Annotated in this window: 45 protein-coding genes (2 of these 45 running past the window's edge); 15 read left to right on the plus strand and 30 right to left on the minus strand. The window is 54.6% G+C overall.

The window, feature by feature from the left end; all coding sequences use genetic code 11:
• Positions 1-574: the 3' portion of a YcbX family protein gene (locus ACSPHG_RS15260; protein ID WP_435954358.1), read on the plus strand. It extends 539 nt beyond the left edge of the window; 574 of the gene's 1,113 nt are visible here — the last part of the coding sequence; its start codon lies beyond the left edge, outside the window; the stop codon is at positions 572-574.
• On the opposite strand, the gene zapC is transcribed toward ACSPHG_RS15260, so the two are convergent.
• On the minus strand, positions 571-1,113 hold the full coding sequence (gene zapC / locus ACSPHG_RS15265) for a cell division protein ZapC (protein WP_435954359.1): 543 nt from the start codon (positions 1,111-1,113) through the stop codon (positions 571-573). The two genes, ACSPHG_RS15260 and zapC, sit on opposite strands and share 4 nt — an antisense overlap.
• Before the next feature lie 165 nt (positions 1,114-1,278).
• Complete coding sequence (pyrD, locus tag ACSPHG_RS15270; RefSeq protein ID WP_435954360.1) at positions 1,279-2,289, minus strand: quinone-dependent dihydroorotate dehydrogenase; 1,011 nt, start codon at positions 2,287-2,289, stop codon at positions 1,279-1,281.
• Between the two features lie 248 nt (positions 2,290-2,537).
• On the opposite strand from pyrD, the gene ssuE reads away from it, so the two are divergent.
• From ssuE to ssuB, 5 genes are read left to right on the plus strand one after another with little or no spacing between them, the layout of a single operon-like run.
• Positions 2,538-3,113, plus strand: coding sequence for an NADPH-dependent FMN reductase (gene ssuE / locus ACSPHG_RS15275; RefSeq protein ID WP_435954361.1), 576 nt, complete (start codon positions 2,538-2,540; stop codon positions 3,111-3,113).
• Positions 3,106-4,083: a sulfonate ABC transporter substrate-binding protein gene (locus ACSPHG_RS15280; RefSeq protein WP_435954362.1), complete on the plus strand. Its 978-nt coding sequence runs from the start codon at positions 3,106-3,108 to the stop codon at positions 4,081-4,083. The genes ssuE and ACSPHG_RS15280 overlap by 8 nt, the downstream gene beginning before the upstream one ends.
• Entirely contained in the window at positions 4,080-5,225 is a 1,146-nt protein-coding gene (gene ssuD, locus ACSPHG_RS15285; protein WP_435954363.1) for an FMNH2-dependent alkanesulfonate monooxygenase, read from the plus strand. The genes ACSPHG_RS15280 and ssuD overlap by 4 nt, the downstream gene beginning before the upstream one ends.
• A 9-nt stretch (positions 5,226-5,234) precedes the next feature.
• On the plus strand, positions 5,235-6,026 hold the full coding sequence (ssuC, locus tag ACSPHG_RS15290; RefSeq protein ID WP_435954364.1) for an aliphatic sulfonate ABC transporter permease SsuC: 792 nt from the start codon (positions 5,235-5,237) through the stop codon (positions 6,024-6,026).
• Entirely contained in the window at positions 6,023-6,796 is a 774-nt protein-coding gene (gene ssuB / locus ACSPHG_RS15295; protein WP_435954365.1) for an aliphatic sulfonates ABC transporter ATP-binding protein, read from the plus strand. Before ssuC ends, ssuB begins: the two co-directional genes overlap by 4 nt.
• 88 nt (positions 6,797-6,884) lie before the next feature.
• Here ssuB and pepN read toward each other — a convergent pair whose 3' ends face one another.
• Positions 6,885-9,497 (minus strand): aminopeptidase N, encoded by a 2,613-nt coding sequence (pepN, locus tag ACSPHG_RS15300; RefSeq protein WP_435954366.1) that lies wholly within the window; start codon positions 9,495-9,497, stop codon positions 6,885-6,887.
• Positions 9,498-9,765: 268 nt separating this feature from the next.
• Between pepN and pncB the strand changes: the two genes are divergently transcribed.
• The 4 genes from pncB (at position 9,766) to ACSPHG_RS15320 (ending at position 15,778) form a co-directional block, all read left to right on the plus strand.
• Entirely contained in the window at positions 9,766-10,968 is a 1,203-nt protein-coding gene (gene pncB / locus ACSPHG_RS15305) for a nicotinate phosphoribosyltransferase (RefSeq protein ID WP_435954367.1), read from the plus strand.
• 175 nt (positions 10,969-11,143) lie between these two features.
• Positions 11,144-12,544 (plus strand): asparagine--tRNA ligase, encoded by a 1,401-nt coding sequence (gene asnS / locus ACSPHG_RS15310; protein ID WP_435954368.1) that lies wholly within the window; start codon positions 11,144-11,146, stop codon positions 12,542-12,544.
• 753 nt (positions 12,545-13,297) lie between these two features.
• Entirely contained in the window at positions 13,298-14,398 is a 1,101-nt protein-coding gene (locus tag ACSPHG_RS15315; protein ID WP_435954369.1) for a porin, read from the plus strand.
• Positions 14,399-14,587: 189 nt separating this feature from the next.
• Entirely contained in the window at positions 14,588-15,778 is a 1,191-nt protein-coding gene (locus ACSPHG_RS15320; RefSeq protein WP_435954370.1) for an amino acid aminotransferase, read from the plus strand.
• Positions 15,779-15,824: 46 nt separating this feature from the next.
• On the opposite strand, the gene ACSPHG_RS15325 is transcribed toward ACSPHG_RS15320, so the two are convergent.
• The 7 genes from ACSPHG_RS15325 to cmoM all read right to left on the minus strand — a co-directional run bounded on the left by ACSPHG_RS15325 (position 15,825) and on the right by cmoM (position 26,551).
• Positions 15,825-16,472, minus strand: a complete 648-nt coding sequence (locus ACSPHG_RS15325) for an MBL fold metallo-hydrolase (protein WP_435954371.1) — start codon at positions 16,470-16,472, stop codon at positions 15,825-15,827.
• Between the two features lie 40 nt (positions 16,473-16,512).
• Positions 16,513-17,061 carry a peptidoglycan L,D-endopeptidase MepK gene (mepK, locus tag ACSPHG_RS15330; protein WP_435954372.1) on the minus strand — a complete coding sequence of 183 codons (549 nt, stop codon included), beginning with the start codon at positions 17,059-17,061 and terminating at the stop codon, positions 16,513-16,515.
• 182 nt (positions 17,062-17,243) lie between these two features.
• The gene (gene ldtD, locus ACSPHG_RS15335; RefSeq protein WP_435954373.1) at positions 17,244-19,130 is read right to left on the minus strand and encodes a L,D-transpeptidase; all 1,887 of its coding nucleotides are present in this window, start codon (positions 19,128-19,130) and stop codon (positions 17,244-17,246) included.
• Positions 19,131-19,305: 175 nt separating this feature from the next.
• Positions 19,306-23,754: a chromosome partition protein MukB gene (gene mukB, locus ACSPHG_RS15340; protein WP_435954374.1), complete on the minus strand. Its 4,449-nt coding sequence runs from the start codon at positions 23,752-23,754 to the stop codon at positions 19,306-19,308.
• Positions 23,751-24,467 carry a chromosome partition protein MukE gene (mukE, locus tag ACSPHG_RS15345; protein ID WP_435954375.1) on the minus strand — a complete coding sequence of 239 codons (717 nt, stop codon included), beginning with the start codon at positions 24,465-24,467 and terminating at the stop codon, positions 23,751-23,753. The genes mukB and mukE overlap by 4 nt, the downstream gene beginning before the upstream one ends.
• On the minus strand, positions 24,448-25,770 hold the full coding sequence (mukF, locus tag ACSPHG_RS15350) for a chromosome partition protein MukF (protein WP_435954376.1): 1,323 nt from the start codon (positions 25,768-25,770) through the stop codon (positions 24,448-24,450). The genes mukE and mukF overlap by 20 nt, the downstream gene beginning before the upstream one ends.
• Entirely contained in the window at positions 25,763-26,551 is a 789-nt protein-coding gene (gene cmoM, locus ACSPHG_RS15355) for a tRNA uridine 5-oxyacetic acid(34) methyltransferase CmoM (RefSeq protein ID WP_435954377.1), read from the minus strand. The genes mukF and cmoM overlap by 8 nt, the downstream gene beginning before the upstream one ends.
• Before the next feature lie 135 nt (positions 26,552-26,686).
• On the opposite strand from cmoM, the gene elyC reads away from it, so the two are divergent.
• Complete coding sequence (gene elyC, locus ACSPHG_RS15360; protein ID WP_435954378.1) at positions 26,687-27,463, plus strand: envelope biogenesis factor ElyC; 777 nt, start codon at positions 26,687-26,689, stop codon at positions 27,461-27,463.
• Here the strand turns inward: elyC and ACSPHG_RS15365 are convergent.
• The 13 genes from ACSPHG_RS15365 to ACSPHG_RS15425 form a co-directional block, all read right to left on the minus strand.
• Positions 27,443-28,336: a YcbJ family phosphotransferase gene (locus tag ACSPHG_RS15365; RefSeq protein ID WP_435954379.1), complete on the minus strand. Its 894-nt coding sequence runs from the start codon at positions 28,334-28,336 to the stop codon at positions 27,443-27,445. The two genes, elyC and ACSPHG_RS15365, sit on opposite strands and share 21 nt — an antisense overlap.
• 134 nt (positions 28,337-28,470) lie before the next feature.
• Positions 28,471-29,217, minus strand: a complete 747-nt coding sequence (gene kdsB / locus ACSPHG_RS15370) for a 3-deoxy-manno-octulosonate cytidylyltransferase (RefSeq protein WP_435954380.1) — start codon at positions 29,215-29,217, stop codon at positions 28,471-28,473.
• Entirely contained in the window at positions 29,214-29,396 is a 183-nt protein-coding gene (locus ACSPHG_RS15375; protein WP_435954381.1) for a Trm112 family protein, read from the minus strand. Before ACSPHG_RS15375 ends, kdsB begins: the two co-directional genes overlap by 4 nt.
• A gap of 49 nt (positions 29,397-29,445) precedes the next feature.
• Positions 29,446-30,678, minus strand: coding sequence for a winged helix-turn-helix domain-containing protein (locus ACSPHG_RS15380; RefSeq protein WP_435954382.1), 1,233 nt, complete (start codon positions 30,676-30,678; stop codon positions 29,446-29,448).
• Between the two features lie 46 nt (positions 30,679-30,724).
• Positions 30,725-31,708: a tetraacyldisaccharide 4'-kinase gene (gene lpxK, locus ACSPHG_RS15385; protein WP_435954383.1), complete on the minus strand. Its 984-nt coding sequence runs from the start codon at positions 31,706-31,708 to the stop codon at positions 30,725-30,727.
• Positions 31,705-33,453 (minus strand): lipid A ABC transporter ATP-binding protein/permease MsbA, encoded by a 1,749-nt coding sequence (msbA, locus tag ACSPHG_RS15390; protein WP_435954384.1) that lies wholly within the window; start codon positions 33,451-33,453, stop codon positions 31,705-31,707. The genes lpxK and msbA overlap by 4 nt, the downstream gene beginning before the upstream one ends.
• Positions 33,454-33,489: 36 nt before the next feature.
• A complete protein-coding gene (locus ACSPHG_RS15395; RefSeq protein ID WP_435954385.1) occupies positions 33,490-35,766 on the minus strand; it encodes a ComEC family protein in 2,277 nt (758 codons plus the stop codon).
• A 203-nt stretch (positions 35,767-35,969) separates the two neighbouring features.
• A complete protein-coding gene (ihfB, locus tag ACSPHG_RS15400) occupies positions 35,970-36,257 on the minus strand; it encodes an integration host factor subunit beta (protein ID WP_121267284.1) in 288 nt (95 codons plus the stop codon).
• Positions 36,258-36,347: 90 nt separating this feature from the next.
• The gene (rpsA, locus tag ACSPHG_RS15405; RefSeq protein WP_121267283.1) at positions 36,348-38,021 is read right to left on the minus strand and encodes a 30S ribosomal protein S1; all 1,674 of its coding nucleotides are present in this window, start codon (positions 38,019-38,021) and stop codon (positions 36,348-36,350) included.
• A gap of 201 nt (positions 38,022-38,222) precedes the next feature.
• Entirely contained in the window at positions 38,223-38,903 is a 681-nt protein-coding gene (cmk, locus tag ACSPHG_RS15410; protein WP_435954386.1) for a (d)CMP kinase, read from the minus strand.
• 196 nt (positions 38,904-39,099) lie between these two features.
• Entirely contained in the window at positions 39,100-40,383 is a 1,284-nt protein-coding gene (gene aroA / locus ACSPHG_RS15415; RefSeq protein WP_435956037.1) for a 3-phosphoshikimate 1-carboxyvinyltransferase, read from the minus strand.
• 79 nt (positions 40,384-40,462) lie between these two features.
• Positions 40,463-41,548 carry a 3-phosphoserine/phosphohydroxythreonine transaminase gene (gene serC / locus ACSPHG_RS15420; protein WP_435954387.1) on the minus strand — a complete coding sequence of 362 codons (1,086 nt, stop codon included), beginning with the start codon at positions 41,546-41,548 and terminating at the stop codon, positions 40,463-40,465.
• A 160-nt stretch (positions 41,549-41,708) separates the two neighbouring features.
• Complete coding sequence (locus tag ACSPHG_RS15425) at positions 41,709-42,401, minus strand: DUF421 domain-containing protein (RefSeq protein WP_435954388.1); 693 nt, start codon at positions 42,399-42,401, stop codon at positions 41,709-41,711.
• Between the two features lie 138 nt (positions 42,402-42,539).
• On the opposite strand from ACSPHG_RS15425, the gene ycaO reads away from it, so the two are divergent.
• The 4 genes from ycaO to pflA all read left to right on the plus strand — a co-directional run bounded on the left by ycaO (position 42,540) and on the right by pflA (position 48,843).
• Positions 42,540-44,303: a 30S ribosomal protein S12 methylthiotransferase accessory factor YcaO gene (ycaO, locus tag ACSPHG_RS15430; protein WP_435954389.1), complete on the plus strand. Its 1,764-nt coding sequence runs from the start codon at positions 42,540-42,542 to the stop codon at positions 44,301-44,303.
• 400 nt (positions 44,304-44,703) lie between these two features.
• A complete protein-coding gene (focA, locus tag ACSPHG_RS15435; RefSeq protein ID WP_435954390.1) occupies positions 44,704-45,561 on the plus strand; it encodes a formate transporter FocA in 858 nt (285 codons plus the stop codon).
• Between the two features lie 53 nt (positions 45,562-45,614).
• A complete protein-coding gene (gene pflB / locus ACSPHG_RS15440) occupies positions 45,615-47,897 on the plus strand; it encodes a formate C-acetyltransferase (RefSeq protein ID WP_435954391.1) in 2,283 nt (760 codons plus the stop codon).
• A 205-nt stretch (positions 47,898-48,102) separates the two neighbouring features.
• Positions 48,103-48,843 carry a pyruvate formate lyase 1-activating protein gene (gene pflA / locus ACSPHG_RS15445; RefSeq protein WP_435954392.1) on the plus strand — a complete coding sequence of 247 codons (741 nt, stop codon included), beginning with the start codon at positions 48,103-48,105 and terminating at the stop codon, positions 48,841-48,843.
• A gap of 35 nt (positions 48,844-48,878) precedes the next feature.
• On the opposite strand, the gene ACSPHG_RS15450 is transcribed toward pflA, so the two are convergent.
• From ACSPHG_RS15450 to lolA, 7 genes are all read right to left on the minus strand, one after another.
• Positions 48,879-50,027 (minus strand): MFS transporter, encoded by a 1,149-nt coding sequence (locus ACSPHG_RS15450; RefSeq protein WP_435954393.1) that lies wholly within the window; start codon positions 50,025-50,027, stop codon positions 48,879-48,881.
• A 279-nt stretch (positions 50,028-50,306) separates the two neighbouring features.
• Positions 50,307-51,167, minus strand: a complete 861-nt coding sequence (locus ACSPHG_RS15455; protein ID WP_435954394.1) for a dimethyl sulfoxide reductase anchor subunit family protein — start codon at positions 51,165-51,167, stop codon at positions 50,307-50,309.
• Between the two features lies 1 nt (position 51,168).
• Entirely contained in the window at positions 51,169-51,786 is a 618-nt protein-coding gene (locus ACSPHG_RS15460) for a DMSO/selenate family reductase complex B subunit (protein ID WP_435953629.1), read from the minus strand.
• Between the two features lie 10 nt (positions 51,787-51,796).
• Positions 51,797-54,235 (minus strand): dimethylsulfoxide reductase subunit A, encoded by a 2,439-nt coding sequence (dmsA, locus tag ACSPHG_RS15465; protein ID WP_435954395.1) that lies wholly within the window; start codon positions 54,233-54,235, stop codon positions 51,797-51,799.
• Positions 54,236-54,586: 351 nt separating this feature from the next.
• Entirely contained in the window at positions 54,587-55,879 is a 1,293-nt protein-coding gene (serS, locus tag ACSPHG_RS15470) for a serine--tRNA ligase (RefSeq protein ID WP_435954396.1), read from the minus strand.
• A gap of 93 nt (positions 55,880-55,972) precedes the next feature.
• A complete protein-coding gene (locus tag ACSPHG_RS15475; RefSeq protein WP_435954397.1) occupies positions 55,973-57,319 on the minus strand; it encodes a replication-associated recombination protein A in 1,347 nt (448 codons plus the stop codon).
• 8 nt (positions 57,320-57,327) lie between these two features.
• A protein-coding gene (gene lolA, locus ACSPHG_RS15480; protein ID WP_435954398.1) for an outer membrane lipoprotein periplasmic chaperone LolA crosses the window boundary here: on the minus strand, positions 57,328-57,671 show its 3' portion. Its footprint extends 268 nt past the window's final position; the window shows 344 of its 612 coding nt (coding positions 269-612); its start codon lies off the right edge, out of view — the gene reads right to left on this strand; its stop codon occupies positions 57,328-57,330.

Genomic DNA, 57,671 nt, shown 5'->3' on the forward strand with positions numbered 1-57,671 from the left:
GCAGCCCTGGGCCGAGGACGGCTGGCAGGTCGTGCGTATCGGCGGCGTAACCTTTGACGTCGCCAAGCCCTGCAGCCGCTGTATTTTCACCACCGTCAGCCCGGAAAAAGGCCGTAAACATCCGAGCGGCGAACCGCTGGCAACGTTACAAAGCTTCCGCACGGCGCAGGACAACGGTGACGTCGACTTCGGGCAAAACCTCATCGCGCGCAACAGCGGCGTTATTCGGGTTGGCGACGAGCTTGAAGTCCTCGCCACAAAACCGGCCAGAGTATACGGCGCGGGGGAAGTGGCAGAAGCAGCCGAACCTATTGAACAGCAGGAAAGCACGGTGGCCATCGACTGGCAGGGCCGGGCTTTTCGCGGCAACAACCAGCAAATTCTTCTCGAGCAGCTCGAGCAGCAGGGCATTCGTGTGCCTTATTCCTGCCGGGCGGGCATCTGCGGGTGCTGTCGGGTGCGTTTGGTTGATGGCGAGGTGAAGGGGCTTAAGAAAAACGCCGTCGGCGCAGATGGCACTATCTTATGCTGTAGCTGCGTGCCGGCGGGAGATGTGAAGCTGGAAACGCTTTAAACCGCCTGATCGAGACTGAGGTTGCTACCTACCGGCTGCGGCTTCAGCCTGTCATTCATCACTTTGATGGCATCGCCCAACTGCATGGTGCGGCCGGCAAGCTGTAAGCCCGGCTGCGCAAGCAGGCATAGCGCCGCATTGTCGCCTGTTTCAACAACCAGCAGATTCACCTGCTGCATATCTTCGCTAAGCCAGACGCAGGCGGCATCGCCCGGAGCGGGCTGCCAGCAGTCGCCATGGGAAACAAAGTGCCAGCTTTTTGGCATCTGCGGCTTGAGATAGCGGATAGCCACCAGCGCGTTTAACACCAGCTCGGCACGGTGTTCCTTACTTAACGGCAGGTCGCGGCATTTCTCATCAAATGAGAAAAACAGCGCGGCGTCGTCGACACAAAAACCAGCGTTTTCAAAGGCATCCGGGGTGAGCATTTTACGCGGGAAACGGGAGCGAAAAAGCATTCCATTGGCTAAATCGAGCATCATACGATCGTGCTCTTCGTCGAAATACCAACGCCAGCTGTCGTCCGGTTTTATACGCATAATGACTTACCCTTGTGTTTATTCCGCAAACTTAAAACATCCTTATCGCCGTCTGGTTTAATGCCATATTAATAAAAGACTAGAATGATTAATTTAGCAACAGCATCGGAATATAAAACAACCAGGGCTGAAAATAAAGCCCCGGCTGTCTGGAAATGATAAAGCTTAGAGATGAGTGACGATTTCTTTTATCAGCGGCGGGCCTTTAAATATGAAGCCAGAATAAATCTGCACCAGGCTGGCGCCGGCCGCTATCTTTTCCCGAGCGGCAATCACGGAATCAATGCCGCCGACGCCGATAATAGGCAACCGGCCATTTAATTCTTGAGACAGGCGACGAATAATTTCCGTGCTTTTTAGCTGCACCGGACGACCGCTCAAGCCACCGATTTCGTCGCAGTGCTTCATGCCCTGAACAAGGCTGCGGTCTAATGTTGTATTGGTGGCGATGACCCCATCAATATTATGGCGAACTAAACTATCCGCCACCTGGATCAATTCTTCTTCTGAAAGATCAGGTGCGATCTTAACCGCGATCGGCACATATTTATGATGCAATTCTTGCAGCGCCTGCTGCTTAATTTTTATCGCACTTAAAAGATCGTCCAGCGCTTCGCCGTATTGCAGTGAACGCAATCCCGGCGTATTCGGTGACGATATATTGATCGCAATATAGCCAGCATACGGATAAATTTTATCCATGCAGATCAAATAGTCGTCTTTACCCTGCTCCACCGGCGTGTCTTTATTCTTGCCAATATTGATGCCGAGGATGCCATCGAAATGGGCTTTTTTAACGTTCTCGACCAGGTTATCGACGCCAAGATTATTAAAGCCCATGCGGTTAATTAACCCTTCGGCTTCAACGAGGCGGAAGATGCGCGGCTTGTCATTTCCCGGCTGCGGGCGTGGCGTAACGGTACCAATTTCAATGGAACCGAAGCCCATCGCGCCCAGGGCGTCAATACATTCACCGTTCTTATCAAGACCCGCGGCGAGGCCAAGCGGGTTTTTAAATGTCAGCCCCATGCAGGTCACCGGCTTCGACGGAACGTTTTGACGCACAAGGCGTTCAAACGGCGTACCCGTTACGCGGCGTAATTGCTGAAATGTCACTTCATGAGCGCGCTCAGGATCGAGCTGGAAAAGGGCTTTACGAACGAAGGGGTAGTACATGAACTCTCCTGGATTCCGGTGTGCAAACCGGGGCCGTATTATTATCGATCGCGCCCGCGATTGGAATTGACCTGCAACAAAAAAGGCCGAATAGACGCAAACGTTTTCTCTGCCCTCCGCTTCTTATGCACTTTTCGGCATTTGTTTATCAGATAAATCATTTAGTGGAATAACGCGCCTCTGCCACTATCAAAGTCAATTGTTATCAAAGTTAACAACTATCGAACTTTTAGTTATAAGGAGCCAAGATGCGCGTGATCACGCTAGCCGGAAGCCCCCGCTTCCCGTCCCGTTCCAGCGCCCTGCTGGAGTATGCCCGAGAAAAACTTAGCGCATTGGATATAGAGGTGTGTCACTGGCATCTGCAAAACTTCGCGCCGGAAGATCTGCTTTACGCCCGTTTCGACAGTCCGGCCCTTAAAGCGCTCACCGAACAGCTTGAGCAGGCCGACGGATTGATCATCGCCACGCCGGTTTACAAGGCATCGTTTGCCGGCGCGTTGAAAACGCTGCTGGACCTGCTGCCGGAGCGCGCGCTTGAGAAGAAGGTTGTTCTGCCGCTGGCGACCGGCGGCACCGTGGCCCACATGCTTGCGGTTGACTATGCCCTGAAGCCGGTGCTGAACGCCCTTAAAGCCCAGGAAATCCTCCATGGCGTGTTTGCCGACGACAGCCAGGTGGCCGATTACCAGCACAAGCCGGTGTTCACCGCCAATCTACAGCAGCGCCTGGATACCGCGCTGGAAACCTTCTGGCAGGCGCTGCACCGCCGTTATTTCGCCGTCGCCTCACCTTTCGTCCAGCAGGGAGTTGCCCATGTTTAATCTGTTAAAACGCGCCACCCCGTGGCTAGCTTTTGCCGGAATGCTGAGCCTGAGTTCGGCGGTTAACGCAGCCGAGCCTGCACCCGACCAGCTGCGCATCGGCTATCAAAAAGGGTCCGTCAGCATGGTGCTGGCAAAGAGCCACCAGTTTCTGGAGCAGCGTTATCCGCAGACCAAAATCTCGTGGATAGAGTTCCCGGCCGGCCCGCAGATGCTTGAGGCGCTCAATATAGGCAGTATCGATTTGGGCAGTACCGGCGATATTCCGCCGATCTTCGCTCAGGCCGCAGGCGCGGATCTGGTTTATGTCGGATCGGAGCCCGCGAAGCCAAAAGCAGAAGTGATTCTGGTGCCGGAAAACAGCCCGCTGAAAACCGTTGCCGATCTTAAGGGCCATAAGGTCGCCTTCCAGAAAGGTTCCAGCTCGCACAATCTGGTGCTGCGCGCGCTGCAAAAAGCGGGGCTGAAATTCACCGATATCCAGCCAGCCTACCTGACGCCAGCCGACGCACGAGCCGCATTCCAGCAGGGCAATGTTGATGCCTGGGCCATCTGGGATCCCTACTATTCCGCCGCTTTGCTGAACGGCGGCGTCCGCGTTCTCACGGATGGAAGCCAGCTCAATCAAACCGGTTCGTTTTATCTCGCTTCCCGGCCTTACGCCGAGAAGAACGGCGAATTCCTACAGGGCGTGCTGAAAACATTCAGCGATGCCGATGACCTGACGCGCTCCCAGCGCCAGGAGAGCGTAGCGCTACTTGCTAAGACCATGGGCCTGCCGGAGCAGGTAATCGCCACCTACTTCGATCATCGCCCACCGACCGAAATCACCCCGGTCAGCGCGGCTACGGCTGAAAAACAGCAGCAGACCGCCGACCTGTTTTACGACAACCATTTAGTGCCAAAAAAAGTCGATATCCGCACCCGCATCTGGCAGCCCGCTGGCGCCGCAAAAGGAGATAAATCATGAGTCTTAACCTGTTCTGGTTCTTACCTACCCATGGCGACGGTCATTATTTAGGCAGCAACGACGCCGCGCGCCCGGTTGATCACGGTTATCTCCAGCAGATTGCCCAGGCCGCGGACAGGCTTGGTTTCACCGGCGTGCTGATCCCGACAGGCCGTTCCTGCGAAGACGCCTGGCTGGTCGCCGCGTCTATGATTCCGGTAACCCAGCGTTTGAAATTCCTCGTGGCACTGCGCCCGAGCGTAGTTTCACCCACGGTAGCCGCTCGTCAGGCCGCCACGCTCGACAGGCTTTCCAACGGCCGTGCGCTGTTCAATTTGGTCACCGGCAGCGACCCGGAAGAGCTGGCCGGGGACGGCGTGTTCCTCAATCATGAAGAGCGATACGAAGCTTCGGCGGAGTTCACCCGCATCTGGCGGCGCGTGCTGGAAGGCGAAACGGTGGATTACGACGGCAAGCACATTCAGGTGAAGGGCGCAAAACTCCTGTTTCCGCCGGTCCAGCAGCCGCGTCCGCCGCTCTATTTTGGCGGTTCATCGGACGTGGCGCAGGATCTGGCGGCGGAGCAGGTTGATTTGTACCTGACGTGGGGTGAGCCGCCGCATCTGGTGAAGGAAAAAATTGAACAGGTACGCGCGAAAGCCGCTAAGCAAGGGCGCACCGTTAGGTTTGGGATCCGCCTGCACGTCATCGTGCGCGAAACCAACGAGGAGGCCTGGCAGGCCGCAGACCGCCTGATCTCGCAGCTCGACGACGCCACTATCGCTAAGGCGCAGGCCGCGTTTGCCCGCACCGATTCGGTTGGACAGCACCGCATGGCAGCGCTGCACGGCGGGAAGCGCGACAATCTGGAAATCAGTCCGAACCTCTGGGCAGGCGTGGGCCTGGTGCGCGGCGGCGCGGGTACGGCGCTGGTGGGCGATGGCCCTACGGTCGCGGCCCGCATTAACGAATACGCGGATCTCGGCATCGACAGCTTTATTTTCTCCGGCTATCCACATCTCGAAGAGGCCTACCGCGTAGGCGAGCTGCTGTTCCCGCATCTGGATGTCGCCATCCCTGAGATCCCGCAGCCGCGCCAGCATCACGAAAAAGGTGAAGTGGTGGCGAATGACTTCATCCCTCGTAAAGCCGCGCAAAGCTAGGGGGCGATGATGACGAAAAGCTCTCGTAAACTACTTCTGCGCCTCGCCCCATGGCTGCTGCCGGTCACCATTATCGTTATCTGGCAGCTGGCATCCTCGGTGGGCTGGCTGTCGACGCGCATTCTGCCCTCCCCCGAGGGCGTGGTGGTGACATTCTGGAATCTCTCCGCGAGCGGCGAACTGTGGCAGCACCTGGCGATCAGCTCCTGGCGCGCGGCGATCGGCTTTAGCATCGGCGGGTCGCTTGGCTTAATTCTGGGCCTGATCAGCGGCCTTTCGCGCTGGGGCGAACGCCTGCTGGATACCTCCATTCAAATGCTGCGCAACGTGCCGCATCTGGCGCTGATCCCGCTGGTCATTCTGTGGTTCGGCATCGACGAATCCGCCAAAATCTTCTTGGTGGCGCTCGGCACGCTATTCCCGATTTACATCAACACCTGGCACGGCATTAAAAATATCGACCAGGGGCTGCTCGAGATGGCGCGCAGCTACGGGCTGTCGGGCTTTAGCCTGTTCAGCCAGGTGATTTTGCCCGGTGCCCTGCCGTCGATTATGGTCGGCGTGCGCTTTGCCCTCGGCCTGATGTGGCTGACGCTCATCGTCGCCGAAACGATTTCGGCCAACTCCGGCATTGGCTATCTGGCGATGAACGCCCGTGAATTCCTGCAAACCGATGTCGTGGTGGTGGCGATTATTCTGTATGCCCTGCTCGGCAAGCTGGCGGACGTTAGCGCCCAGCTGTTAGAACGCGTCTGGCTGCGCTGGCATCCGGCCTACCAGCTAAAAGAGGAAACCGTATGAATACCGCACGTATAAATCAGGGGACGCCGCTGCTGCTCGAGGGAGTGACCAAGCGCTACGGCGATAAAACCATTCTTAACGAGCTGGCGCTGCATATTCCCGCCGGGCAGTTTGTCGCGGTTGTCGGAAGGAGCGGCGGAGGCAAAAGCACCCTGCTGCGCCTGCTGGCCGGACTGGAGAATCCCACCGGCGGATCGCTGTTAGCCGGTAACGCGCCGCTGCGGCAAAGCCAGGACGACACGCGCCTCATGTTCCAGGATGCTCGCCTTCTGCCGTGGAAATCGGTGATGGATAACGTTGGGCTGGGGCTGAAAGGCAGCTGGCGCGACGCGGCGCACGGTGCGCTGGCAGCGGTCGGGCTGGAAAGCCGCGCGAAAGAGTGGCCTGCGGCGCTGTCCGGCGGGCAGAAGCAGCGCGTGGCGCTGGCCCGCGCGCTTATCCACCGTCCGGGGCTGCTGCTGCTTGATGAACCCCTTGGCGCACTCGACGCGCTAACGCGTATCGAAATGCAGGATCTGATCGTTTCGCTGTGGCAGGAGCATGGCTTTACCGTTCTGTTGGTGACCCACGACGTAAGCGAGGCCGTCGCCATGGCGGATCGGGTGCTGCTTATAGAAGAAGGAAAGATTGGTCTGGATCTGACGATAGATTTGCCGCGCCCACGCCGCCTTGGCTCGGTGAGGCTGGCAGAGCTGGAATCTCAGGTGCTTGAGCGGGTGATGAAACGCCACGCCGTTGAAGAACCGGCGCGCGCGGTGCGCACCGGTTAGGAGAGCGTCGGGTGGCGCGATGCTTACCCGACCTACGCTTGATTCGTAGGGTGGATAAGCGACAGCACCATCCACCTTACAAATCCTTTTACGCCAACGCCTTACTGATTTTCTCGAACAAATCGCCAGACAGATTCTCCAGCCCTTTCAGCTGTTCCAGCGCGGCACGCATCATTGCCTGGCGCTTTTCGTCATAGCGCTTCAGGCGAATCAGTGGCTCAATCAGACGTGAAGCCACCTGCGGATTACGGCGGTTCAGCTCGCTGAGCATTTCCACCATAAACTGGTAGCCGCTGCCGTCCACCGCGTGGAACGCGGCCGGGTTGCCCGCTGCGAACGCGCCAATCAGGGAGCGAATGCGGTTCGGGTTACCGAGGCTGAACGAGCGGTGGTTAAGCAGCTCGCGAACCTTGCCGAGCGTGTTCGCAGCCGGGCTGGTCGCCTGCAGAACGAACCACTTGTCCATCACCAGGCCGTCCTGATGCCATTTCTCATCGTACTTCGCCAGCAGCTCGTCGCGGCAAGGTAGCTGCGCGGCCACGGCTGCGGAAAGTGCCGCAATCGCATCGGTCATATTATCCGCTGAATCGTACTGCGCGCGAACCAGCCGTTCGGCAAGCTCCTGCTCGCCAAAGGCCAGATATCGCAGGCAGATATTGCGCAGCGCGCGCTTGCCGATGTCATCGTGCTCGACGCGGTATGCGTCCAGCCTGTTGGCGTTGTAGATTGCCAGGAACTCGTCCGCAAGCTCGGTTGCCAGCGTGCGGGTCAGCGCTTCGTGGACTTCGGCGATGGCAATCGGGTCAATCTTCTGGAACAGCTCGGCGATTTCGTTCTGCGACGGCAGCGTCAGAATTTCTGCCGCCAGCGCCGGATCGATTTTCTCATCGAGCAGGATGGCGCGGAACGCGTCGGCCACGTGCAGCGGCAGGGAAAGCGGCTGCTTCTGCTGGCTGCGGTTGACGTTCAGCTTGATGTAGGTTGCCAGCAGGCTCTGCGCGGCATCCCAGCGGGAGAAATCGTTGCGGGCGTGGCGCATCAGGAAGGTCAGCTGCTGATCGCTCCAGTTATATTCCAGGCGCACCGGTGCTGAAAACTCGCGCAGCAGGGAGGGAACGGGCTGGAAGTAGACGTTATCAAAGACGAACGTCTGCTCGGCCTGGGTCACGTTCAGCACGTGGTGCACCGGGTGGCCGCCCTTCTGTAGCGGAATGACTTTGCCTTCGTTGTCATACAGTTCGATATCGAACGGAATGTGCAGCGGCTGTTTTTCCTGCTGTTCGGCCGTTGGCGGCGTAACCTGGCTGATGGTAAGCGTGTACTGCTCGGTTTCCGGATTGTAGTCGTCGCGCACGCTGACCACCGGCGTTCCGGCCTGGCTGTACCAGCGGCGGAAATGTGACAGGTCTACGTTAGAAGCGTCTTCCATCGCCTGGACAAAATCGTCGCAGGTCGCGGCGCTGCCGTCGTGGCGCTCAAAGTAAAGCTGCATGCCTTTCTGGAAATTTTCTTCGCCGAGCAGAGTGTGCAGCATGCGGATGACTTCTGAACCCTTTTCGTACACCGTTAAGGTATAGAAGTTGTTCATTTCAATCACTTTATCCGGGCGAATCGGGTGCGCCATCGGGCTTGCGTCTTCGGCAAATTGCATGGCGCGCATGATGCGCACGTTCTGAATGCGGTTAACGGCGCGCGAGCCGAGGTCAGAGCTGAATTCCTGGTCGCGGAAAACGGTCAGGCCTTCTTTAAGGCTCAGTTGGAACCAGTCGCGGCAGGTCACGCGGTTGCCGGTCCAGTTGTGGAAATATTCGTGGCCGATAACGCGTTCGATATCGAGATAGTCTTTATCGGTGGCGGTTTCCGCGCGGGCCAGCACGTATTTGGAGTTAAAGATGTTGAGGCCTTTGTTCTCCATTGCGCCCATGTTGAAGAAGTCGACGGCGACGATCATATAGATGTCGAGATCGTACTCGAGGCCGAAGCGGGTTTCATCCCACTTCATCGACGCTTTCAGCGAGGTCATCGCCCAGCTGGCGCGGTCGAGGTTTCCGCGGTCAACGAACAGCTCAAGCGCCACGTCGCGGCCTGAACGGGTTTTGAAGGTGTCGCGCAGCACGTCGAAGTCACCGGCAACCAGCGCAAACAGGTAGCAAGGTTTTGGGAACGGGTCCTGCCACTGCACCCAGTGGCGGCCATTTTCCAGCTCGCCTTCGGCAATGCGGTTACCGTTGGAAAGCAGGAAAGGATATTTGGTTTTATCGGCGATGATTTTGGTGGTGAAGCGTGCGAGCACGTCCGGGCGGTCCAGGTACCATGTAATGTGGCGGAAACCTTCGGCTTCACACTGTGTGCACAGCGCAGCGCCGGACTGGTACAGCCCTTCAAGCGCGGTGTTGGTCGCCGGGCTGATTTCATTGACGATGGAAAGGGTAAAGGTTTCTGGCAGCTGTTCGAGCACCAGCGCGCCCTCTTCCAGCTTATAATCATCCCAGGCTTTATCATTAACGTGAAGGCTGACCAGCTTCAGATCGCCGCCGTCGAGGCGCAATGGGGCCCCTGCTGCGCCCTGGCGGCTGACTTTGCTAATGGCGGTGACCAGGGTTTTTGTGGCATCCAGGTCAAAGGTCAAATCGATGTCGCTAATCGTGTAGTCCGGCGCACGGTAGTCGTGGCGGTATTTGGCTTGTGGCTGTTGTGTCATAAAAAACCTTATACATCGTCCGTAAGTTATCGGGGTTCAGTCTATTCCTGTTGCGTTAATGTTGCCACGCAGAATCATCATCTTTTCAGGGCTAATCACGCGCTTTGCTACATCTTTGTAACATGGGGCACGAATTGCCCTCGACCAGAAACCACCCTTGTGTTGTGATCTGGGTTTAATAAACAGATAATCAGGGTATACTCCTGCGTCTTTATCTGCATTTACCCCTTGATGGAAACGCTCCTGTGAGAGGATGCTGCAACGCGCCATGACACGATACGCTTCCCCGATTTTGCAAACGCTTCTGGATACTGACGCCTATAAGCTTCATATGCAGCAGGCGGTATTCCACCGTTATCACGACGTGAGCGTCGCGGCCGAGTTTCGCTGCCGCGGTGACGATCTGCTGGGTATTTACGCAGATGCAATCCGTCAACAGGTCGACGAAATGCAACACCTCACGCTTAGCGACGAGGAGTTTGCCTGGCTTGAAGGGCTGCCTTTCTTTGAAGCAGATTACCTCGCCTGGCTGCGTAATTTCCGCTATGACCCCACACAGGTTGAAATCATCAACAATAAAGGCCACCTGGACATTCGTCTGAGCGGCCCTTGGCGTGAAGTCATTATGTGGGAAGTGCCGCTGCTGGCGGTGATCAGCGAAGTGGTGCATCAGCATCGCTCGCCTGGCGTCACCCCCGCAATGGCGCTCGCGCATCTTGAAACCAAGCTTGCACAGTTCAGGGAACTGACCGCAGACGTTGACCTCGCTTCGTTCCGTTTGATGGATTTCGGCACGCGCCGTCGCTTCTCCCGCGAGGTTCAGGAAGCCATCGTTGAACGCCTGCGCCAGGAGCCGTGGTTTATCGGCACCAGCAACTACGATCTCGCTCGTCGCCTGAACCTGACCCCAATGGGGACGCAGGCGCACGAATGGTTCCAGGCCCATCAGCAAATCAGCCCGGTGCTGGCGAACAGCCAGCGCGCTGCGCTGGAGGCCTGGCTTGATGAATATCCTCATCAGTTGGGTATCGCGCTGACCGACTGCATCACTATGGATGCGTTCCTGCGCGACTTCGGGCCAGCCTTTGCCCAGCAGTACCAGGGCCTGCGCCATGACTCCGGGGACCCGTTTGAATGGGGTGAAAAAGCCATCGCTCATTACGAGCAGTTGGGCATCAACCCGATGACCAAGGTGCTGGTGTTCTCCGACAATCTCGATTTACCGAAGGCCATTGAGCTGTATAAACACTTTGCTTCTCGCGTGAACCTAAGCTTCGGTATAGGCACCCGTTTGACGTGCGACATTCCGCAGGTTAAACCGCTGAACATCGTTATTAAGCTTGTGGAGTGCAACGGTAAACCGGTTGCCAAACTCTCTGATAGCCCCGGCAAAACCATCTGCCACGATAAAGCCTTTGTGCGCGCTCTGCGTAAAGCCTTCGATTTACCGCTGGTGAAAAAAGCCAGCTGATTCAAATAATACCCATAGCCAACATTAATGCGGGCTATGGGTATCCTCTCTTTGCCGATTTTATTCATTCGGACGCGATTTCTGCTTGTCTGATAGCGCGTGACAGGTAACATAGATATCCCCCCATTGTGGGTAACTATTTTTTTGTCATTGACCCTTTAATAGAGAGAAAATTATGAGCGTTGTGCCTGTAGCCGACGTACTCCAGGGCCGTGTTGCCGTTGACAGTGAAGTCACCGTGCGCGGGTGGGTGCGTACTCGAAGAGATTCAAAAGCTGGTATCTCCTTCCTCGCCGTCTATGACGGTTCCTGCTTCTCTCCTGTACAGGCCGTCATCAATAATTCTCTGCCCAATTACAATCAGGACGTGCTGCGCCTGACTACCGGCTGCTCCGTTATTGTCACCGGTAAAGTGGTGGAATCTCTCGGTCAGGGCCAGAGCTTTGAAATCCAGGCAACCGAAGTGGAAGTCACCGGTTGGGTGGACGATCCGGATACCTATCCGATGGCGGCAAAACGTCACAGTATCGAATATCTGCGCGAAGTTGCGCACCTGCGTCCGCGCACCAACATGATCGGTGCCGTTGCGCGCGTTCGCCATACCCTGGCGCAGGCGCTGCATCGCTTCTTCCATGAGAACGGTTATTTCTGGGTTTCCACCCCGCTGATTACCGCTTCTGATACCGAAGGCGCCGGTGAGATGTTCCGCGTTTCCACGCTGGATCTCGAAAACCTGCCGCGTACCGACGCGGGTAAAATCGACTTCGACAAAGACTTCTTCGGCAAAGAGGCGTTCCTGACCGTTTCCGGCCAGCTGAACGGCGAAACCTATGCCTGTGCGCTGTCCAAGGTTTACACCTTCGGCCCAACCTTCCGGGCGGAAAACTCCAACACCAGCCGCCACCTGGCCGAGTTCTGGATGCTGGAGCCGGAAGTTGCCTTTGCAAATCTGGATGACGTAGCAGGTCTGGCGGAAGCCATGCTGAAGTACGTCTTTAAAGCCGTGCTGGACGAGCGCATGGACGACATGCAGTTCTTCGCCGAGCGCGTGGACAAAGATGCCGTTGAGCGTCTGCAACGTTTCATCGACGCCGACTTCGCGCAGGTGGATTACACCGACGCGGTTGCCATCCTTGAAAAATGCGGCCAGAAGTTCGAAAACCCGGTTTACTGGGGCGTCGACCTTTCCTCCGAGCATGAACGTTACCTGGCAGAGCAGCACTTCAAAGCGCCGGTGGTTGTGAAAAACTATCCGAAAGACATTAAGGCGTTCTATATGCGCCTTAATGAAGACGGTAAAACCGTCGCTGCGATGGACGTGCTGGCACCGGGCATTGGTGAAATCATCGGTGGTTCCCAGCGAGAAGAGCGTCTGGACGTGCTTGACGCGCGTATGGCTGAAATGGGTCTTAATAAAGGAGACTACTGGTGGTATCGCGACCTGCGCCGTTACGGCACCGTGCCGCACTCCGGCTTCGGCCTCGGCTTTGAGCGTCTGATTGCCTATGTGACCGGCGTTCAGAACGTACGTGACGTGATTCCATTCCCACGTACGCCGCGCAACGCGAACTTCTAAGCTTCATTTATTACCAAGGCCAGCAATGCTGGCCTTAATTGCGAACAAAGAAGGAAAAAACGTGGTTTTTCCTTCTTTGTGATTATCAGCCGAAAATCAATAAATTGATTTTCCTGGTGATTTTCTTGGTGATACAGGCTCCTGTCGTGGACGTAAGAGGTTTGTCATCAGTCTGAGGCCAGCTCTGCTGGCCTTTCTTTTGTCTACGAGTCAAAGGTTGTTTTTCTTCAACGAAGATTAAGCAATTGTCAATTTCAACCCCATTCCGAACCCTCCCCGTAACGAAGTATGTCTGTGAAATAGTCATTCACAAAATTACCCTCATTTTTGCCAGGATTTATCCGGAAAGCGCCTACTTAGCATATTTGCACAAATTTTGCACAGATGTCTGGACATCCAAAATCTCGACAAAATTTTGCTAAATGTGAATGTTTCTCAGCAGCAACTTGCCGTTATGCGGATTAATCATAAGTAATTCATATATATATGTTAGCTATCGCTAATTAAATCGCCAAACACATCCGAAATTTGAATTGGTTCACAAAGTTCCATAAAATACATATTTAGTTACACATATTTTCTTTTTGTAACTCAGTTTGGATATTTGTAGCACTTTCAGGCTAGCGAAACGGTTTCATGAATGGAAAGATGCCTGACAGATACAGAAAGACACCAAACTCTCATCAATAGTTCCGTAAAGAATTATTGACGGCAGTGGCAGGTGTTCATAAAAACCAATGAGGGTAATAAATAATGATGAAGCGCAATATTCTGGCAGTGGTTATCCCTGCTCTGCTGGTAGCCGGTGCAGCAAACGCTGCAGAAATCTATAATAAAGACGGCAACAAATTGGATCTGTACGGTAAAGTTGTAGGCGAGCACGACTTCGTGACTTCTGGTGACAACACCAGCAACGGCGACAGCACCTACGCGCAGATTGGTTTCAAAGGGGAAACTCAGATTAATGACCAACTGACCGGTTACGGCCAGTGGGAATACCGTGCTTACGCAAGCTCTGCTGAAGCTGAGCAGGGTGCAAACAACTCAACTCGTACTCGTCTGGCCTTCGCTGGTCTGAAAATCGCTAACGCCGGTTCCATCGACTACGGCCGTAACTACGGTATCGTTTACGATGTTGACTCTTACACCGACATGGCGCCTTCTTTCTCCGGTATGACCTGGGCTAACTACTCAGACAACTTCATGACTGGCCGTACTACCGGCGTTCTGACCTACCGTAACTCTGATTTCTTCGGCCTGGCTGATGGCCTGAACTTCGGCGTTCAGTACCAGGGTAAAAACGACCGCGACGACGTTCGTACCTCTAACGGCGACGGCGTAGGTTACTCTCTGGGCTATGACTTCGGCGAAGGCTTCGGTGTGATTGCTGCATACAGCAACTCCGCACGTACCCTGCAGCAGAAACTCGATGGCAAAGGCGACCGTGCTGAAGCCTACGGTGCTGGTCTGAAGTACGATGCGAACAACATCTACCTCGCAACGACCTATGCTGAAACGCTGAACACTACCCGTGAAGCAGACGGTACCTTCGCTAACAAAACTCAGAACTTTGAAGCGATTGCCCAGTACCAGTTCGACTTCGGCCTGCGTCCATCCGTGGCATACGTTCAGTCCAAAGGTAAAGACCTGCTGGCACGTGGCGGCTTCGGCGGCGGCGATGCTGACCTGCAGAAATTCGTTGAAATCGGTGCAACTTACTACTTCAACAAAAACTTCAACATCTTCGTTGACTACCAGCTGAACCTGATGGACAGCAACTCCTACACCGACAACGTTGGCGTAGTGAACGGCAAAGACGACCAGGTTGCTCTGGCTGTGACTTACCAGTTCTAATTATTCGGCAACTTGTTTGCCTGAATTCGAGAAAACAGGGCTACGGCCCTGTTTTTTTATGCCTGAAAAGTGGAATTAACCAACCTGTGAAGCCGGTGGTTTCTTTTTGTCGCAAACGGTTGGCATTTAAGTAAACAGCAGTTAACCTGAAAGCGTTTCTCCCCCTCGATATCACAATGGAACCTCGTCATGTTTGAGAACATTACCGCTGCCCCTGCCGATCCAATTCTTGGCCTGGCCGATCTGTTTCGTGCCGATGACCGCCCGACTAAAATTAACCTCGGCATTGGGGTTTATAAGGATGAGACTGGTAAAACGCCGGTTCTGACCAGCGTTAAAAAAGCCGAAGCTTTTCTGCTGGAAAACGAGAACACCAAAAACTACCTCGGCATAGACGGTATTCCCGAGTTCGGTCGCTGCACTCAGGAACTGCTGTTTGGTAAAGGTAATGCCGTAAGCGAAGCCAAACGTGCTCGTACGGCGCAAACCCCAGGCGGCACCGGCGCACTGCGCGTTGCGGCTGATTTCCTGGCAAAAAACACCTCTGCTAAACGCGTATGGGTGAGCAACCCAAGCTGGCCGAACCACAAAAGCGTGTTTAATTCCGCGGGCCTCGAAGTGTGTGAATACGCCTATTACGACGCTGAAAACCACTCTCTGGATTTCGATGGTTTGATCGGCAGCCTGCAGGCGGCGCAAGCGGGTGACGTGGTGCTGTTCCACGGCTGCTGCCACAACCCAACCGGTATCGATCCAACGTTAGAGCAATGGCAGGCGCTTGCGAAAATGTCGCATGAAAAGGGCTGGCTACCGCTGTTTGATTTCGCCTACCAGGGCTTCGCTCGCGGTCTGGAAGAAGATGCTGAAGGCCTGCGCGTGTTCGCCGCAAGCCACAAAGAGCTGATCGTTGCCAGCTCCTATTCCAAGAACTTTGGCCTGTATAACGAACGCGTAGGTGCCTGCACCCTGGTTGCCTCAGATGCCGATACCGTTGACCGCGCGTTCAGCCAGATGAAGTCCGTTATCCGCGCTAACTATTCCAACCCGCCGGCGCACGGCGCTTCGGTGGTTGCAACCATCCTGAGCAACGATGCCCTGCGTACGCTGTGGGAGCAGGAGCTGACGGATATGCGCCAGCGCATTCACCGCATGCGTCAGCTGTTTGTGAATACTCTGCAAGAGAAAGGCGCAAACCGCGACTTCAGCTTCATCATCAACCAGAACGGCATGTTCTCGTTTAGCGGTCTGACCAAAGAGCAGGTTCTGCGTCTGCGCGAAGAGTTTGGCGTGTACGCCGTGGCATCGGGTCGTGTGAACGTCGCCGGGATGACGCCGGACAACATGGCACCGCTGTGTGAAGCGATTGTTGCCGTGCTGTAAGCCGAGTTGAGATAAAAAAAGAGCCGCTAATGCGGCTCTTTTTGTTTTACCAGACCGGTAACTCATCCTGCAGGAAAGGATTATGCAGGCGCTCGTGGCCGAGCGTTGAAAGCGGGCCATGTCCGGGAATAAAGGTCACGTCATCGCCAAGCGGTAAAAGCTTACGCTTGATGGAGTCGATTAGCGCCGCGTGGTCACCCTGTGGGAAATCGCTGCGCCCCACTCCGCCTTTGAAAATCACATCCCCGGATACCAGCAGTTTAGATCTGTCGTCGAAAAAGACGATATGACCGGGCGTATGCCCAGGACAGTGCAGCACCTGCAGGGTCACGTTGCCGACGGACACGGTCTCGCCTTCATCCAACCAGCGGTCCGGCGTCAGCGGTAAACACTCATCCAGTCCAAACATCCTGCTTTGGGCCGGTAAACCCTGCAGCCAGAAATCATCTGCTTTTTCAGGCCCGACAATCGGCACGCCGTAATGGGCGGCCAGCTCGGCGGCGGCACCCACATGATCAAGATGACCATGGGTTAGCAGGATCTGGCCGACAACGACGCCTTTGTCCGCGACTTCGCGGATAATCTTCTGCGCTTCACCACCGGGATCGACAATAGCGGCCTGCTGTGTTTCCTCACACCAGATTAAAGAACAGTTCTGGGCGAAAGCCGTTACCGGAATAATGTGATAATTCATGCTGCTCCATTACCGGCAAAAAGCGCCGGATTCCGTTGTTTTACCAGTGCCGCAATGGCCCGGTATCAATATGCACAAAGTTGCTGCTTGGGTAATATCCTACACCACCTGAGCGCAGAGATAATGCCGCTTTGCGTACATTGCTTAACGAAATCCCTTCAATATGGAAATCCATGGCCTGCCCTTTCGTGTGGTAGCTTTTTTTCGCCACCCCGCGGCTGTGGGCACGCAGTTCATTATTGGTATCGAGCGAGCGATAGCCGGAGACGAGCTGCACGGGTTTATTGGTTCCTAATAATCCCTGCAAGCGATAAAGCTGGTCGAACAGCTTGGGATCGATGGACTTAACTTTGTTCGCGCGATAGTCACGAAAGAAATGGTTAAGTCTTGCTAATTCATCCTGAATATAGCCTCTGCCATCGAAGAACTCGGCTTTTAACGTCTCACCGGTGTGCAGGTTGTTGAGGGTTAAAATGCGCGGGCGCGGTGTCGAGAGGGTTGCAAACGCTTGCTTAGGTAACAGCGCGGCACCCAATGCCACGCTGCCTAATGCCAGCAGCTTGCGGCGATTAGCGTCAAATTTGTCCATGATGTCCAGGTCTACAGGTAAAAAATGGTCGAATAATATGCACTTCTGGCGCACTGCATGGCACCTTAACTGCCAAATAAGAATGAGTCAAGGTACGTAAAACCCAGATAAACCGGGCCCTGCAAGGCACCCGGCTGAGTTTTACCCTAATTACGACCACTAATTCATTAGTATTACTGCAATTAACGGATCAAAGACCCGGCTTTTGAAAGGATTTGTGCGCCAGATCGCGCGGTGAGATCGTAATTGTAAATATCTGTACGATACTGCGTGCGCCCGTCCTCGCCCACAAAAGCCGTTAGGTAATAAAGGTTAACCGGTATCGTCTGCCGAATATTGACGTATTTGGTGCTGCCGTCTTTCAGCTGGCTGGAAATACGCGTGTCGTTCCACCCCGCATCCTGCAAGAGCATATTTGCCAGCTCGGACGCCTTATTGACGCGCACGCAGCCGGAGCTCAGCGCCCGAGCGTCCTTCTGGAAGAGATTATGGTTCGGCGTATCGTGCAGATAAATAGCATCAGAGCTCGGCATGTTGAACTTGTAACGCCCTAACGAGTTCTGCGTGCCCGGCTTCTGCTGGAACCTGAACGGTAAATTGCTAGCGGTAATGGTTTCCCAGTCCACGCGGTAAGGGTCGATGGCTTCAGCGTTATTGCTCCAGCCGCGCAGCACGCTATAACCGTGGCGATCCAGGTAACCCGGGTCCTGACGGACTTTAGGCAGAATATCATTTCGGGCAAGCGTAGGCGGCACGTTCCACGGTGGGTTAACCACCACGTTGTTGAGCGCGCTGCTCATCATCGGCGTTTTACGATCCGGACGGCCGACGATAACCCTTGAGGCCAACACTTCGCTACCGTTGAGGTAATAGACCAGCGAATAGTTCGGGATGTTTACCATGATGCCGGTATCAAGCTTGTTCGGCAGCAGGCGTAACCGCTGGATATTCAGCGCCACGAGCGAGGCCCGCTGCTGCGGCGTAACGTTCAGCCAGTCGCGGGTCAGCTGCCCGATGGCACCATCTGCACCCAGCCCCTGCCACTTCTGGAAGCGCTTCACGCCTTCAACCAGCTCGCGGCTATAGGCGCTGCGTACGGCTGCAGTTGCTTTTTTCTTACCGGTATTCGCTGCCGGAACGTCCTGCGCTTTTTCTTCACCTTCGATAGCGATAGCCGACGGGCTTACCGCCGCTGCGGTGGCCGTGTTGCTACGGTCATCGCCGGGTAATGGAATAGCGGGTTCAACCTGAAGCATGCCGCTACGGGCAAGGATTTCGCGCAGCGCGGGGACATCTTTGCTCCACTGCCCCGGGCGAAGCGTTTCTTTCGCAGAAAGCTGTGGCCACGGGCGGGTGTCCGATAAAAGGTGAACCAGCGATTTATGCATCTGGGCGTATTGCGGATGCTGAGGGGTGAGGGTAGCGATGAAGCTAACCAGGGTGCCCTGATCGACCGCCACCTGCCACTGGTTAATGACCGAGAGAGGTGCAGTCTTCATCTTGTACGGCGTAGCGCTGTAGAGCCAGCGGTTGCCCTCGGTCGGGATGCCGGACACGAACTGGAGATAGCCCATCATCGCGTCGGAAAGCACCACGTCACGCGCCATACCGGTAACGGACGGATCGGTGAGCAGCTCAACCCAGGCCGTAAACTGCGGCTGGATGCCGGCGATTGCCAGCTCCGCCAGCTGCTGCTGGAAAGCCTGCACCGCGTCGCGATTTTCCCACATGGGCTTCATATCCCGTGAGGCATAAAACGCGGAAAGCGCATTGAGATAGACCGGCGTGTAACCGGCTGGGAGCTGCCCCATAAGCTGGGAGCGGCTTTGTGCAGCAGACATTGACGCAGAATCAGGCGACAAAATTCCTGCCATCGTCGCGGTTGCGGCCGACTGCGCCAGCGGCTGCTCAAGTTCCGTCGGCTGCTGCGCCGTAACGGCGGAGCTGTCGGATGGAACGACGGCAGGCTCTTGATCCTGTGCCTGTACCGTAAACAGCGGAGCCAGACTGAGCGCCAGGCAATAAGCCACTGCCGACACTCGAAACCCATTCAACTTTGTAAGCAACATCCCTTGCCCCCTGTTTAACTGTTAATTTCACCAGCGTTACGCTGATGCTTCTATCAGTATATAAATAGAAAAATTCAAATGCCCGTATAAATGTAAATAAAATTAAAGATTAAGAACCTTCATGCGTAAAAAAGCGGGCCGTAGCCCGCTGTGTTAAAACGCGAGATGATGAGGATCAGGAGGCTTCAGCCGTACCCGGCAAAGCCTCAGGCAACGGCGGCGCGAAACCGCGCAGGCCAACGACATGCACGTGTTCGTGGTTGTTAAAGACCTTACGCACCAGCTTGTAGGTGGTCCCTTTTTCCGGGCTGATGTTTTCCGGCGCTGCAATAATTAACTGCATTTCCAGACGCTCGCAAAGTTCAAACAGCGTGGCGATGGACTTCGCATCCAGACGCGCCGCTTCATCAAGGAACAGCAGACGGCAAGGCGAAATGTCTTTCCCGCGCAGTCGGCGCGACTCTTCTTCCCAGCTCTGAACAACCATCACCAGAATCGACATCCCGGTACCGATAGCCTCACCGGTAGAAAGCGCCCCGCTTTCCGCACGCAGCCAGCCGTCGGTGCCACGGTTAACTTCAACCTCCATCTCCAGATAGTTGCGGTAGTCCAGCAGCTCCTCGCCGATGGTCTGCGGCGTGCGCTGGCCCATATCGATTTGCGGATTCAGGCGCTGGTAAAGCTTCGCAAGGGCTTCGGAGAAGCTCAGGCGATTGCTGTTAAACAGATCCTGATGCTGCTCGTGCTGCTCGGAAAGCACGTTCAGCAGCGTGGCATGAGTTTCGCGAACGTTGACGTTCAGACGAACGCTGTTTACCTGGCCGAAGGAGACGCTTTGCAGCCCCTGGTTCAGCATGCGAATACGGTTTTGCTCGCGCTGAATGGTTTTGCGAATGATGTTCGCCACGCTGCGGGAGCTGATGGCCAGCTTCTGCTCGCGGGACGTCAGCTCCTCGGTCAGGCGGCCCAGCTCGATTTCCATCTGTTCGATAGCTTCAACCGGATCGTCGGTGCGGATGATATCCTGACGGATACGCTCGCGCAGATGCTGGTAAACCGCGACAAAGAACTGAATCTTGCGTTCCGGACGTTTTGGATCCTCGGACATGCGCAGCACGTCGCGCAGATGCTCGTTGTCCGCCACCGCCAGACGCAGTGCGCCGAGCGCCTTATCCGACATAGAACGCAGTTCGTCGCCCGTTTGATAGGCCAGCTCGCGACGGTGCAGACGACGCTCCACGCCGTTGTCTTTCACCATGCGCATCACCGCGCACCAGCCCGCTTTCGCGGTCACAACCTGCTCGCGCATCTCAAAGTAGCTGCGCTCCAGCTGTTTGAGCTTGCGGGTCAGGTTGTTCATTTCCGCTTCGCAATAGGTCAGCGCTTTTTCAAGCTGGTTGCGGCGGGAACGGTTATTGCTGAGCGCGGTATGGAGTTCGTCGCGGCGAATACGCGCGCGCTCTTCCGCACCGATATCCGCCCGTACGCCGATATCCTGTAGCTCTTTATGCAGATCGTTAAGCAGCTCTTTCTTGGTGTCGAAGGAGCTTTTCAGGGAGGCCATCAGCTGGCTGAACTGGCTGAGCTGCTGGGCGTGGCTACGCAGCGCGTCACGACAGCGCGCGCGCTCCGCTTCGGCCTGTTCCAGGCGGCTACGCAGCTTTTCGTTCAGATCGCTGTTGCCGTCGAGCATGGCCGCAGAATCGGAATAACCGAAGTGCGCGCGGCGCTGCACGACTTCCGTTAAGGCAAAGGCCTGCTGGCGCGCGTCGCGCTGAATCTGCTGCGCGTACTGGTAATCTTCTTTTAACTGCTCAAACTGTTCCGGGTCGCTCTGCAACACGGAGGCGACCGCTTCGAGTTTCGCCAACTGAGCGCCGTGCTGGTGAATAAAGCGCGCCGCTTCTTCGGCTTCCATCAGGCGTTCGCGAATTTCATCGCAGCGGTCGGCCAGCGTTTCGTCGTTCAGCAGGCTAACGCGCGGCAGCAGGCGGTTCAGCTGCGCAACGCCCTCTTTTGCGAGGTCGAACTGCTGGCGCTGCTGCTGGTTATCATTTTCATGATTGCTGATGGCACGTTCGATTTCACCGCGACGGGCGTTGAGCTGGCGAATTTCGTCTTCTGGATCTTCGTCAAACGCCACGCCCAGGTGTTGGCCGATAAAACGGCTGAACGCCTGGTGCAGGCGCTGGGACTTCTGCACGTCGAACGAGAGCGTGGCGAAGCGTTCGGCCAGGGTTTCGCGTTCGGCATGCAGATTTTCAAGACGGTTCTCACGGGCCGCGCGTCCAAACAACGGCAGCTCCGGCAGGCGAGAGTAACGCCACTGGCGCTCGGCGGTTTTCACCAGCACGGCGGCATCCATCTCTTCGACGGTAAAGACGCTATCATCGAAGGAAGACGGGTCCCCTTCAATCAGGTACAGGTCTTCCGGGCAGTCTTCCAGGCTTTCGAGCTGTTCACGAACCAGCGATAAATCCGGCACCACGATGGCGTGCCGCGACGGGCCATAGAGCGCCGAGAAGTACGGCGCGTCGTCCAGGCTGATGTCGTCATAAATTTCCGACAGCAAAACGCCGCCAAAGCGTTCCGCCAGCGCGTTCAGACGAGGATCTTCGGCGCCACCGGGCTGGCTGAGGCGTTCAATTTCTTCGTCTACCGCGCGTTTACGAGCACCGACTTCATCGCGTTCAACCGTTGATTCGCGCTCGCGCTCAAGCAGCTGCTGCATGTATTCGGTGACGTGCTGGCCGCTTTCGAACTCTTCGTTACTTTGCTCGCAAAGCTGGTTGAGGCTGGTTTGTGCAGCCAGCCAGATTGGCGCGCGCAGGGTCAGGCGCTTGATGCGTGCCTGTATCTGCTCCTGCTCCTGACGCAGGGAAACGCGCTGTTCGCTCGCGTCGGATACGCCCTGTTGCAGAGTAGCGATGCGTTCTTCCAGCTCTTCATGCAGCGCTTCGAGATCTTCAGGATCGAACTGTTTGCCCTGACGTTTGCAGAACTCGGCCAGCAGACGTTCGGCTTCCTGCTGCTCGCGCAGGCGCTGCTCAAGCTCGTTAAGACGCATACGCAGCGGCTGAACCTGTTCGGTCAGATGGCGCTGGTTGTTGCTGTCGCGCAGCAGTTCGCGCGCGGCTTCCCACGCTTCGCTGCGGCTTACCGGGCCGCTAATGGCCGTAACCAGCTGGTAAGCATGTTCAAACTGGCTATGCGCCGTTTGCGCCACGCTCATTTTCTGCTCGAGAGTCAGCAGTTTTTCCGTCGCTTCCTGCTCTTTGGCCTGGAAGGTATCCAGCCATTCGTCGGCGCTGTCGGCCGTTAGGTCCGGCAGATGGCACACCGCGCGGGCGCGTTCAAGGGCCTGCAGAGCCTGCTGATACTGGATAGCTCGCGTCTGCTGCACGTCGAGCGCCTGCTGGTAATCGGCAAGCTGGTTTTTCAGCTCGTCCACTTCCAGCTCGGCGGCTTCGGCACGGGCCTCGTTTTCTTCCTGCTGTTCCTGAGCTTCGGCTACGATTTCATTCTGCTCTTCAAGGCGCATTTGCAGCTCGTCGAGGTCAGATTCATAGCGCTCAATTTTTTCCTGCTGGCGGATCGCGGTCTGCACCAGGTTCAGGTGATCGCTTGCCGCCTGGTAATCCGTTTCCAGATCCCCTTCCGCACCGCTGTGTTCGGAAAGCTCGCGGGCCATATCGACATGCTTGAACTGCTCTGCAGCCAGCTGTTTGCGGCTGATGTGCAGCTCGCGACGGAACTCGAGCGCTTTATCCAGGTGAATGCGGCGTTCGTTGGCGTGACGCATGTAGTCCGCCGCCACGTAGTTGGTGGCTTCGGAGATGAGATGCTTAAACAGATCGCGGTCGGACTGGGTGACGCGAATAGCTTCGAGCGTCATGCGGTTTTCGCGCAGGGCGGCTTCCATATCCTGGAAGGCTTTACGCACGCCGCTGTTTTCCGGCAGCAGGTAGTCGCGCAGGGAACGGGTGATGGCGCTGGAAATCCCGCCGTAAAGCGAGGCTTCAATCAGGCGGTAGTATTTGCTACGGTCCGAGGCGCTTCGCAGACGACGCGCCACGATGCCCAGATCGAACATCAGCGAGTGGTATTCGGTTATCGAGTTGAACTGCTTGAACTGAACGCCTTCGATGGCTTCAACTTTATCTTTCAGCTCCTGCAGGCTCAGCACGCGCGCCTGACGCTCGTTGAGCGTTTCCGTCAACAGTTGCGTGGGCTGAATGGACGTTGGCAGCCCCTGAATCGCAAAGGGTTTGATATCCACTTTACGATCGCGGCCTGCAACCTGTTGCAGACGCACGCCAACCACCACGCGCTGATGGCGAGAGTTGATGACGTCAAGCGTGGAATAACAAACGCCCGCTTTCAGCTTGCCGTGCAGACCTTTGTCGCGCGAGCCTGACGTAGCCCCGGCTTCGGTGGTATTACGGAAGTGCAGCAGCGTCAAATCTGGGATTAAAGCGGTAACAAAGGCCGCCATGGTGGTGGATTTACCGGCCCCGTTACCGCCCGAAAGCGTGGTGACCAGTTCATCTAAATCAAAAGTACGCGCGAAGAAACCGTTCCAGTTAATCAGCGTGAGCGAGCGAAACTTTCCGCGTTCAATCATTCCTGTTCATCCTCCGCGTTATCCTGGGCATTGAGTGACTCTTCTGGCTCATCGTTGAGCTGCAGGCGGCTTTCGACCGGCATTGCCTCGCCGTCGCGAATCATGCGCAGCTGCGCTTCGCGTGGATCGTCGCCGGTACGCACATCGGCACCAAAGCGGAAGACCGATTCCGTGATGCGGAATTTGCTGCTGTCGTGTCCCATGAACCAAATCATGCCGAGGCGGCGCAGGCGCGTCAGGGAAGAACGCACTTTCTCCTGCAGCTTTTGACGGTCAACGTCAGAACCGGTTGAACGGTTGTTCACAAGCTTTAGCAGTTTGCTTTCGTCAGCGAGCGTCAGCAGCTCATCGTAAAGTTCCTGCTGCGTGAAAATCCCTTCGTTAGCCAGACGTTCCGGGCTGAGATAGAGATAACAGAGGATTTTGCCAACCATCATGTCCAGCTCGGAAAGCACCGAGCGCGGGATAAGCGTGGTGGAACGCGGGCGAAGATAGAAGAAACCTTCCGGCGCGCGGATAAGCTCCACGTTATAGCGGGCGTAGAACTCTTCCAGGTCGTCCTGGAAGTCCATTAAAAAGGCATGATTATCCAGCTCGTCGAGGCCAATGTGCCGCCCGGCACGAAGCTGGCTGTCGAGGGCCGGGAATAACGGATTTGCCAACGCCTGTGCCAGCTTAACCGGCATCACTTTTTCAATATTTGTTGATGACATGCGCCTGTACCTTGGCTCCGTAATCGTTAATTGCCTGCCACTGAGGCGGCAGGCCGGTAAAGTCTGCTTCAGCCACACCGAGGCGTACCGCCTGGTCGACCACGATTCGTGCCACATCAAAATGGCGCGCGCGCGGATATTGGGTGAGATAGTCTTTCATCACCACGCCTAAATCTAGCGGCACTTGTCTGGTTTTGTAGACCTGCAGCGCGGCTTCAATCATCGCCGCCAGCTGTTCGCGGATCTCATTAAACTCTTCGAACTCAAGGTCGGTTGGCAGCTCGCCCGTCACCTCTTCATCGCGCAGCGTCATTTCTTCGTCGCGCATATCAAGCAGGCGGTCGGCGTTGGCATAGGTCAACGCCCACGGCGAGTCGAAATAATTTTGTACCGAAACGCGCAGGCGCTGGGCAAAGACGCGGTTTTTGTCCATGTCGATGGCGGTACGAATGAATTTATGCACGTGGCGGTCGTAGCCGATCCACAGGTCGATAGCCTGCTGGCCCCAGCTGATGATGCGGTCCAGCTTGCTTTGCAGATCGAAAACCAGACGGTCGACAAAGTGCAGGTCGTCGCGCCCCATCGTCGATTCCTGAATGCGCAGCAGGTTCGCCTGTAGCTTATCGCCCGCGGCTTCCAGGGTGTCCTGAAGCTCGCGCAGCGTGCCGGAGGTTTCAGACAAAAGAAGTTCACAGCTGGAGATAGCCGCGCGCCAGTCTTTGTTAAGCAGCTGCGCGATGTCGTCTTTTACCTGCTGCTGCTGCTCGTCCATGATGCGCTGGGTAAGATCAATGCTGTCGAAAATCTCCGCGACGGAGTATTTCAGCGGCGCAAAGACGTTGCGATGCCAGTGGAATTCATCGCCGTTTTCATCGGCAGCGTCGGCGGCGCGTTTAAGCTCGCCGGCCACGATATTAAGCTGCATCGACAGGCGCAGCGTGGAAAATTCGCGCTGGCGAATGTAGTAGTCGGTGATCCCGATACCCAGCGGCGTAAGGCGATAAATGGAATTCCCTTCATGAATTTCGCTGGTAAAGCGGTTGAGCAGACGCTGGCGCACCATGTCATTGATGGCATTGTTTGCGCGCACGTTTATAGTTTCCGTGGTTTGTTCAAACCCGTCGCTCACGTGGCGGAAGGCATCCACCAGTTCCCCTTCACTAAGCTCACCGTCCATCCTTTCGCCGTTCAGCGTGGCTATCGCCAGCAGGAACGTCAGGCGTTCGGTTGGGAGCGTGATTGAGAAATCATTTTTCCTGGCCCAGGCAACCAGTTCCGGCACTGTCTGGGAAACATCACTCATAATTTGTCCTTGGCTCAAGCGGCTTGATGGCTGTCACGTGGATATAGCGACCGAGGCTCACAAAAGGCTCCTGGCGGCAATACTGCGTTTCAAGTTCAAGCAAATCGTCAAAACCATCGCGTTGTTTTTGCTTGTCGCGCAGGTAATCATGGAACACCCGCACGCCGGTTTTCCCGGTAATCTGCCAGCCAATTTGCTCCAGCCAGTGGTACACCTGTTCTGGCTGCAGCGGATTGTCAGGCGAAAGCGTTTTGTTTTTGTTCTTTTTCATGCCCTGCAAAACGTATTCGAAGTTGCCGACGAACATGTTACGCATCAGCAGGCCGTTAGCATTGTAGAACATCAGCGACAATGCGCCGCCCGGTGCCAGGCAGTCCCACAGCGACTTAAGCACGGCTTGTGGATCCACGACCCATTCCAGCACCGCGTGAAACAATATCAGATCGGCTGGCCTTTCCAAATGTCGGCCAATATCCTGAGCGGATGAATGTACGAAATGCATGTTCTCGCTCACACCTTTTTCACAGGCCAGGGCCTGAGCGCGGGCGATCATCGCAGCGGAAACGTCGCAGAGGATAACTTCATGGCCCAGTTCGGCCATACGGCAGCCCGTTTGGCCTTCTCCGCCACCGGCATCTAATACCCGCAGCTTTGGCGGCAGGGTGGCGAGCAGCGCATCAAGATCCTGCCACAATATGGCCTGGCGCAGCTGGCCTTTGGTTGTCCCATAGATGTTGCGTGAGAACTTCTCGGCAATGTCATCAAAATTGCGGTCACGCACGGGTACTACTCCACAGCCTTTAAGGGTCAGACTTTCAAAACCGCTATTTTGGCACAGCTTGCAGGAGAATGAACCTGGCTGGTGTAATATCACCAGCGTTTGCCTGTCGGATGGTCAAAAAAGGACCCAGAATTCATGCTTTTTATCCTGAAAAAAATTATTGGCGGCCTGTTGCTGCCCCTACCATTTCTACTGTTGGTTATTGGCGCGGCGATTTTGCTGCTGTGGTTCACCCGCTGGCAAAAAACCGGGAAAGCGTTACTTACCGCCGGTTGGCTTGTTTTGCTGCTGCTAAGCCTTCAGCCGGTAGCCGATCTCATGCTTAAGCCGATCGAAAATACCTATCCGACATGGCGCGGCGGTGAACGGGTTGATTATGTCGTGGTGCTTGGCGGCGGCTATACCTGGAACCCGGATTGGGCACCAAGCTCTAATCTGATTAATAACAGCCTGCCGCGCGTTACCGAAGGCGTGCGGTTGTGGCAGGCCAACCCCGGCGCGAAGATGATTTTCACCGGGGCGCGGGCGATGACCAATCCGGTAAGCACGGCTGAAGCGGGAGCAAGAGTGGCGGAAAGTTTGGGCGTACCGCGTTCGGAGATAATCACGCTCGACGGCCCGAAAGATACAGAGGAAGAAGCGGCGGAGGTGGCAAAAGCGATAGGCGACAGGCCTTTCCTGCTGGTGACCTCCGCCTCGCATTTACCGCGTGCGGTAATTTTCTTCCGCAACGCGGGCCTGCGCCCTATTCCCGCCCCGGCCAATCAGATGGCGATTGAGTCACCGCTCAACCCGTGGGAGCGAGCCATTCCTTCGCCGCTTTGGCTGATGCACAGCGACCGCGTTGGCTACGAAACGCTGGGCCGCATCTGGCAGTGGCTAAAAGGGGCGTCAGGAGAGCCAGGGAAGTAGGCCTTTAGTTGCCGCGTCGAAAGCGGGCCGGTTAACGCGGCCCGTCTGCACCAGTTGGGCAACCGCGTCCCACAGCACGTACAGCCAGCGCCGCCACAAGAATGACTCCGCAACCGGCGCGCGCTGTAGATAGTGCCAAAACAGGCTTTCCGCCTGCCCTTCTTCATATAGCCGGAAGATTTCATATTCGCGCGGTGCCCACAGCACGATGCCAGGGTTGACCATCGCTAGCAGCTGGTCGCTTTTGCCGTCTTTTAACATGCTGCGCAGGGTAAAATTGCCGTGCACCAGCACGCAGTTATCGTTGAATCCTTCGAACATGCGCGGCAGGCATTCGCGCGAGCGGAACAGGATGCGCTTATCCAGCATCGTCAGACCGGTATTTTTAAACTGGTTTAAGGTATTCCATAACACCTCGACGCGCTGGCGATACCACGACGGCCAGATGTTTTCCTGCGTGCTGTCTACGCTACCGACGCAGCCCGCGCTGTCTACGCGGTGCCAGGAAAGCAGGCCTTCGACGATTTGATCTTTGAGATGCTCCCAGCGGTCCGGCGTTCTGGTTGGTGCTTCAACGGATACGCCGCGCAGGCGCTCCATAAGCAGCACGTCCGGACCGGGATTGTCATCGTGTGTCACGATGCCGTAGACCACAGGCATGCGCACGGTGCCGGAACGCGCCAGCATCGACATTTTCCAGGCCTGCTGCGCCGCAACGCCCGGTGAGTTAAAACTTTTCGCCAGCAAAGGCATCGCATGGCCTTCGCTATCGTAAAGCGACCAGACCGCGGTATCCGTTTGCTCACTGATACACTCGATGCGGCTTAATTTTTCACCCAGCAGGTGGCTCAATTCCTTCCGCAGCAACTCCATAACCCGTTACCCCTGTGAAGACTGGTACTTTTCATAATGAGCGCGCTTTTGCCGGATGTCATCCCTTCAGATCAATATGTCTCCAGATAGTAAAAAACCGGCTCGATGGCCGGTTTGCTTAGGTTGCGAGAGCTTTAGCGCATCGCGATACGGACACGTTCCAGATCTTCCGGCGTATCTACACCAATGCTCGGGATCTCTTTAGCTACCGCCACGTGGATTTTCTCACCGTTCCACAGCACGCGGAGCTGCTCAAGCATTTCAATTTGCTCAAGCTGGCTTGGCTCCCAGCTGATATAACGACGAACGAAACCGGCACGGTAGCCGTAAATGCCGATGTGGCGCAGGAAGGTGTCGCCAATTGCTTCACGAGACTGGGCAAAGCGGTCGCGGTCCCAGGGAATAGTCGCGCGGGAGAAATACAGCGCGTAGCCCTGAGCATCCATCACTACTTTGACCGCATTTGGGTTAAAGGCCTCTTCGGCAGAGTCGATGGGCACGGCAAGCGTTGCCATCCCGGCCTGGCTGTTGGCGAGATTTTCTGCCACCTGACGAATAATGACCGGCGGGATCATCGGTTCGTCACCCTGCACGTTGACGATAACGGTGTCATCGCTAAAGCCGCATTTTTCGATAACCTCGGCCAGACGTTCGGTGCCCGACTGGTGATCGGCGCGCGTCATGCACACTTCGCCACCGGCCGCTTCAACGGCGCGAGCGACCTCTTCATGATCTGTTGCCACGATAATGCGGTCCGCGCCGGATTCGCGAGCGCGCTCCAGAACATGCACCACCATCGGCTTGCCGTTGATGTCTTTTAACGGCTTGCCCGGCAGCCGCGTGGAGGAATAGCGGGCGGGAATAATAGCCACAAAACTCATGGATTCGTCTCGTCGAGGGTCAACGTACGCGCTTCCGTTTCCAGAAGGACGGGAATGCCGTCGCGAAACGGGAAGGCAAGGCCATCAGGCTTGCAGACAAGCTCCTGCTTTTCCTGATTAAAATAAAGTTTGCCGTTGCACACCGGGCAGGCAATGATTTCAAGTAAACGACTTTCCATAGATACTCCAGAATGGGCGCCATCAAGGGCGTCAGAATAGCATAACTGATTAGCTCGTCGGGGTAATTTCCCAGCCGCTTCCCCACGAAGCGGCGAGCGCAGCGGGAATATTTCCCAGCACAATTTGCGACGCTCCCTGCCAGAGAGCAAACTCGCTTATCGCGACTCGCAGGCCATTTACCAGGGATGCGCCGGGTTTTACACCGTCTTCCAGATATAAACTTATGATTTCCAGCTCGCCCTGTTTACGGTGCATTTTGGCATCCATTCGTCCAACAATGACGCCCTGATGCAGCAAGGGCAGTACGAAATAGCCGTACTTTCTCTTTTCCGCCGGGGTATAGCACTCAAGGCGATAGGAGAAGCCAAACAGCGCCTCGGCACGTTTGCGGTCCCATACAACCGGGTCGAAAGGAGACAGCACGGCGCTGTGCGTCGCCCTAAGCGTATTTTGTTCCGCTCGCGGCAGTAGCGGCAAAAGGGATTTATGCAGCCACATAACGCCCAACGTTTCAACCTCAACCGGGATTGCCACGCCCTGCTTTTCCCACTCCGCCATGACGCTCTTAATGGGAACGTGACGCAGGCGGTAGTAATCGGCCAGCCATTCAGGGCGGAAAATGCCCAGGCTGCGAGCGCTTTTTTCAAGCATTTGCAGTTCGGCATCCTGCTGATGAATGAGATGCAGCTCGTCGTTCCAGTCAGGCATCACGCGCGAAGTGAGATCGTAGACGCGCTGGAAGTTGCGTCTCTCCACAACCATTACCTGGCCGGAGGTAAATAGGCCTTCAAGATGTTTTTTGTGCGGCTTCCATTCCCACCAGCCGCCAGCGCCTTTACGCGGGTGTTCAAAATCTGCCGAACGAACAGGCCCCGTTTCGGCGATGTGATGCAACAACCGTTCAATTTCTTCCGCGTGCTCAATCATCCAGCCCGGTTTGTATTTCCAGCCCATGTTTTCCGGCTGAAGCATCCTGTGGCGCACCAGCGCAAAATCCTCTTTCGGCAGAAAGCAGGCTTCATGCGCCCAATACTCGATGAGTTCACCTTTCGCTAGCGCCTCATCCAGCAGACGTTGCGGATACTGACCGAGGCGGCTAAAAAGCACCAGATACGGGCTGCGGGCGACGATATTGATAGTATCGATTTGCAGAAGCGACATTTGGAAAATGGTTGCGGTAATGTCGCGAGCCTGCGCGCGGCGGCGCGGCTTGAGAAGCAGCCCCTGCGCGGCAAGGTGGAGGTTTCGCGCGGCTCGTAAGGTCAGGTACGGTAAGGACATGGTATTTCCTGTCATCAACAACCCAGTCACGGCCACGCGGAAAAGCTTATTTCACCAGCGCGACCAATGTTTGTAGCAGCTGTTCTGCCTGCGGTTGTGCAAGGTGGGCATCAACGGGCAAATACCACCAGTTTGGATGCCCTTCGGCAAAGCCACGACATTTAACGGCGTCTTTTTCAGTCATCAGTAAGGTCTGATTTTCACCCGCAAGCTTTATTACGTCTGCTTCCGTTAGCGCTTGATGGTCAGCAAGGCTAAAGGTCTGCAACGGCGTAACGCCACACTGTTGAAGCGTAGCGAAAAAACGCGGGGGGTGGCCGATACCCGCCATCGCAACCACATTTTGTAACGTCTGCAACGGACGACGTTCGCCGGTGAAAAGATTTACGGCATCCCCAGGCTTAAGATGCATAGCGATTTCGCCTTGCTGCGCCATGCCACCATTCGTTATTACTGCATCGACAGACTTTAAGCGCCCCGTACGTTCGCGCATCGGTCCGGCGGGTAACCACCAGCCATTACCAAAGCGCCTGACGCCATCCACGACAACAATTTCCTTATCACGTGCTAGAGCATAGTGCTGAAGGCCATCGTCAGTAATGATGAGCTGCGGCCGCGCGCGTTCAATGAGAGCTTTAACCGCTGCGCTGCGTTCTGGATCGACGGCAACAGGTGCGCCGGTGCGCTGGAAAATTAGTACCGGCTCATCGCCCGCCTGCGCGGTACTGGTATCAGATTCAAGGATAAGCGGGTAGCTATCGGCTTTACCGCCGTAGCCGCGCGAAACTACGCCTACGCGGATGCCGCGAGCCTGGAGCTGCTCAACCAGCCAGATAACAACCGGTGTTTTACCGTTACCACCGGCGGTAAGGTTACCGACAACGACCACCGGCACCGGCGAGCGCCAGGCTTTGCGCAGGCCTAGCTTATAGCTAAGGCGGATAGCTCCGCTCACCAGGCCATAAAGCCAGGCGAGCGGTAATAACAGCAGGTAGAGGGGAGATTTTCCCGACCAGATGCGTTCGATCATTCGCCGAACTGCATTTTGTGCAGCTGAGCGTAGACGCCCTCATGCGAGATAAGCTTCGCATGTGGACCGCGCTCAACGATACGCCCATCTTCCACCACGATGATTTCATCTGCCTGCTCGATTGTGGAGAGGCGGTGAGCAATCACCAGTGAAGTACGGTTTTTCTGCAGCTCGTCCAGCGCGGCCTGAATGGCGCGTTCGGACTCGGTATCAAGTGCAGAAGTTGCTTCATCAAGGATCAGAATTGGGCTATCGCGCAACAGCGCACGAGCGATAGCGATACGCTGGCGCTGGCCGCCGGAAAGCAGCACGCCGTTTTCACCGATTTGCGTATCCAGGCCATTTTCCATTTTGTTGATGAAGTCCATCGCATGGGCCATGCGCGCGGCCTTTTCAATTTCTTCGCGACTGTACTTATCGGTACGCGCATAAGCGATATTGTTGGCGATGGTGTCGTTAAACAGGTGGACGTTCTGGGAAACCAGCGCAACCTGATTACGCAGGGATGCCAGCGTATATTCCCGAATATCGTGACCATCAATAAGGATGCTGCCTTGCTGGATATCGTAGAAGCGGGTCATCAGGCTGGCAATGGTTGACTTACCGGAGCCGGAGCGCCCTACCAGAGCAACGGTTTTCCCTGCCGGAATGGTCAGGCTGATGTTCTGCAAGGCAGGCGCGGCGCGGCCAGAATAGGTGAAAGTCACATCCCGGAATTCCACGTCACCTTTGGCTCGTTCAAGAACCAGCTTGCCATCATCCTTTTCCTGTTCACTGTCCAGAATCGAGAACAGCGTCTGGCAGGCGGCCATACCGCGCTGAAACTGGGCGTTCACATTGGTCAAAGACTTCAACGGACGCATCAGACCGTACATGGAAGAGAAGACCACGGTAAAAGTACCGGCTGAGAGCGAACCTGTGATATTGGGGAACGCGGCCGCGATAAGGATAAACGACAGCGCTAAAGAGGCTATCAGCTGAATGATAGGGTCCGAGAAAGAAGAGGCGGAAACCATTCTCATTCCCTGGCGACGCATATGGTTACTGATTTTCTTGAAACGTTCGCCTTCGACTTCCTGGCCACCAAAAATAAGCACTTCTTTATGACCCTTCAACATCTGCTCTGCGCTTGCCGTCACCTGCCCCATCGTGTTCTGCATATTTTTGCTGAGGCTGCGAAAACGTTTTGAGACGATACGAATCAGCACGGACACGATCGGCGCGATGATAAGCAAAATGATAGAGAGCTGCCAGCTGTACCAAAACATCATCGCACACAAGCAGATAATAGAAGCGCCTTCGCGCACCACGGTTACGAGTGAGCTCGAGGAAGATGAGGCTACCTGTTCTGAGTCATAGGTAATACGCGAGAGAAGCGTTCCCGTCGACTGCTGGTCAAAGAAGGTGACCGGCATACCCATCATATGGCTGAAAAGTGTGCGACGCATGGTCATCACCACTTTTCCTGATACCCAGGAGATACAGTAGCTTGAAACGTAACTGGTGATACCACGGAGGATCATCAAGGCCGGAACGGCGAGCGCCATCCAGATCAGCACTGATGTATCGGCCTTGGCGAACCCTTCATCAAGCAGTGGTTTTAACATTGAGATCATGTACGCATCGGTTGCAGCATTAATAACCAATGCTATCGCGGCAGCTATAAGCCCTAATCTGAACGGAGCAATCACCGGCCAGAGACGGCGGAAGGTCTGCCATGTGGAGAGATCTTTATCGTTATGCATTCAATAAACCAGCATGTGATGAAATAGCCGCATATTCTACCCATTATCCTTGGTTACGCCAAACCACTGATGGTACCAACGGGGCATTATTTGCTCTCTGAATCCATTGATTTGCCATTTAGCACGGTTAATTCGAATAGTGATTTGCCCGGAGCGGGCTGTGTCAAGCCACCTGTAGCCATGCTTCTTGTACCGTTCAATAGTCTTTACAGAAGGTAAACGCCAGGCGTTATAGCGGGAAACCGAGGCCAGAGCGGCTTTGCCTGAAACCGCCCGCAAAAGCGGATCCGTGGAAGATGTACGGCTGCCGTGATGAGGAACCTGAACGATATCAGCTTGTACCGCGCCCCACCTGTTTTTTAGCATAGCTAATTCCGCCGAAGCTTCAATGTCGCCGGTTAAGAGCAGTTTATGATGGCCATCGCTTACCATAACCACACAAGAACCGTTATTCCCTGCGGCCCGACCCTTTGCTGGCGGCCATATCGCGGCAAATTCCAGTCCCTGCCATTGCCATTTTTCTCCCGCAAAACACGGCCGATGTTTTTCCCACAGCAGCGGGCTACGCACAGGCAGCTCAGGCCATGCCTTTTGCAAAGAAGTTAACCCACCGCGATGGTCGAGATGCTCGTGGCTAAGGATCACGCCTTCCAGCTTGAGGTTATGCCAGCGCAGCCAGGGAATTATGGTCTGCTGTGCGGCATCGCCACCGGGCCAGGCATTGCCCGTATCATAAAGCATCACTTTGTTGTTACGAACCAGGGCCACCGAAAGCCCATGCCCTACATCCAGCATGACAATTTCCCATCCTGACCCGCCATTTTTATTTAAAGTGCGCGTCGTAACGAGCAGTAAGGCTATTGCTAATACGGCCACCGACGCGGCTGAAGTGCGCCACCAGGCCATACGGTAAATCACAATGGCGACCCAGCCCGTTAGGCTAAGTAACTGGAATCTTTGATCGACCTCTTGCCAGCCGCCGGGGATGAGATCCAATACCCTGAATAGCTGTGCCAACAGCGCATCAACTATCTTCCACCACGTTTCTCCAAGCCAGTGTATACCCGTGAACATCAATCCGGCCAACAGGAGAGGCGTAACGATGAAGGAAACAAACGGCACGGCCACAAGATTGGCTGCCAGCGCGTTAACGCTGATACCGTGAAAAATAAAAATCTGTAATGGCATGAGAAGCAAGGTGATACCAATCTGCAAATGTAACAAACCCGTTGGATAACGATAATACCAGGGCCACTGGACTACACCTCGAGGCAGCGGCATCCATTGGTACCAGAATATCAGCGAGGCTACGGCTAGCGCTGAAAGCCAGAAGCTGTCTGAAAGTACCGTCAAAGGGTCAAAAGACAGTATTCCCGTCACACAGGCGAGCCACACTTCCCAGCCGGTCCACTGTCTTCCTTGGATCCTCAAGCTTAGCCAGATAGCGAGTGCCAGTATTGCCCTCACCGCGGGAGGATTACAGCCCGCAAGCCAGGTATAGACACCCGCCGTCAACAGGCTTGCAATGAGCGGCATTCGAAAACTGATACGATGGGCGGGCAACGCAAGCTGAAATAGCCTAGCCATTAGCCATCCAATACCTGCCGCAAGAGAGATATGTAAACCGGAGATAGCCATCAGGTGTGCCGTTCCGGTTTTCCTCAAAATATCTTTGGCTTCGCTGGTGATATTACTTCGCTCGCCGAACGCCAGCGCCTCGATAATTCCCCCCCACGGCAAGGATTGTGTGTTCTTCTGAACAGCGTCCATCCACCTTGCGCGCAACGAGCATTGCTCGCTTAGCTGCTTTGCCTCAATCACCCGACCACGAAGCGGTAGATGCTGCGCCAGGGCGTAGCGCTGGCTATCAAAACCTCCCTCATTGAGCTGGCCGTGAACGGGCTGAAGGCGCAGTTTCATCTGCCATTTTTGACCAGAGCAAACGGGCCCAGGTAAGTAGACGTTTCGCAGTACAACTCCTGCAGGAGGAAATAAATAAACTTCCGGCCCCTTTAATAGCCTTAGCTCATGATTCTTTTCGCCGTCGGTCCTGACAATGACTACGTCGGCGGTGACCGGTTTTTGTAGCCAAACTTCAAAAGGTGCGAGGCTTTCTCTGCCCGCAAGCAACCCCCAGCAGAGGCTTAGCAACATTATTGCCGGATAGCGAAGAACCTGTTTACCTGGAGCGAGAAGACATAGCGCAACGGCCAGGAGCATTATGATGCCCGACAGACTGGGAATATCCGCCAGCCAAACCAGCGGCAATATCCCAGCGATAATGCAGATACAAAGCGCAGGAAAAGAAATCACAGCAACCTCCTTGTTGGAGGAAGTGTGACGGGCCGGAATAGGCGTGTCAGCACAAAATAATGAAGCTTTAGAGAAGGTTTCCAACACTTCTCAAACATGGGACATCGTTACATAACGCTCTGCGAGGTCTGCCGCAAATCCAAATCTCAGGCATAAAAAAACGGCACCCGTAGGTACCGTTTTTGGCGTTTAAATCCGTGGACTCAATTGCCGTAAATATTGGCGCGGTCACGTAGCTCTTTGCCTGGTTTAAAGTGAGGAACGTATTTACCTTCCAGATCCACTTTATCGCCAGTCTTAGGGTTACGTCCGGTGCGAGGAGCGCGATAGTGTAAGGAGAAACTGCCGAAACCCCGGATTTCAATACGCTCGCCAAGGGCAAGAGTAGAGGCCATATGTTCCAACATCTCTTTCACTGCATCTTCCACTGCTTTAGCAGGGATATGAGATTGCTGGGTTGCAAGTCTTTCAATCAATTCTGACTTGGTCATGATTCCTCCGGTTTCCTTTCAGGAAAATTAGCTTACAGCTATCAATCGAACAAGGGCGGCCGTAGCCGCCCTGATTTAGCGCTCGGACGATTACTCGCCTTTAGCTGCTTTGAATGCTTCAGCCATTGCGTTAGAGAAGTTGCCTTCTTCCTGTTTGTTGTTAACAGTCGCAATTGCATCTTTCTCGTCAGCTTCGTCTTTAGCACGAACAGACAGGCTCACAACACGGTTTTTACGATCAACGCCGGTGAATTTAGCTTCAACGTCGTCGCCTACGTTCAGAACCAGAGTTGCATCTTCAACGCGGTCACGGGAAGCTTCAGAAGCACGCAGGTAGCCTTCTACGCCATCTGCTAATTCAACTGTAGCACCTTTCGCGTCAACTGCCGTTACTTTACCAGTAACGATAGTACCTTTCTTGTTCAGCGCAACGTAGTTGTTGAACGGATCTTCTGCGAGTTGTTTAACACCCAGGGAGATACGTTCGCGCTCTGCGTCAACCTGCAGAACCACAGCTGCGATTTCGTCGCCTTTTTTGTATTCACGTACTGCTTCTTCGCCTGCAACGTTCCAGGAGATGTCAGACAGGTGAACCAGGCCGTCGATGCCGCCGTCCAGGCCGATGAAGATACCGAAGTCAGTGATAGACTTGATTTTACCTTCAACGCGGTCGCCTTTGTTGTGGGTCTCAGCGAACTGCTGCCATGGGTTGTTTTTGCACTGTTTCAGGCCCAGGGAGATACGACGACGTTCTTCGTCGATATCCAGAACCATAACTTCCACTACGTCACCAACGTTAACAACTTTGGATGGGTGGATGTTTTTGTTGGTCCAGTCCATTTCGGAAACGTGCACCAGGCCTTCAACGCCTTCTTCGATTTCAACGAAGCAGCCGTAGTCAGTCAGGTTGGTCACGCGGCCAGTCAGACGAGTACCTTCTGGGTAACGCTTAGCGATAGCTACCCATGGATCTTCGCCCAGCTGTTTCAGGCCCAGGGAAACACGAGTACGCTCACGGTCGAATTTCAGCACTTTAACAGTGATTTCGTCGCCAACGTTCACGATTTCGCTTGGATGCTTAACGCGTTTCCATGCCATGTCAGTGATGTGCAGCAGGCCATCAACGCCGCCCAGATCAACGAATGCACCGTAGTCAGTAAGGTTCTTAACGATACCTTTAACTTCCATGCCTTCCTGCAGGTTTTCCAGCAGCTGATCACGTTCTGCGCTGTTTTCAGATTCGATAACAGCACGGCGAGAAACAACAACGTTGTTACGTTTCTGGTCAAGCTTGATTACTTTGAATTCAAGCTCTTTGCCTTCGAGGTGCAGAGTGTCGCGAACCGGACGAACGTCAACCAGGGAGCCTGGCAGGAACGCGCGAATACCGTTCAGCTCAACAGTGAAGCCACCTTTAACTTTGCCGTTGATAACACCGACCACAGTCTCAGCTTCTTCGTAAGCTTTTTCCAGCGTGATCCAAGCTTCGTGACGCTTAGCTTTCTCACGGGACAGCAGAGTTTCGCCGAAGCCATCTTCAACTGCGTCCAGAGCAACATCAACTTCGTCGCCTACCTGGATTTCCAGTTCGCCAGCAGCGTTTTTGAATTGCTCAGCCGGAATGGCAGACTCAGATTTCAGACCGGCGTCAACCAGTACTACGTCTTTGTCGATAGCAACTACAACGCCACGAACGATGGAACCCGGACGGGTTTCGATTGTTTTCAGGGATTCTTCAAAGAGTTGAGCGAAAGATTCAGTCATGTTGTTAATCTTCAAGGTTCTTTAGTTTAACGTCCATTTAGCGTCCCGCCGAATGGGGTTGTTTCACATACCCCGCCATTGGCTCCATGCCGACAGGGTTCTTGTTACAGGGGGCAAATTTTACCCGATCTGTAGTGATATCGCCATGGCAATATCATGACAAATATGACAAAAAACACGCCATCACTTATTCGGATAGCGTTAAGAAGCTAACACTTCTTGGGCGTAGGCCAGTGCGCGCTCGATAACTTCGTCTATCGACATGCTGGTGGAATCCAGCACTAAAGCGTCTGCCGCAGGGACCAACGGTGCTACGGGCCGGTTACGATCGCGATCGTCGCGCTCTTTTATTTCGGCCAAAAGCCGCTCAAAGTTAACACTAAAGCCCTTTTCCTGCAACTGTAGCATACGCCTGTGAGCACGCTCTTCGGAGGATGCGTCAAGGAATATTTTTACCGGCGCATCCGGGAATACCACCGTTCCCATGTCTCGGCCATCGGCGATTAAGCCGGGCGCTTCACGGAAGGCACGCTGGCGGCGCAGTAAAGCTTCGCGGACGCGAGGAAATGCCGCGATTTGCGATGCCGCATTCGCCACTTCCTGGGTGCGGATTTCACCGCTGACATCTTCGCCTTCCAGAATCACTTCCAGATTGCCGTTTGTGGAAACAAACCGCACGTCAAGGTGCGCAGCCAGAGGAACCAGCGCCTCTTCCGATGCGACATCAACCTGATGATGCAGCGCGGCTAAAGCCAGCACGCGATAGATTGCGCCGGAGTCGAGCAGATGCCACTGCAATGCTTCCGCCATTGCCTTACACAGCGTGCCCTTACCTGCGCCGCTTGGGCCATCAATTGTTATTACCGGGGCGGGTGCCGTCATCTTTCTCTCCTTCTCGCTGGGTCGCGGGGCCTAAAACGTGAACGCCGCGCATTATACGCCGCAACCGGCCGGACCGTTATCTTTCCGGCTAAATATCCTGGGGAAACAGGCTGAGTGTAGAAGATTTGCGCAACATCGTTGTAAGGAAACGTAGGCAGATGAGAAAACCGCATCGAATGATGCGGTTAGCAGGAATTTAAGCGAGAGTACTGATACGAGCGAGCTGCTCGAAATAGTCCGGGAAGGTTTTCGCCGTACATTTGGGGTCGAGAATAGTTACCGGGGTGTCAGACAATGCCACTAGAGAAAAACACATCGCCATGCGGTGATCGTTATAGGTACCAATTTCAGCGTTCTGTAGCTTAACGGGCGGCGTAACGGAGATGTAATCCTCCCCCTCTTCAACAACGGCACCGACTTTACGCAGCTCGGTTGCCATCGCCGACAGGCGGTCGGTTTCTTTTACGCGCCAGTTGTAGATATTGCGTAACGTGGTAGTGCCTTTTGCGAAAAGAGCCGCCGTTGCGATGGTCATTGCCGCGTCGGGAATATGGTTCATATCCATATCGATTGCGTTGAGCTCGCCGCGTTCACAAGAGATAAAATCGTCTCCCCAGGTGATTTTAGCGCCCATTTTTTCCAGCACATCGGCAAAACGAATATCGCCCTGCACGCTATTACGGCCGATACCGGTCACTTTCACCGTGCCCCCTTTAATTGCGCCAGCGGCAAGGAAATAGGACGCTGAGGAAGCATCACCTTCAACCAGGTATGCGCCAGGAGACTGATAGTTCTGGCCGCCGCGAATAACGAAGCTACGATAGTCACGGTTTTCAACGCTAACGCCGAAGGTTGCCATCAGGTGCAGCGTAATATCGATGTAGGGCTTGGATACCAGCTCACCTTTGATAGTGATTTCTGTGTCGTTCGCCGCCAACGGGGCGGTCATCAGGAGGGCCGTCAGGAATTGGCTCGATACGCTGCCGTCTACCGCAACTTTTCCACCGGTAAAACCGCCGCATAAACGTAACGGCGGATAGTTTTCTTCTTCAAGATATTCAATTTGCGCGCCGCCTTGGCGAAGAGCATCGACCAGATGGCCAATCGGGCGCTCTTTCATACGCGGCTCGCCGGTTAGCACGATATTGTTATTACCAAGACATAAGGCTGCGGCCAGCGGGCGCATTGCCGTGCCCGCATTACCCAGGAATAGCTCGAGATCGCCGGATGCCACCAGCGGGCCGCCCACGCCGGTTACTTTGCAGCGTGTGCGATCTTCTGAAAGTGAATAGCTGACGCCCAAAGCTTTCAGCGCGTTAAGCATGTGACGAACATCATCGCTGTCCAGCAGGTTGGTCAGTTCAGTCGTGCCTTTTGCCAATGCAGCCAGCAGCAAAGCACGGTTAGAGACGCTTTTAGAGCCAGGAAGATTAATGGTGCCGTCGACGAGCGCGATGGGTTGTAACGTCAGGGATTCCAACATGGGGAAGATACTCTCAAATCAAACAGAAAATACCCCGCAGGTTCGACCCGCGGGGAGAATAGCTACGTGCGACAGATTACCCGTGGCGACGTTCGAAGTTAACCATAAAGTCAGTCAGCGCTTGAACGCCTTCCAGCGGCATGGCGTTGTAGATTGAAGCGCGCATTCCGCCTACCACCCGGTGGCCTTTCAGAGCGTGCAAACCGGCAGCAAAAGATTCTTCCAGGAAGAGTTTATCCAGGCCGCTGTCTGCCAGCTGGAACGGCACGTTCATGCGGGAACGGTTAGCCGGGGCGACATCATTGCGGTAGAAATCGCTGCTATCAATCACGCCATAAAGCAGGTCTGCTTTTGCCTGGTTGATTTTGTCCATTGCCGCTACGCCACCCTGCTCTTTCAGCCATTTGAACACCAGGCCTGAGAGATACCAGGCGAAGGTCGGCGGCGTGTTAAACATAGAGTCGTTATCGTTTAGCACCGTGTAATCGATAATCGACGGACAAGACTGATGGGCTTTACCAAGCAGATCCTCGCGCACGATAACGATCGTAAGGCCTGCTGGGCCAATGTTTTTCTGCGCGCCAGCGTAGATCACGCCAAAGCGGCTCACGTCTAACGGCTGGGACAAAATAGTTGAAGAAAAGTCTGCCGTAACCACCGCCTTGCCGAAATCAGGCGTTTCATGGATAGCGATGCCGTCGATAGTTTCGTTCGGACAATAGTGCAGATAGGCGCTTTCTTCGGACACCTGCCATTCGCTCATTGGGCGGATAGCACGCAGGCCGTCAACGGTGATTTTTGCATCAAAGACGTTTGGCGTGAGGTATTTATGCGCTTCTTTTACCGCGCTGTTAGCCCAGTAGCCGCCGTCAACATAGTCCGCGGTTTTCTTGTCGCCAAGCAGGTTTAAAGGAATACCGGCAAACTGGCCGCGGCCACCGCCGTGGCAGAATAAAACTTTATAGTTCGAGGGGATTTGCAGCAGATCGCGAAAATCCTTTTCAGCCTCTTCGGCTACCTGAATAAACTCTTTGCTACGGTGGCTAATCTCCATAACGGAGGTGCCTAAGCCATTCCAGTCGCAAAGTTCGTGCTGCGCGCGACGAAGCACTTCAGCCGGCAGCATCGCTGGACCGGAACTAAAATTGTAAACCTGAGTCATTTCCCCTCACCCTGCTTGTAGCAATAAGTTTTTATGCGTCATCGGTTTTATCACTCACTTGCGGAGCCTGCAATGGTTAATCCGGCATGGTGCGGGAATGTGCGCAAAATCACACAATACAATTCACCAGCTAGCCGAAGAAATACACTATTTACCCCCATCAGGTGACGCGGGTAGCGGTACAGGCCTTAATCCAGACGTGGTGATCGCAGCGCGGACACGCGGCTTTTTCACCCGCGTTGAAGGTGACGACTTCGCTGCAGTGAATGCACGCGTAGTCAGCGTCTTCAGGTGCTCGCACGACTCGCTCAGTGCAAGGTTCGGGCAAGATCGACAGGCCGGGCTTAACGAGATGATCGGGAAAGAAGTAAACGCTTATTTGCCCGTTCGTTTCGAGAATGGCCAACCGCACCTGGCCTAAGTGCTCAACACCCCGCAGGCGCAGTTCCATAAAGAATTCGAATTCGGTCATGTTCTGGGACTGCATTTTCTCCCAGGCAAACTCCCCTTCTTCTATTATTACCGCAGGTTTGCCCTCAAGAAGCTTTTCAAGCTTCTCACTGTGGCTCATCAACCACATGACCAGACGATAAAGGCAGGCAAGCGTAATAAACACTACGAAAACCGGCAGCATTGGCACATCGTGATAGAACGCAACGTCCCCCGCAGCCGAACCGAGGGTAAGGATGATCAGCACTTCAAAGAGTGACATTTGGCGTACGCCGCGTCGCCCGGTAATTTTCAGAAATAGAAATACCAATATAAAGGTGTAAAGGCTGCGAACAGCGACTTCCCACAAAAAATCCGGCGGCATTTCGTCGAACGCCATACGTTGTAAATCGAAGGTCTTCATTTTCTCCACCATAACAGTATGTTACTGAGCGTAAGCATAGCCTGTTATGCTAGCTTCGCCTGCATAATGCTGACGATAGCGTCGGCCTGTTAAAACCCGTATCATTGCGCGCTTTGCGTACGACAAAAGTGAACTCTCATGACTCAAACCTTTATTCCTGGCAAAGATGCCGCACTGGAAGATTCCATCGCTCGCTTCCAAAAACAGCTCACCGATCTCGGCTTTAATATAGAAGAAGCTTCCTGGCTGAACCCGGTCCCTAACGTTTGGTCGGTTCATATTCGTGATAAAGACAGCGCGCTTTGCTTCACCAACGGTAAAGGCGCCACCAAAAAAGCAGCGTTAGCCTCGGCGCTGGGTGAGTATTTCGAACGTCTTTCCACCAACTATTTCTTTGCTGATTTCTGGCTGGGGAAAACCATCGCCAACGGCCCGTTCGTGCATTATCCGAATGAGAAATGGTTCCCGATCCCTGAAGACGAACAGCTGCCTGCTGGCATTCTCGACGATCGCCTGCGCGCGTTTTACGATCCGGAAAACGAACTGACCGCCGGTATGCTTATCGACCTGCAGTCCGGTAACGAAGAACGCGGTATCTGCGCGCTACCGTTTACCCGCCAGTCCGACCTTCAGACCGTCTATATACCGATGAACATCATTGGCAACCTTTACGTTTCTAACGGCATGTCCGCCGGGAATACCGCCAACGAAGCCCGTGTTCAGGGACTGTCCGAAGTGTTCGAACGACACATCAAAAACCGTATCATTGCTGAAAGCATCAGCCTGCCGGAGATTCCGCAGGAAGTGTTGGCGCGTTATCCGGGCGTTGTGGAGTCTATCGCCAAGCTCGAAGCAGAAGGTTTCCCTATCTTTGCTTACGACGGTTCGCTCGGCGGCAAGCATCCGGTTATCTGCGTTGTGCTGTTCAACCCCGCGAACGGCACCTGCTTCGCTTCCTTCGGCGCGCACCCTGACTTCGGCGTGGCGCTTGAGCGTACCGTTACCGAACTGCTGCAGGGCCGTGGCCTGAAAGACCTGGATGTCTTTACCCCGCCGACCTTTGACGATGAAGAAGTTGCGGAACACGCTAACCTTGAAACCCACTTCATCGATTCAAGCGGCCTGATCTCATGGGATATGTTCAAGCAGGACGCGGACTACCCGTTCGTTGACTGGAGCTTCTCCGGCAGCACAGAAGAAGAGTTCGCTACGCTGATGGCTATCTTCAACGCGGAAGACCAGGAAGTGTATATCGCGGATTACCAGCACCTGGACGTCTACGCCTGCCGCATCATCGTTCCGGGCATGTCTGACATCTATCCTGCTGAAGACCTGCTGCTCGCCAACAACAATATGGGCTATCACCTGCGTGAAACCATTCTTGCTTTACCCGGCAGCGAATGGGAAAAAGAGGACTATCTGGATCTGATCTCCCAGCTTGATGAAGAAGGCCACGATGATTTTACCCGCGTGCGTGAGCTGCTTGGCCTGGCAACAGGCAAAGACAACGGCTGGTATACGCTGCGGATTGGCGAATTGAAGGCAATGCTAGCGCTGGCCGGTGGCGACCTTGACCAGGCGCTGATCTGGACCGAATGGACCATGGAGTTCAACGCCTCCATCTTTAGCGCTGAGCGTGCAAACTACTACCGCTGCCTCCAGACCCTGCTGTTACTGGCGCTGGAAGAAGATCGCCAGCCGCTGCAATACCTGAACGCGTTTGTTCGTATGTATGGTGCCGAAACCGTGGAAGCAGCAAGTGCAGCGCTTAGCGGCGAATCTGCTTTCTACGGCCTTCAGGCGGTAGATAGCGATCTTAAGGCTTTCCCGGCGCACCAGGCCCTGTTAGCCGCTTACGAAAAATTACAACGCGCTAAAGCGCGTTTCTGGGAAGTTAACTAACTGATACTTTTCAGAGGATGCGCGAATAGCGCGGCTTGAGCTATATTAAGGGGCAATTTTAATTGCCCCTTGTTTTTATTACGGTCAAAATAATTCCATATGTAGCCAATCAGTTAAATGCCAGTGAAATATTTGGGGATTAATCTATAAATATTGTTGCTATTATTTTGAATTACTCCGTTTTAATTAACCCAGGAAAGGAGCGAAGCGACTAAAATTCAAATTACCTTATAATATTTAAACTTTATTTTTATTGGGATAATCAGTAACTTAGGTTGAAAAACAGGTAATCACCTGCTTTTTTCAGGTCTATAAGCTTGGCGAGATATGATCCATATCAATTTTTACTCTATAATGCTTTGTTAGTATCTCCTCGCCGAATAAATAAGAGAGAGTTAGTGTGAAAGCTGACAACCCTTTTGATCTATTACTTCCACCAGCCATGGCAAAAGTTGCCGAAGATGCTGGCGTCTATAAAGCAACGAAACACCCGCTAACCACGTTTTATTTAGCGATCACCGCGGGTATGTTCATCTCGATTGCCTTTGTCTTTTACATCACCGCCACGACCGGTACCTCAACGATTCCGTTTGGTATCGCGAAACTAATTGGCGGAACCTGCTTCTCTCTGGGTTTAATACTCTGCGTTGTCTGCGGTGCTGACCTCTTCACTTCCACCGTGTTGATTGTTGTCGCGAAAGCGAGCGGTCGCATCACGTGGGGACAGTTAGCGCGTAACTGGATTAACGTTTACGTAGGTAACCTGATTGGCGCGCTGCTGTTCGTACTGCTGATTTGGCTGTCAGGCATGTATATGACGGCTAACGGTCAGTGGGGGCTAAATGTCCTGCAAACCGCCGACCATAAAATGCATCACACGTTCATCGAAGCCGTGTGCCTCGGTATTCTTGCGAACTTAATGGTTTGTCTGGCGGTCTGGATGAGCTACTCCGGTCGCAGTTTGATGGACAAGATGTTTGCTATGATCCTGCCGGTCGCCATGTTTGTTGCCTGCGGCTTCGAGCACAGTATTGCAAACATGTTTATGATCCCGATGGGTATCGTCATACGTGATTTCGCAAGCCCGGAATTCTGGACCGCTGTTGGGTCTACTCCGGATAGTTTCTCGCATCTGACCATTCTGAACTTCATCACTGATAACCTGATTCCGGTAACTATCGGGAACATCATCGGCGGTGGTTTGTTGGTTGGGTTGACATACTGGGTAATTTATCTGCGCGGTGGCGATAAGCACTAAGTGCTGTCCATCATGCAGGGAATAAGAAATCCACATTAGAAGGTAGGTGTTACATGTCCGAGCTTAATGAAAAGTTAGCCACAGCCTGGGAAGGTTTTGCTAAAGGTGACTGGCAGAATGAAGTCAACGTACGTGACTTTATTCAGAAAAACTACACCCCGTACGAGGGTGATGAGTCCTTCCTGGCAGGTGCGACCGATGCAACTACCGAGCTGTGGGACAAGGTAATGGAAGGCGTTAAACAGGAAAACCGCACTCACGCGCCTGTTGACTTCGATACCGACCTCGCTTCAACCATCACTTCTCATGATGCTGGTTACATCAACAAGTCCCTCGAAACCATCGTGGGCCTGCAGACTGATGCTCCTCTGAAACGTGCCATCATTCCGTTCGGCGGCATCAAAATGGTTGAAGGTTCTTGCAAAGTGTACGGTCGTGAACTCGACCCAATGCTGAAAAAGATCTTCACCGAATACCGTAAGACTCACAACCAGGGCGTGTTTGATGTTTACACCAAAGACATCCTGAACTGCCGTAAATCCGGCGTCATCACCGGTCTGCCAGATGCGTATGGCCGTGGTCGTATCATCGGTGACTACCGTCGCGTAGCGCTGTACGGTATCGACTTCCTGATGAAAGACAAATTCGCTCAGTTCAACTCTCTGCAGACCAAACTGGAAAACGGCGAAGATCTGGAAGCGACAATCCGCCTGCGTGAAGAAATCTCTGAACAGCACCGCGCTCTGGGTCAGATCAAAGAAATGGCTGCTAAATATGGCTGCGATATCTCTGGTCCTGCGACTAACGCTCAGGAAGCTATTCAGTGGACTTACTTCGGCTACCTGGCTGCGGTTAAATCTCAGAACGGCGCTGCAATGTCCTTCGGTCGCGTATCCACCTTCCTGGATGCTTACATCGAACGTGACCTGAAAGCGGGTAAAATCACTGAGCTTGACGCACAGGAAATGATTGACCACCTGGTCATGAAACTGCGTATGGTTCGCTTCCTGCGTACCCCAGAATACGATGAGCTGTTCTCCGGTGACCCAATCTGGGCGACTGAATCCATCGCTGGTATGGGTGTTGATGGCCGTACACTGGTTACTAAATCAAGCTTCCGCTTCCTGAACACCCTGTACACCATGGGGCCGTCTCCAGAGCCGAACATCACCATTCTGTGGTCTGAAAAACTGCCACTGAACTTCAAAAAATACGCGGCTAAAGTCTCCATCGATACCTCTTCTCTGCAGTACGAGAATGACGATCTGATGCGTCCTGACTTCAACAACGATGACTACGCAATTGCCTGCTGCGTAAGCCCAATGGTTGTTGGTAAGCAAATGCAGTTCTTCGGTGCTCGTGCTAACCTCGCGAAAACCATGCTGTATGCAATCAACGGCGGCGTTGATGAAAAACTGAAAATGCAGGTTGGCCCTAAAGAAGCGCCAATCACTGCTGACGTTCTGGACTACGACAACGTGTTGGATCGTCTGGATCACTTCATGGATTGGCTGGCAAAACAGTACGTCACCGCGCTGAACATCATTCACTACATGCATGATAAGTACAGCTACGAAGCGTCTCTGATGGCTCTGCATGACCGTGACGTTGTTCGCACCATGGCTTGTGGTATCGCGGGTCTGTCCGTTGCAGCTGACTCCCTGTCTGCAATCAAATACGCGAAAGTTAAGCCAATTCGTGACGAAGATGGTCTGGCGACTGACTTCGAGATCGAAGGTGAATATCCGCAGTTCGGTAACAACGATCCTCGCGTAGATGACATCGCTGTTGACCTGGTAGAACGTTTCATGAAGAAAATTCAGAAACTGACTACTTACCGTAACGCTATCCCGACTCAGTCTGTTCTGACCATCACCTCTAACGTGGTTTATGGTAAGAAAACCGGTAACACCCCAGACGGCCGTCGTGCAGGTACTCCGTTCGGTCCAGGCGCTAACCCAATGCACGGCCGTGACCAGAAAGGTGCTGTTGCCTCTCTGACCTCCGTTGCTAAACTGCCGTTTGCTTACGCTAAAGATGGTATTTCTTACACCTTCTCTATCGTGCCAAACGCGCTGGGTAAAGACGACGAAGTACGTAAAACAAACCTCGCGGGTCTGATGGATGGTTACTTCCACCACGAAGCGTCCATTGAAGGTGGTCAACACCTGAACGTGAACGTGATGAACCGTGAAATGCTGCTGGATGCGATGGAACACCCTGAGAAATATCCTCAGCTGACCATCCGCGTTTCTGGTTACGCTGTACGTTTTAACTCCCTGACTAAAGAACAGCAGCAGGACGTTATCACTCGTACCTTCACTCAAACCATGTAATTCACGGTTTGTCTGAAAAGGCGTAGAATAAAGGCTCCACTCAGGTGGGGCCTTTTCTTATCCCCCCCTGTCAGAACCGGTTTTGCAAGATAACTGCTACGTTTAGGTTATCTCGCAAAACTGATTCGACGCGGCATGCACTTTACAGACCGCGCTCAACCTGACCCGTGTTGTTTCATGGGTCAATACTGGAGAAAACACCGCAATGTCAGTAATTGGCCGAATTCATTCCTTTGAATCATGCGGTACCGTGGATGGCCCCGGTATTCGTTTTATCACCTTCTTCCAGGGCTGCCTGATGCGCTGCCTGTACTGCCATAACCGTGATACATGGGATACGCACGGCGGCAAAGAGATCACCGTCGAAGAGCTAATGAAAGAGGTGGTGACCTATCGCCACTTTATGAATGCTTCCGGCGGCGGTGTCACCGCATCCGGTGGCGAAGCTATTCTTCAGGCAGAATTCGTGCGCGACTGGTTCCGCGCCTGCCACAAAGAAGGCATTCATACCTGCCTCGATACTAACGGTTTTGTCCGCCGTTACGATCCGGTGATCGACGAGCTGCTGGAAGTTACCGATCTGGTGATGCTCGATTTAAAACAGATGAACGACGAAATCCACCAGAACCTGGTCGGCGTTTCAAACCACCGTACGCTGGAATTTGCGCAGTATCTTTCTAAGAAAGACATCAACGTCTGGATCCGCTACGTGGTGGTTCCGGGCTGGTCAGACGATGACGATTCAGCGCACCGCCTCGGGGAATTTACCCGCGATATGGGCAACGTCGAAAAAATCGAGCTGCTGCCGTACCACGAGCTTGGCAAACATAAGTGGGTGGCGATGGGCGAAGAGTACAAACTGGACGGCGTACATCCGCCGAAGAAAGAGACCATGGAACGCGTCAAAGGCATTCTCGAACAGTATGGTCACAAGGTGATGTACTAGAAACAAAAAACCCTCTTTACGAGGGTTTTTTCATATCAGGCATGCGCCACGGGCGTTGGATGATGCCCTGCTTTGCGCAGCAGCATCAGCAGGTAAACAAACGCGACGCCCGCAATCATCACAAATAGCAGGTTGTCGGAATAGCTCTGCATCAGCATAGCGGTGAACGTTGGCCCAAGCAGGCTGCCGATGGTATAGCTCAACAGCAGCGCCTGGTTCATCGCCACCAGCTGATGGTGTTCGACTTTTTCACAGGCCCACGCCATGGCGACCGGATAGAGTGTAAAACCTGCGGCACCCAGCACAAAAAGAACCGGCCCCATTGCCGCATTGCTCAGCATCGCCAGGCAACCAAGAATCACGACAAACACCTGCACGCGCAGCACCAGCAGGCGGCCATATCGATCGGCCAAACGCCCTACCGGCCACTGCCCGACAATTCCTGCGCTCACCATCACCGCCATCCAGAAGCCAATCCCGGAATCGCTCACGCCCTGGTGATTGAGATACAGCGGCATCAGACCGTATAAAGAACCCAGCACGATGCCTGAAATAATGCAGCCGTTGACGCCAAGGCGCGCGTGGCGCAAACGCAGCATCGGCCATACCGGCGTTGCTTCCTGGCTTTCGCTACGATCGTTCACAATACGAGTGAATAACAGAGGCAGGATAGCCGCCAACACCAGTCCGGTAACCCAGGGCAGCACGCTGACTAAATCCGTTGGCAGTTTGCTGACCATCAGTTGGCCAAGCACGGTACCGACGTAATACACCATCATATAGGCTGCGAGCAAACGCCCGCGGTTGCGTGACGTGCCGCTGCACATCAGCGCGCTTTCCACCACGACCCAAATCATCGCGCAGCCGACGCCCGCGATGAAACGCCACATCATCCAGCTCCAGAAGCCCACCATCAGCCCCAGGCCTACACAACCGGCGGCAAAAATCAGCGAAGCCAGGTAATAGCTGCGGTTAAAACCCTGACGCTTAATCAGCCAGCCCGTCACCATTGTTCCCAGCAGGTTGCCGGTAAAATAGGAAGAGCCGACCATCCCCACCTGCCAGGTAGGCAGATGTTCGTGAGCAAGCCACAGGGGAACGAGCGTATTAAGCACCGCTATCGCCAGGGTCAACAGCATTAGGCCACAGAGCAAAAGCATCACTGGCCGCGTATAGGTGGACATGTAGAAACCGCGAGGAAGAGAAGAAATTTGTGCGCATCATGCCACCGGCAAAATGATTGTCAATCCAGCGCTAACGGGGCCTGGCACGATTTGAACCCTGTCGATTTGAAAAACTTATCCTCGATCATCATGAAGTGCCAGGCGGAAAAGCTATCTCGCTGTTTTTGATGATATAAGGAATAAAGAATCGAGACGGGATGGATGAAAAATTTCATGGTAAATCGCATGACATTTTTTTATATGAAAAAAAAACGCGCCCTAAGGCGCGCATTGTCAGAACTAGCTGGCGATAGCCATACCTACCGTCATATGAAGGCCGTAAAAAACACCGCGTCCTATTAACTCACCGGCAAGAACCAGCATGAATGCGAAGGTCAGAAGGCCGACATTGGGCTGGCTGCCCTTCAGCTGTGGAACTACCCAGCACGCCAGCGCAACAACCAGCAAAGCCAGACGCCACGACATCAGCGTTCCGTATTGCGGGATAAGAGCCGAAGCCTGCTGAATAGAGCTGTGGATTGTCGCCAGCTCCATCCCCTGCAGCAGCACAACAACCGTGCTTGCCACCAGAGCGATAAGCGTTATCACCGGCAGAATACGCATCCCCCAGCCCGTTACGCCCGCTGCGCGAAGTAGCAGATAACCAAGCAGCGGGCCGCCGATAAACATCGTCAGGAAGAAGCCCAGCGGCGTATAGGCAGAGTACCAGGTTGGCACCGTATCAATCAGATACACGCGGCACATCATCCAGACGAAGAACACGCCAAGCACCATGGTAAGGATCATCCACAGCTTGCCCAATACCGCAGGCATTTTGCCCATTACGGTTATCAGCCACCAGAATCCGCCCGCGGCGAAGAACACCGAACCGCTGGCGATTTCGTTGCTGAGCGCGGAATCACCAATGCGATTAAGCGAGTTGAACGCGCGCAGCGGTGAGCCGAGGTGCAGCACCGAGGCCATAAATCCGATGCCCATTAGCACCCACAGCACGATCATTGCCCACTGCACGCGTTTACGTAGCGGGCGCTCGGAAATGCCGCCGAGCAGCGCCAAAGCCATCACGATAAACCCGCCCGCCACGCACTGACCGAGCACGGTAAAAATCATCAGCGGCCATTCATGCCATCCACTGCCCATTTCAGACCTCCTTCGGGTTGGCCAGATAACCGGTTTTATCCCCACACGGGCGGCTGTTGGCGTTAGGTTTAATCACGATATTGGGTTTGGTGAAGTGCGCGGACGGCAGCGGGGCGATTGCCGCCTGCTCGCCGTATTTTTTGCGCAGTTCGTCAATCGGGGCCATGTCCAGCGCGCGCAGCGGGCAGGACTCGACGCAGATTGGCTTTTTGCCGTCGGCGATGCGGTCGTAGCAGCCGTCGCATTTGGTCATGTGGCCTTTTTCGGCGTTGTACTGCGGCGCACCGTACGGGCAGGCCATGTGGCAGTAGCGGCAGCCGATGCACACGTCTTCGTTGACCACCACAAATCCGTCTTCGCGCTTGTGCATCGCCCCGCTCGGGCAGACCTTGGTGCAGGCCGGGTCCGCGCAGTGGTTGCAGGCAATCGACAGGTAGTAGGCGAAGACGTTCTGATGCCAGACGCCGTTGTCCTCCTGCCAGTCGCCGCCCGCGTACTCATAGATGCGGCGGAAGCTGACGTCCGGGCCTAAGTTTTTGTAGTCCTTGCAGGCCAGCTCGCAGGTTTTGCAGCCGGTGCAGCGACTCGAATCAATATAAAATCCATATTGGGTTGTCATCTGCTATTCCTTACGCCTTCTCAACCTGAACCAGGTTACTGTGGGACGGGTTACCTTTCGCCAGCGGCGACGGTCGCTGGGTCGTCAACACGTTGATACTGCCCGCATGGTCAATTTTGTTAATATCCGGGTTGTACCAGGCCCCTTCCCCAAGCGCGACAACGCCCGGAATAATGCGCGGCGTGACCTTGGCATTGATATGAACTTCGCCGCGGCCGTTGAAAATACGCACCATGTCACCGTTGCTGATACCGCGTTTTTGCGCGTCGATCGGGTTAATCCACATTTCCTGGCGGCAGGCGGCTTTCAGCACATCAACGTTACCGTAGGTGGAGTGAGCACGGGCCTTATAGTGGAAGCCCGTCATCTGCAGCGGCCATTTTTCCCTCAACGGATCGCCATAGTTTTCGAACCCGGAGCTATACACCGGCAGCGGATCGATTACGTCACCTTCAGCCAGCTGCCACGTAGCGGCAATATCCGCCAGTTGAGCAGAATAGATTTCGATTTTACCCGATGGCGTCGTCAGCGGATTCGCGGCTGGATCTTCGCGGAAGGCCTTGTAGGCAACGTGGTGCCCTTGTGGGTCACGCTGCTTAAACATGCCCTGCTTGCGGAATTCATCAAAGCTCGGCAGCTCAGGGATCGCTTCGCGCGACTGCTCATAAAGATGCCGCATCCAGCCTTCCTGAGTCCTGCCTTCGGTAAACTGCTGTTCCACGCCCATGCGTTTGGCAAGCTCGGTGGTCATCTCGTAGATGGTTTTGCACTCAAAGCGTGGCTTAATAGCCTGGTCGGCGAAAATAACGTACGACATGTTGCCGCAGGAGGCATCGAGGCAGAAATCCATCTGTTCGGAAGCCGTGCAGTCGGGCAGCAGGATATCGGCATATTTGGCAGACGAGGTCATGTGGTTATCGATCACCACAATCATTTCGCACTTCTTATCGTCCTGGAGGATATCGTGGGTGCGGTTAATTTCTGAATGCTGATTGATCAGGCAGTTGCTGGCGTAGTTCCAGACCATTTTGATCGGCACGTCGAGCTTGTCTTTGCCGCGCACGCCGTCGCGGGTTGCGGTCATTTCCGGGCCGCGTTCGATGGCGTCGGTCCACAGGAACATGGAGATACTGGCCTGCACCGGGTTTTCAAGCGTTGGCATACGTACAAAAGGCAAAGAGTAAGAGCCTTCACGCGCGCCGCTGTTGCCGCCGTTAATACCCACGTTGCCGGTCAGAATAGCCAGCATGGAGATAGCGCGGGAAACCAGCTCGCCGTTTGAATGACGCTGCGGCCCCCAGCCCTGGCTGATAAACGCGGGTTTTGCCGTGGCGATTTCACGCGCAAGCTTAACAATGCGATCGACAGGAATACCGGTAATAGTCGAAGCCCACTGAGGCGTTTTCGCTACCCCATCAGTGCCTTCCCCAAGAATATAAGCCTTGTAATGACCGTTAGCAGGCGCGCCGGCCGGGAGCGTTTTCTCATCGTAGCCAACGCAGTACTTATCGAGGAAAGCCTGATCGACCAGGTTTTCGTCGATCATCACCCAGGCAAGCGCGGAAATCAGCGCCGCATCGGTGCCAGGACGGATAGGGATCCATTCGTCCTCGCGCCCCGCGCCGGTGTCGGTATAGCGCGGGTCGATGATGATCATCCGGGCGTTGGATTTTTCACGCGCCTGTTCCAGATAGTACGTTACCCCGCCGCCGCTCATGCGCGTTTCACCGGGGTTGTTGCCGAACAGCACAACCAACTTGCTGTTTTCGATGTCGGACGGGCTGTTGCCGTCCGCCCAGCCGCCGTAGGTGTAGTTCAGGCCTGCGGCGATTTGCGCGGTGGAGTAATCACCGTAATGGTTTAAGTAGCCACCCACGCAGTTCATCAGGCGTGCGATTAACGTTGAACCCGGCGGCCAAGAACGGGTCAGCGTTCCGCCCAGCGTGCCCGTGCCATAGTTAAGATAAATGGCTTCATTGCCGTATTCTTTGATAATGCCCTTCATGCTGTTGGCGATGGTATCAAAGGCCTCATCCCAGCTAATACGCTCGAATTTCCCTTCGCCGCGTAGCCCCACGCGTTTCATTGGGTATTTTAGGCGGTCGGCGTTGTAGACGCGGCGGCGCATCGAGCGGCCACGCAGGCATGCGCGAACCTGGTGCAGCCCTTCGTAATCGTCATCGCCGGTGTTATCGGTTTCGACGTATTTTATTTCGTCATCCACCACGTGCATACGCAGCGGACAGCGGCTGCCGCAGTTGACCGTACAGGCGCTCCACACCACCTTTTCCGTGCCGCTAACGGCACGCGTCTGTGCAAAAGCCACGCGGGAAAATGGCAGGGTAAAAGCGCTGCTGGCGGCGGCAAGCCCGCCGATAGCGGTGGTTTGCACCAGCTTGCGGCGGCTCACCTGCGCGCTCAGAATGGCGTTAGGGGTTTTCGCTTTCATAGTGACCCACTTGATTTGCTCACAATTAAAAAAAGCTGGCAGCGGAACAAACCCCGCAGGATCTGCGAATTCGCGCACAGCCAAAGGGAGAAAGGAATGTCGAAAAATTAGCGTTATGCTGATTGGTTTTGCCGCGTCACATCATGTAAATCACGGCGACCAAATGATGAAAAACTGGATGAATAATTATGAATATCATCACTCACTTTCAGGCAGCGATAATACTTCTTTGGTGGTAGGAGCTTATTGTTTGACGTCAAGTCAGGCGGATTATCTGCTGTTTTAGGGTGATTAGGCCCATAAAAAAAGCGCCCGCAGGCGCTTAATGAGAATCAATCAGCATTTTTATGCTTAACCGATGTATTCCAGACCCTGCATATAAGGACGCAGAACTTCTGGCACTTCGATACGGCCATCGGCCTGCTGGTAGTTTTCCAGTACCGCGACCAGAGTACGACCTACTGCCAGGCCGGAGCCGTTCAGCGTGTGCACCAGGCGGGTTTTCTTATCGGCTTTACTGCGGCAGCGTGCCTGCAGGCGACGAGCCTGGAAATCCCAGCAGTTAGAACAGGAAGAGATCTCGCGATAGGTATCCTGCGCCGGCAGCCACACTTCCAGGTCGTAGGTTTTGCGAGCACCGAAGCCGATGTCGCCACTGCACAGCAGCACCTTGCGGTATGGCAGGCCCAGCAGCTGCAGTACTTTTTCAGCGTGACCGGTCATTTCTTCCAGCGCGTCCATGGAATCTTCAGGACGAACGATCTGCACCATCTCAACTTTGTCAAACTGGTGCATACGGATCAAACCGCGAGTATCGCGACCGTAAGAGCCTGCTTCGGAGCGGAAGCACGGCGTGTGTGCAGTCATCTTCAATGGCAGAGAATCTTCATCGATGATTTCGTCACGTACTAGGTTGGTCAGCGGCACTTCGGCGGTTGGGATCAGCGCGTAGTTGCTGCTGTCTGCTTCTTCATCCAGCGGACGAGTATGGAACAGGTCGCCGCCGAATTTAGGCAGTTGGCCGGTGCCGTACAGCGTTTCCTGGTTAACCAGGTAAGGCACATAGTTTTCCATGTAGCCGTGCTGTTCGGTATGCAGATCCAGCATGAACTGGCTCAGGGCACGGTGCATACGAGCGATTTGTCCCTGCATAACCACAAAACGAGAGCCGGTCAGTTTTACCGCAGCCGCAAAGTCCAGGCCTTTGGCCATTTCGCCGAGCGTAACGTGATCGCGCACTTCGAAATCAAATTTACGCGGCTCGCCCCAGCGGCTGACTTCAACGTTTTCGCTGTCGTCTTTACCCATTGGTACGCAATCGTCCGGGATGTTCGGCAGCGTCAGCGCTATGTCGCGGATCTCCGCCAGCAGAGCATCAAGCTCGCTCTTCGCAGCATCCAGCTCTTCGCCCAGTTGGTTAACCTGCAGACGCAGTGGCTCGATGTCTTCCCCGCGCGCTTTCGCCTGGCCGATGGATTTCGATCGCGAGTTACGTTCAGCCTGCAGATTTTCAGTTTTTACCTGCAGAACTTTACGACGCTCTTCAAGAGAGCGCAGCGTTTCAACATCCAGCTTAAAGCCTCGGCGTGCCAGTTTTTCAGCGACTGCGTCTGGCTCGGTACGCAGCAGATTGGGATCGAGCATGCTTATCCTGTGCTTATCGAATTAAATGAAGGGGATGCGGCCACAGCCTGCGACCGCATTGATAGTCTTGCTAACCTTACCGCAACCCCTGCATTAGCGGTAGCGTTTTGTCGGGCTATTTTGATCCTGTTCAGCAAGCCAGGCGAGCTTTTCACCAATCTTGCCCTCAAGACCTCTGTTTGTTGGCCGATAGTAGCGCGTTTGTGCCATTTCCTCGGGAAAATAGACTTCGCCAGAAGCATAAGCATTAGGTTCGTCGTGAGCGTAACGATACTCCTGCCCGTAGCCCATTTCCTTCATCAGTTTGGTCGGCGCATTGCGCAGGTGAACCGGCACGTCGTAGTCCGGGCGTTCCCGCGCATCCGCCATCGCGGCTTTGAAAGCAGTATATACAGCGTTACTTTTCGGCGCGCACGCTAAATAAACAATGGCCTGAGCAATGGCGCGCTCGCCTTCGGCCGGGCCTACGCGGGTAAAACAGTCCCACGCGGAAATCGCGACCTGCATACCGCGCGGGTCAGCGTTGCCAACGTCTTCAGATGCAATGGCCAACAGGCGGCGCGCGACATACAGCGGGTCACCACCTGCTGTGATAATTCTGGCGTACCAATAGAGTGCCGCATCAGGCGACGAGCCGCGTACCGATTTGTGCAGGGCAGAAATCAGATCGTAGAAACGATCGCCTTTATTATCAAAACGCGCGCTGCGCTCTCCGGCAATCTCCGTGAGCAATACAGTCTGCAGCACGCGTTTGCCCTTGGCGTCAATTTCGGCCATGTCAGCCATCATCTCAAGGGTATTCAACGCCCGCCGCGCATCGCCGCTTACCAACTCGGCAATGGCGCGCCTCGTTTCATCCGGCAGCACCAGATCGGTCTGTTTACCGTAGCCCCGCTCGCCGTCGTTCATCGCCTGATCAAGCACCTGCTCGATATCTTCAACGGTAAGGGATTTCAGCAGATAAACGCGCGCCCGTGAAAGCAGAGCGGAATTCAGTTCAAACGAAGGGTTTTCGGTTGTCGCGCCGATAAAGGTGATAGTACCGTCTTCAATATGCGGCAGAAATGCATCCTGCTGGCTTTTGTTGAAACGATGAACTTCATCGACAAACAGAATGGTACGCCGCCCGGCGTTGCGGTTCTGACGGGCGCGTTCAATGGCTTCACGGATCTCTTTTACACCTGACGTCACGGCAGAAATGCGTTCAACATCCGCATTGGCGTAGCGGGCGATAACTTCCGCAAGCGTGGTTTTACCGGTGCCCGGCGGCCCCCATAAAATCATGGAATGAAGATGGCCGGCTTCGATGGCTCTCGGCAGCGGCTTACCGGCGGCCAGCAGGTGCTGCTGGCCGATGTACTGCGCTAAATTCTCTGGCCGCATACGGGCGGCCAAAGGCTGGAACGTATTATCAGAAAAATCGAGGGTCAGATTGCCCACTCATGCCTCTACTTACGTTGGTCATCCACCGTTACGCCTTTCGGCGGGGTGAAGGTAAACTTATTCATATCCACCGAGCCGTTTTGCTGGGTTTTCAGCGCGTAGCTGCTGCGCTGGTCGTCCTGCTCGACGGCGCTAAACTGATGGATTGTCCCGTCGCGCCCGACGTTGATGGTGAACTGCTTGAGGTTACCGGCGCTGGTTTTCGGCGTCAGCACGAAGTCATCACCCGTTTGCTTAATATTGTACTGCTGCCAGTCGCTGGCCTGGTTACGCGCAATCAGCATAAACGGGGTATTGCTGGTGGCATCTTTCAGCCAGGTTGCGCTGACCTGCTCTACAAACGGGTTAT

The organism is Dryocola baronae (assembly GCF_051297175.1).
Classification (GTDB): Bacteria; Pseudomonadota; Gammaproteobacteria; order Enterobacterales; family Enterobacteriaceae; genus Dryocola.

Coding starts and splice junctions, on each gene's coding strand:
- zapC (WP_435954359.1), bottom strand. CDS start 1,113: ATGCGTATAAAACCGGACGACAGCTGGCGTTGGTATTTCGACGAAGAG.
- pyrD (WP_435954360.1), bottom strand. CDS start 2,289: ATGTACTACCCCTTCGTTCGTAAAGCCCTTTTCCAGCTCGATCCTGAG.
- ssuE (WP_435954361.1), top strand. CDS start 2,538: ATGCGCGTGATCACGCTAGCCGGAAGCCCCCGCTTCCCGTCCCGTTCC.
- ACSPHG_RS15280 (WP_435954362.1), top strand. CDS start 3,106: ATGTTTAATCTGTTAAAACGCGCCACCCCGTGGCTAGCTTTTGCCGGA.
- ssuD (WP_435954363.1), top strand. CDS start 4,080: ATGAGTCTTAACCTGTTCTGGTTCTTACCTACCCATGGCGACGGTCAT.
- ssuC (WP_435954364.1), top strand. CDS start 5,235: ATGACGAAAAGCTCTCGTAAACTACTTCTGCGCCTCGCCCCATGGCTG.
- ssuB (WP_435954365.1), top strand. CDS start 6,023: ATGAATACCGCACGTATAAATCAGGGGACGCCGCTGCTGCTCGAGGGA.
- pepN (WP_435954366.1), bottom strand. CDS start 9,497: ATGACACAACAGCCACAAGCCAAATACCGCCACGACTACCGTGCGCCG.
- pncB (WP_435954367.1), top strand. CDS start 9,766: ATGACACGATACGCTTCCCCGATTTTGCAAACGCTTCTGGATACTGAC.
- asnS (WP_435954368.1), top strand. CDS start 11,144: ATGAGCGTTGTGCCTGTAGCCGACGTACTCCAGGGCCGTGTTGCCGTT.
- ACSPHG_RS15315 (WP_435954369.1), top strand. CDS start 13,298: ATGATGAAGCGCAATATTCTGGCAGTGGTTATCCCTGCTCTGCTGGTA.
- ACSPHG_RS15320 (WP_435954370.1), top strand. CDS start 14,588: ATGTTTGAGAACATTACCGCTGCCCCTGCCGATCCAATTCTTGGCCTG.
- ACSPHG_RS15325 (WP_435954371.1), bottom strand. CDS start 16,472: ATGAATTATCACATTATTCCGGTAACGGCTTTCGCCCAGAACTGTTCT.
- mepK (WP_435954372.1), bottom strand. CDS start 17,061: ATGGACAAATTTGACGCTAATCGCCGCAAGCTGCTGGCATTAGGCAGC.
- ldtD (WP_435954373.1), bottom strand. CDS start 19,130: ATGTTGCTTACAAAGTTGAATGGGTTTCGAGTGTCGGCAGTGGCTTAT.
- mukB (WP_435954374.1), bottom strand. CDS start 23,754: ATGATTGAACGCGGAAAGTTTCGCTCGCTCACGCTGATTAACTGGAAC.
- mukE (WP_435954375.1), bottom strand. CDS start 24,467: ATGTCATCAACAAATATTGAAAAAGTGATGCCGGTTAAGCTGGCACAG.
- mukF (WP_435954376.1), bottom strand. CDS start 25,770: ATGAGTGATGTTTCCCAGACAGTGCCGGAACTGGTTGCCTGGGCCAGG.
- elyC (WP_435954378.1), top strand. CDS start 26,687: ATGCTTTTTATCCTGAAAAAAATTATTGGCGGCCTGTTGCTGCCCCTA.
- ACSPHG_RS15365 (WP_435954379.1), bottom strand. CDS start 28,336: ATGGAGTTGCTGCGGAAGGAATTGAGCCACCTGCTGGGTGAAAAATTA.
- kdsB (WP_435954380.1), bottom strand. CDS start 29,217: ATGAGTTTTGTGGCTATTATTCCCGCCCGCTATTCCTCCACGCGGCTG.
- ACSPHG_RS15375 (WP_435954381.1), bottom strand. CDS start 29,396: ATGGAAAGTCGTTTACTTGAAATCATTGCCTGCCCGGTGTGCAACGGC.
- ACSPHG_RS15380 (WP_435954382.1), bottom strand. CDS start 30,678: ATGTCCTTACCGTACCTGACCTTACGAGCCGCGCGAAACCTCCACCTT.
- lpxK (WP_435954383.1), bottom strand. CDS start 31,708: ATGATCGAACGCATCTGGTCGGGAAAATCTCCCCTCTACCTGCTGTTA.
- msbA (WP_435954384.1), bottom strand. CDS start 33,453: ATGCATAACGATAAAGATCTCTCCACATGGCAGACCTTCCGCCGTCTC.
- ihfB (WP_121267284.1), bottom strand. CDS start 36,257: ATGACCAAGTCAGAATTGATTGAAAGACTTGCAACCCAGCAATCTCAT.
- rpsA (WP_121267283.1), bottom strand. CDS start 38,021: ATGACTGAATCTTTCGCTCAACTCTTTGAAGAATCCCTGAAAACAATC.
- cmk (WP_435954386.1), bottom strand. CDS start 38,903: ATGACGGCACCCGCCCCGGTAATAACAATTGATGGCCCAAGCGGCGCA.
- serC (WP_435954387.1), bottom strand. CDS start 41,548: ATGACTCAGGTTTACAATTTTAGTTCCGGTCCAGCGATGCTGCCGGCT.
- ACSPHG_RS15425 (WP_435954388.1), bottom strand. CDS start 42,401: ATGAAGACCTTCGATTTACAACGTATGGCGTTCGACGAAATGCCGCCG.
- ycaO (WP_435954389.1), top strand. CDS start 42,540: ATGACTCAAACCTTTATTCCTGGCAAAGATGCCGCACTGGAAGATTCC.
- pflB (WP_435954391.1), top strand. CDS start 45,615: ATGTCCGAGCTTAATGAAAAGTTAGCCACAGCCTGGGAAGGTTTTGCT.
- pflA (WP_435954392.1), top strand. CDS start 48,103: ATGTCAGTAATTGGCCGAATTCATTCCTTTGAATCATGCGGTACCGTG.
- ACSPHG_RS15450 (WP_435954393.1), bottom strand. CDS start 50,027: ATGTCCACCTATACGCGGCCAGTGATGCTTTTGCTCTGTGGCCTAATG.
- ACSPHG_RS15455 (WP_435954394.1), bottom strand. CDS start 51,167: ATGGGCAGTGGATGGCATGAATGGCCGCTGATGATTTTTACCGTGCTC.
- ACSPHG_RS15460 (WP_435953629.1), bottom strand. CDS start 51,786: ATGACAACCCAATATGGATTTTATATTGATTCGAGTCGCTGCACCGGC.
- dmsA (WP_435954395.1), bottom strand. CDS start 54,235: ATGAAAGCGAAAACCCCTAACGCCATTCTGAGCGCGCAGGTGAGCCGC.
- serS (WP_435954396.1), bottom strand. CDS start 55,879: ATGCTCGATCCCAATCTGCTGCGTACCGAGCCAGACGCAGTCGCTGAA.